Source organism: Nocardia sp. CC213A (genome assembly GCF_030766805.1).
In the GTDB taxonomy this organism is placed as follows: domain Bacteria; phylum Actinomycetota; class Actinomycetes; order Mycobacteriales; family Mycobacteriaceae; genus Nocardia; species Nocardia otitidiscaviarum.
In genome coordinates this window covers 1-56,388 of sequence record NZ_JASFXA010000025.1, presented here as the reverse complement: position 1 = coordinate 56,388, position 56,388 = coordinate 1, and the positions used below count along the sequence as shown (strand labels likewise).

51 protein-coding genes (1 of these 51 only partly in view) are annotated in these 56,388 nt (G+C 69.2%); 22 read left to right on the top strand and 29 right to left on the bottom strand.

The window, feature by feature from the left end; all coding sequences use genetic code 11:
- Positions 1 to 397: the beginning of an LLM class F420-dependent oxidoreductase gene (locus QJS31_RS32805; RefSeq protein WP_306358558.1), read on the bottom strand. 641 nt of this gene lie to the left of the window's left edge; only the first 397 of its 1,038 coding nucleotides appear in the window; it begins with the start codon at positions 395 to 397; its stop codon lies beyond the left edge, outside the window.
- A 321-nt stretch (positions 398 to 718) separates the two neighbouring features.
- Between QJS31_RS32805 and QJS31_RS32800 the strand changes: the two genes are divergently transcribed.
- Complete coding sequence (locus QJS31_RS32800) at positions 719 to 1,369, top strand: MspA family porin (RefSeq protein WP_306358557.1); 651 nt, start codon at positions 719 to 721, stop codon at positions 1,367 to 1,369.
- Positions 1,370 to 1,918: 549 nt separating this feature from the next.
- Positions 1,919 to 2,515, top strand: coding sequence for a hypothetical protein (locus QJS31_RS32795; protein ID WP_282783058.1), 597 nt, complete (start codon positions 1,919 to 1,921; stop codon positions 2,513 to 2,515).
- Between the two features lie 890 nt (positions 2,516 to 3,405).
- On the opposite strand, the gene QJS31_RS32790 is transcribed toward QJS31_RS32795, so the two are convergent.
- Together QJS31_RS32790 and QJS31_RS32785 are read right to left on the bottom strand one after the other, a co-directional pair.
- Positions 3,406 to 3,645, bottom strand: coding sequence for a hypothetical protein (locus QJS31_RS32790; protein ID WP_306358556.1), 240 nt, complete (start codon positions 3,643 to 3,645; stop codon positions 3,406 to 3,408).
- A gap of 117 nt (positions 3,646 to 3,762) precedes the next feature.
- Complete coding sequence (locus QJS31_RS32785; protein ID WP_282783063.1) at positions 3,763 to 3,978, bottom strand: serine hydrolase; 216 nt, start codon at positions 3,976 to 3,978, stop codon at positions 3,763 to 3,765.
- On the opposite strand from QJS31_RS32785, the gene QJS31_RS32780 reads away from it, so the two are divergent.
- Positions 3,904 to 4,554, top strand: a complete 651-nt coding sequence (locus tag QJS31_RS32780; protein ID WP_306358555.1) for a GNAT family N-acetyltransferase — start codon at positions 3,904 to 3,906, stop codon at positions 4,552 to 4,554. The genes QJS31_RS32785 and QJS31_RS32780 overlap by 75 nt on opposite strands.
- A 154-nt stretch (positions 4,555 to 4,708) precedes the next feature.
- On the opposite strand, the gene QJS31_RS32775 is transcribed toward QJS31_RS32780, so the two are convergent.
- Complete coding sequence (locus tag QJS31_RS32775) at positions 4,709 to 5,518, bottom strand: phosphotransferase family protein (protein ID WP_372341838.1); 810 nt, start codon at positions 5,516 to 5,518, stop codon at positions 4,709 to 4,711.
- 208 nt (positions 5,519 to 5,726) lie between these two features.
- Here QJS31_RS32775 and QJS31_RS32770 point away from each other — a divergent pair, with 208 nt between their 5' ends.
- A complete protein-coding gene (locus QJS31_RS32770; RefSeq protein ID WP_282783052.1) occupies positions 5,727 to 6,323 on the top strand; it encodes an NUDIX domain-containing protein in 597 nt (198 codons plus the stop codon).
- Here QJS31_RS32770 and QJS31_RS32765 read toward each other — a convergent pair.
- Positions 6,247 to 7,614, bottom strand: a complete 1,368-nt coding sequence (locus QJS31_RS32765) for a hypothetical protein (protein WP_306358553.1) — start codon at positions 7,612 to 7,614, stop codon at positions 6,247 to 6,249. The two genes, QJS31_RS32770 and QJS31_RS32765, sit on opposite strands and share 77 nt — an antisense overlap.
- Positions 7,615 to 8,048: 434 nt before the next feature.
- Here QJS31_RS32765 and QJS31_RS32760 point away from each other — a divergent pair, with 434 nt between their 5' ends.
- Positions 8,049 to 8,219 carry a hypothetical protein gene (locus QJS31_RS32760; protein WP_282783047.1) on the top strand — a complete coding sequence of 57 codons (171 nt, stop codon included), beginning with the start codon at positions 8,049 to 8,051 and terminating at the stop codon, positions 8,217 to 8,219.
- A 50-nt stretch (positions 8,220 to 8,269) separates the two neighbouring features.
- Here QJS31_RS32760 and QJS31_RS32755 read toward each other — a convergent pair whose 3' ends face one another.
- A complete protein-coding gene (locus QJS31_RS32755; RefSeq protein ID WP_306358552.1) occupies positions 8,270 to 9,439 on the bottom strand; it encodes a glycosyltransferase family 2 protein in 1,170 nt (389 codons plus the stop codon).
- A gap of 56 nt (positions 9,440 to 9,495) precedes the next feature.
- Between QJS31_RS32755 and QJS31_RS32750 the strand changes: the two genes are divergently transcribed.
- Together QJS31_RS32750 and QJS31_RS32745 are read left to right on the top strand one after the other, a co-directional pair.
- Positions 9,496 to 10,062: a DUF4352 domain-containing protein gene (locus QJS31_RS32750; RefSeq protein WP_282783043.1), complete on the top strand. Its 567-nt coding sequence runs from the start codon at positions 9,496 to 9,498 to the stop codon at positions 10,060 to 10,062.
- Between the two features lie 395 nt (positions 10,063 to 10,457).
- Entirely contained in the window at positions 10,458 to 10,985 is a 528-nt protein-coding gene (locus QJS31_RS32745) for a hypothetical protein (protein WP_306358551.1), read from the top strand.
- Between the two features lie 77 nt (positions 10,986 to 11,062).
- Here the strand turns inward: QJS31_RS32745 and QJS31_RS32740 are convergent, their stop codons facing one another.
- Positions 11,063 to 11,935: a LysR family transcriptional regulator gene (locus tag QJS31_RS32740; protein WP_282783039.1), complete on the bottom strand. Its 873-nt coding sequence runs from the start codon at positions 11,933 to 11,935 to the stop codon at positions 11,063 to 11,065.
- A gap of 136 nt (positions 11,936 to 12,071) precedes the next feature.
- On the opposite strand from QJS31_RS32740, the gene QJS31_RS32735 reads away from it, so the two are divergent.
- The 3 genes from QJS31_RS32735 (at position 12,072) to QJS31_RS32725 (ending at position 14,520) form a co-directional block, all read left to right on the top strand.
- Positions 12,072 to 12,746: a type 1 glutamine amidotransferase domain-containing protein gene (locus tag QJS31_RS32735; RefSeq protein ID WP_282783037.1), complete on the top strand. Its 675-nt coding sequence runs from the start codon at positions 12,072 to 12,074 to the stop codon at positions 12,744 to 12,746.
- Between the two features lie 168 nt (positions 12,747 to 12,914).
- Positions 12,915 to 13,565: a cyclodeaminase/cyclohydrolase family protein gene (locus tag QJS31_RS32730; RefSeq protein WP_282783035.1), complete on the top strand. Its 651-nt coding sequence runs from the start codon at positions 12,915 to 12,917 to the stop codon at positions 13,563 to 13,565.
- A 205-nt stretch (positions 13,566 to 13,770) separates the two neighbouring features.
- Positions 13,771 to 14,520 (top strand): L,D-transpeptidase, encoded by a 750-nt coding sequence (locus QJS31_RS32725; protein ID WP_306358550.1) that lies wholly within the window; start codon positions 13,771 to 13,773, stop codon positions 14,518 to 14,520.
- Positions 14,521 to 14,586: 66 nt separating this feature from the next.
- On the opposite strand, the gene QJS31_RS32720 is transcribed toward QJS31_RS32725, so the two are convergent.
- On the bottom strand, positions 14,587 to 15,435 hold the full coding sequence (locus QJS31_RS32720; RefSeq protein WP_306358549.1) for a bifunctional 5,10-methylenetetrahydrofolate dehydrogenase/5,10-methenyltetrahydrofolate cyclohydrolase: 849 nt from the start codon (positions 15,433 to 15,435) through the stop codon (positions 14,587 to 14,589).
- Positions 15,436 to 15,653: 218 nt separating this feature from the next.
- On the opposite strand from QJS31_RS32720, the gene QJS31_RS32715 reads away from it, so the two are divergent.
- The 3 genes from QJS31_RS32715 (at position 15,654) to QJS31_RS32705 (ending at position 18,643) form a co-directional block, all read left to right on the top strand.
- Complete coding sequence (locus QJS31_RS32715) at positions 15,654 to 16,481, top strand: YdcF family protein (protein ID WP_282783530.1); 828 nt, start codon at positions 15,654 to 15,656, stop codon at positions 16,479 to 16,481.
- A gap of 486 nt (positions 16,482 to 16,967) precedes the next feature.
- Positions 16,968 to 17,957, top strand: a complete 990-nt coding sequence (locus QJS31_RS32710; RefSeq protein WP_306358548.1) for a methyltransferase — start codon at positions 16,968 to 16,970, stop codon at positions 17,955 to 17,957.
- Positions 17,954 to 18,643, top strand: a complete 690-nt coding sequence (locus QJS31_RS32705) for an HAD family hydrolase (protein WP_306358547.1) — start codon at positions 17,954 to 17,956, stop codon at positions 18,641 to 18,643. The genes QJS31_RS32710 and QJS31_RS32705 overlap by 4 nt, the downstream gene beginning before the upstream one ends.
- An 87-nt stretch (positions 18,644 to 18,730) precedes the next feature.
- Here QJS31_RS32705 and QJS31_RS32700 read toward each other — a convergent pair whose 3' ends face one another.
- The 3 genes from QJS31_RS32700 to QJS31_RS32690 all read right to left on the bottom strand — a co-directional run bounded on the left by QJS31_RS32700 (position 18,731) and on the right by QJS31_RS32690 (position 22,392).
- A complete protein-coding gene (locus QJS31_RS32700) occupies positions 18,731 to 19,756 on the bottom strand; it encodes a hypothetical protein (RefSeq protein WP_282783536.1) in 1,026 nt (341 codons plus the stop codon).
- Positions 19,757 to 19,961: 205 nt separating this feature from the next.
- A complete protein-coding gene (locus QJS31_RS32695; protein WP_282783538.1) occupies positions 19,962 to 20,789 on the bottom strand; it encodes an SDR family NAD(P)-dependent oxidoreductase in 828 nt (275 codons plus the stop codon).
- A gap of 31 nt (positions 20,790 to 20,820) precedes the next feature.
- The gene (locus tag QJS31_RS32690; RefSeq protein WP_306358546.1) at positions 20,821 to 22,392 is read right to left on the bottom strand and encodes a succinic semialdehyde dehydrogenase; all 1,572 of its coding nucleotides are present in this window, start codon (positions 22,390 to 22,392) and stop codon (positions 20,821 to 20,823) included.
- Positions 22,393 to 22,522: 130 nt separating this feature from the next.
- Between QJS31_RS32690 and QJS31_RS32685 the strand changes: the two genes are divergently transcribed.
- A complete protein-coding gene (locus QJS31_RS32685; protein WP_282783542.1) occupies positions 22,523 to 23,203 on the top strand; it encodes a TetR/AcrR family transcriptional regulator in 681 nt (226 codons plus the stop codon).
- On the opposite strand, the gene QJS31_RS32680 is transcribed toward QJS31_RS32685, so the two are convergent.
- On the bottom strand, positions 23,200 to 24,684 hold the full coding sequence (locus QJS31_RS32680) for an NAD(P)/FAD-dependent oxidoreductase (RefSeq protein ID WP_306358545.1): 1,485 nt from the start codon (positions 24,682 to 24,684) through the stop codon (positions 23,200 to 23,202). The two genes, QJS31_RS32685 and QJS31_RS32680, sit on opposite strands and share 4 nt — an antisense overlap.
- Before the next feature lie 34 nt (positions 24,685 to 24,718).
- On the bottom strand, positions 24,719 to 25,429 hold the full coding sequence (locus QJS31_RS32675; RefSeq protein ID WP_282783546.1) for a TetR/AcrR family transcriptional regulator: 711 nt from the start codon (positions 25,427 to 25,429) through the stop codon (positions 24,719 to 24,721).
- Positions 25,430 to 25,521: 92 nt separating this feature from the next.
- Between QJS31_RS32675 and QJS31_RS32670 the strand changes: the two genes are divergently transcribed.
- A complete protein-coding gene (locus tag QJS31_RS32670; protein WP_306358544.1) occupies positions 25,522 to 26,937 on the top strand; it encodes an MFS transporter in 1,416 nt (471 codons plus the stop codon).
- A gap of 104 nt (positions 26,938 to 27,041) precedes the next feature.
- Here the strand turns inward: QJS31_RS32670 and QJS31_RS32665 are convergent, their stop codons facing one another.
- The 4 genes from QJS31_RS32665 to recC all read right to left on the bottom strand — a co-directional run bounded on the left by QJS31_RS32665 (position 27,042) and on the right by recC (position 37,783).
- Entirely contained in the window at positions 27,042 to 27,884 is an 843-nt protein-coding gene (locus QJS31_RS32665) for an alpha/beta fold hydrolase (protein WP_282786415.1), read from the bottom strand.
- Between the two features lie 36 nt (positions 27,885 to 27,920).
- Complete coding sequence (recD, locus tag QJS31_RS32660) at positions 27,921 to 29,798, bottom strand: exodeoxyribonuclease V subunit alpha (protein ID WP_306358543.1); 1,878 nt, start codon at positions 29,796 to 29,798, stop codon at positions 27,921 to 27,923.
- 34 nt (positions 29,799 to 29,832) lie between these two features.
- Positions 29,833 to 33,105 (bottom strand): UvrD-helicase domain-containing protein, encoded by a 3,273-nt coding sequence (locus QJS31_RS32655; RefSeq protein WP_282785927.1) that lies wholly within the window; start codon positions 33,103 to 33,105, stop codon positions 29,833 to 29,835.
- An 826-nt stretch (positions 33,106 to 33,931) separates the two neighbouring features.
- Positions 33,932 to 37,783 (bottom strand): exodeoxyribonuclease V subunit gamma, encoded by a 3,852-nt coding sequence (recC, locus tag QJS31_RS32650; RefSeq protein ID WP_306358542.1) that lies wholly within the window; start codon positions 37,781 to 37,783, stop codon positions 33,932 to 33,934.
- 200 nt (positions 37,784 to 37,983) lie between these two features.
- Between recC and QJS31_RS32645 the strand changes: the two genes are divergently transcribed.
- Together QJS31_RS32645 and QJS31_RS32640 are read left to right on the top strand one after the other, a co-directional pair.
- On the top strand, positions 37,984 to 38,190 hold the full coding sequence (locus tag QJS31_RS32645; RefSeq protein WP_029930573.1) for a hypothetical protein: 207 nt from the start codon (positions 37,984 to 37,986) through the stop codon (positions 38,188 to 38,190).
- Positions 38,191 to 38,402: 212 nt separating this feature from the next.
- Positions 38,403 to 39,194 (top strand): tat pathway signal sequence, encoded by a 792-nt coding sequence (locus tag QJS31_RS32640; protein ID WP_282785008.1) that lies wholly within the window; start codon positions 38,403 to 38,405, stop codon positions 39,192 to 39,194.
- 24 nt (positions 39,195 to 39,218) lie between these two features.
- Here the strand turns inward: QJS31_RS32640 and QJS31_RS32635 are convergent, their stop codons facing one another.
- The gene (locus QJS31_RS32635; RefSeq protein ID WP_282785006.1) at positions 39,219 to 40,697 is read right to left on the bottom strand and encodes a cytochrome P450; all 1,479 of its coding nucleotides are present in this window, start codon (positions 40,695 to 40,697) and stop codon (positions 39,219 to 39,221) included.
- A 160-nt stretch (positions 40,698 to 40,857) separates the two neighbouring features.
- Here QJS31_RS32635 and QJS31_RS32630 point away from each other — a divergent pair, with 160 nt between their 5' ends.
- The 3 genes from QJS31_RS32630 (at position 40,858) to QJS31_RS32620 (ending at position 44,325) form a co-directional block, all read left to right on the top strand.
- Positions 40,858 to 42,303 carry an NAD(P)/FAD-dependent oxidoreductase gene (locus QJS31_RS32630; protein WP_282785005.1) on the top strand — a complete coding sequence of 482 codons (1,446 nt, stop codon included), beginning with the start codon at positions 40,858 to 40,860 and terminating at the stop codon, positions 42,301 to 42,303.
- Positions 42,304 to 42,399: 96 nt separating this feature from the next.
- A complete protein-coding gene (locus QJS31_RS32625; protein WP_306358541.1) occupies positions 42,400 to 43,365 on the top strand; it encodes a hypothetical protein in 966 nt (321 codons plus the stop codon).
- 183 nt (positions 43,366 to 43,548) lie between these two features.
- Complete coding sequence (locus QJS31_RS32620) at positions 43,549 to 44,325, top strand: hypothetical protein (RefSeq protein ID WP_063821488.1); 777 nt, start codon at positions 43,549 to 43,551, stop codon at positions 44,323 to 44,325.
- A gap of 242 nt (positions 44,326 to 44,567) precedes the next feature.
- Here the strand turns inward: QJS31_RS32620 and QJS31_RS32615 are convergent, their stop codons facing one another.
- The 5 genes from QJS31_RS32615 to QJS31_RS32595 all read right to left on the bottom strand — a co-directional run bounded on the left by QJS31_RS32615 (position 44,568) and on the right by QJS31_RS32595 (position 49,885).
- Positions 44,568 to 45,275: an urease accessory protein UreD gene (locus QJS31_RS32615; protein WP_306358540.1), complete on the bottom strand. Its 708-nt coding sequence runs from the start codon at positions 45,273 to 45,275 to the stop codon at positions 44,568 to 44,570.
- Positions 45,276 to 45,514: 239 nt separating this feature from the next.
- A complete protein-coding gene (gene ureG / locus QJS31_RS32610; RefSeq protein ID WP_029930580.1) occupies positions 45,515 to 46,228 on the bottom strand; it encodes an urease accessory protein UreG in 714 nt (237 codons plus the stop codon).
- A 44-nt stretch (positions 46,229 to 46,272) separates the two neighbouring features.
- Positions 46,273 to 46,905, bottom strand: coding sequence for an urease accessory protein UreF (locus QJS31_RS32605; protein ID WP_306358539.1), 633 nt, complete (start codon positions 46,903 to 46,905; stop codon positions 46,273 to 46,275).
- Positions 46,906 to 47,250: 345 nt separating this feature from the next.
- Positions 47,251 to 48,123: an SDR family NAD(P)-dependent oxidoreductase gene (locus QJS31_RS32600; RefSeq protein ID WP_282784914.1), complete on the bottom strand. Its 873-nt coding sequence runs from the start codon at positions 48,121 to 48,123 to the stop codon at positions 47,251 to 47,253.
- Between the two features lie 256 nt (positions 48,124 to 48,379).
- A complete protein-coding gene (locus QJS31_RS32595; RefSeq protein ID WP_282784913.1) occupies positions 48,380 to 49,885 on the bottom strand; it encodes an MFS transporter in 1,506 nt (501 codons plus the stop codon).
- 118 nt (positions 49,886 to 50,003) lie between these two features.
- Between QJS31_RS32595 and QJS31_RS32590 the strand changes: the two genes are divergently transcribed.
- A complete protein-coding gene (locus QJS31_RS32590) occupies positions 50,004 to 50,669 on the top strand; it encodes a TetR/AcrR family transcriptional regulator (RefSeq protein WP_306358538.1) in 666 nt (221 codons plus the stop codon).
- 540 nt (positions 50,670 to 51,209) lie between these two features.
- A complete protein-coding gene (locus tag QJS31_RS32585; RefSeq protein ID WP_306358537.1) occupies positions 51,210 to 51,620 on the top strand; it encodes a YchJ family protein in 411 nt (136 codons plus the stop codon).
- Between the two features lie 4 nt (positions 51,621 to 51,624).
- Here the strand turns inward: QJS31_RS32585 and QJS31_RS32580 are convergent, their stop codons facing one another.
- The 6 genes from QJS31_RS32580 to QJS31_RS32555 all read right to left on the bottom strand — a co-directional run bounded on the left by QJS31_RS32580 (position 51,625) and on the right by QJS31_RS32555 (position 56,361).
- A complete protein-coding gene (locus QJS31_RS32580; protein ID WP_282784908.1) occupies positions 51,625 to 52,293 on the bottom strand; it encodes an O-methyltransferase in 669 nt (222 codons plus the stop codon).
- Positions 52,294 to 52,339: 46 nt separating this feature from the next.
- Positions 52,340 to 54,061 (bottom strand): urease subunit alpha, encoded by a 1,722-nt coding sequence (locus tag QJS31_RS32575; protein WP_282784906.1) that lies wholly within the window; start codon positions 54,059 to 54,061, stop codon positions 52,340 to 52,342.
- A complete protein-coding gene (locus QJS31_RS32570) occupies positions 54,061 to 54,372 on the bottom strand; it encodes an urease subunit beta (protein ID WP_282784916.1) in 312 nt (103 codons plus the stop codon). The genes QJS31_RS32575 and QJS31_RS32570 overlap by 1 nt, the downstream gene beginning before the upstream one ends.
- A gap of 2 nt (positions 54,373 to 54,374) precedes the next feature.
- Positions 54,375 to 54,677 carry an urease subunit gamma gene (locus QJS31_RS32565; protein WP_282784904.1) on the bottom strand — a complete coding sequence of 101 codons (303 nt, stop codon included), beginning with the start codon at positions 54,675 to 54,677 and terminating at the stop codon, positions 54,375 to 54,377.
- A gap of 106 nt (positions 54,678 to 54,783) precedes the next feature.
- Positions 54,784 to 55,230, bottom strand: a complete 447-nt coding sequence (locus QJS31_RS32560) for a PaaI family thioesterase (protein WP_282784902.1) — start codon at positions 55,228 to 55,230, stop codon at positions 54,784 to 54,786.
- Positions 55,231 to 55,455: 225 nt separating this feature from the next.
- Positions 55,456 to 56,361 carry a methylenetetrahydrofolate reductase gene (locus QJS31_RS32555; protein WP_306358573.1) on the bottom strand — a complete coding sequence of 302 codons (906 nt, stop codon included), beginning with the start codon at positions 56,359 to 56,361 and terminating at the stop codon, positions 55,456 to 55,458.
- Positions 56,362 to 56,388: the final 27 nt, after the last annotated feature.

The following is a 56,388-nucleotide window of genomic DNA, read 5'->3' as shown; positions in this document are numbered from 1 at the left end:
GGTGTTGCAGCCGCTCCCGCCGCCACACCTTGCGACAGATCTCCAGCACCTCGCGGGTCCGCCCGATCGGCGCGTCGTAGGGCACCCCGTGGAACCCCTCGATCACCTGCGGACCCGACGCCCCGAGACCGAGCACGTAGCGGCCGTCGGAGACGTAGTCGAGCCCGGCCGCCGTCATGGCGGTAAGCGTAGGTGTGCGCGTGTAGAGCTGCAGAATGCCCGAGGCCAGCTGTACCCGCTCGGTCTTGGCGGCCAGATACCCCAGCGCGCTCACGGCGTCGAACGAGTACGCCTCCGGCACGAAGACGATATCGAGCCCGGCCCGCTCCAGATCCGCGACCTCGGCCGCCACCTCTTTGAAGCCGTCGGTGTAATTGATCGACAGTCCGATACGCATGACCCGAAGCTTAAGCGCTGCCCAGCGGGAGCCTCCACCGCGCCCCTGGTGAGGGGGCGTGCTCACCCGAACATGCCCCTAACCATCCCGGAATGACCTAGGAGGACGTCAGCGCGTCAAAGTGCCGGACATCACAGTCCGACGTTCCCATGCGAGCTTCGTGGGGGTTGATCAGGCCATTTACGCAGTCACCGGCACGCACTTCGGGGGGATGCACACAATCCGTGTGTTTGCTACATATTTGCCAATGGGTTCTTATGTAGCGGTAAGCATCTCGCCCGGGCAGCACCGGGCCACGCCAGCGCCAGGGGGCACCACCTGATGAAGTTCGCTCGAATCCGCCGCAGCACCATCCTCGGCGCCACCGCCGCAGGACTCGTCGCTAGCAGTTTGCTCACATACACCGCAGCCGCGGACACAGTCGCCGACAAAGCCCGCACTGTCGAAACCGACGACGGCTGGCTGCTGACCGTCACCAAAACCGCAGAAAACCTCGATCGCTACCCGGCGTTGTCCGCCTCGCCGACGAGCCGCGAGGGCTTCGTCTCGCTCAAGGCGATCGCCGAGGTCACCGGCAACGGCCGAGCCCCGATCAATTCCGGCGCCGTCACCTACGGCTACCAAATCGGCTGCCAAGTCGACGTGTCCACCGGCCTGACCCTCGGCATGGGCTTCACCATCGGCCCCAACGCCTCCCTCAACATCAGCTGGCCCCCCAGCGTCAGCGTCGGCGGACAGGCATCGGTCTCACCGAACATCTCCACCACACTCAAACCGGGAACGATCAGCACCGTCACCTTCGGCTCCAAACCCTTTGCCGCCCAACGCGGCTCGGTGACCGCCGAACAAGTCGAAGTCAAAGTCGACGCCTGCATGGGACCGGTCACGATGCGCTCCTTCGCCACCGCCGCCATCTCCACGAACACAGCGGACAACTCCGTCACCGTCTACGGCGACCCCATCACCCTCTGACCCGCCGGCGCCGGTCCTATTCTGGGCCGACGGAAGGAAAACCACAGGATGGCTTCACACTTCCGCAGCAGACAACGAAGACACAGGGCGCTCGCCACCACCCTTAGCGGAACACTCGTCATAGCCGGGGCGATTGCGCTGACCAGTGAGCATGTCGCCGCCCCCGCACAAGCCGCACCGTACATTCCATGCGAACAGTGGCAGCAAATGCACCCTGGGTGGCCATGCATCGATGTGCCTGAGCCGCCGATAACGGCCTCACAGCCACCGCTACCAAGCTGGTCCCCAAACCAGCCGGGCACCGGGGGTGGTCCTGGCGCTGGAGCGCTGACACCGCCCTCGCTGCCACCGGGCAACGGCACCCCGATCATTCCAGTTCCCGAGGATGCGAAACCGGTGTCACCTGATACACCTGCCGGTGTATCACAGCCACCCGCTGGGAGCTCGGTAAATGGTCCAAGTCTGGACCCGACTCCCGTCGACCTCGACTTCCCACCACGAGTTCCGCGGTTACCTGAAATCCCTGATGTTTTTCCACGCATTCCTGAGATGCCGATGCCGGAGTTGCCTGATATCTTCCCCGGCGATCTGTTCGACAGATCAGTCTGGGATCAGTTGCCCGAAGGAACGTGGACGCTCGATCCGGAAACTTCCGACTACCTGTGGTCGATTGCCAAGTGGGGGATTCCCGCAGTTGCCGCTGCCTTCTGCAATGTTGAAGTGAAAGGTGGCACGTGGGCAGGCGTGGGCTGCGGCCTGATCGCCGTGGCAATCGTATTCGCCATCGACTCGTACAAGATCAAACCGAAGGGTAAGTTCCAGTTCAGGATCACCATTACGGAAAAGAAGATTCTCGGCTTCACGGTCAGTAAGGACATCCAGGTCGAGATACTCCCCGTGGAAACTTCTTCCCCCACCCCACCGCCGACCACGACGCCGACCGGAAACAACGGCAATGGCGGAGAAGGCGGGGGCGCCCAACCTACTACTGCCGCACCACCTACCACGAACCCACCGACCACAGGCCCGCCGGCGACGACAGCGGTGCCGCCGTCGACCCTTGAAGTACAGGAGCCCAATGTGCCGCCCACCCCGGCGGAACCGACTCGACCACCACAGCAGGTGCCGCCATCCGTTCTCGTCTGATCTCGGTGTAGGTCCATAATCACATGACTCCATGGGCGATCGAAAGGAACGAGGCTGAATGCGCGAGGCCGTTTACGCTGCACTTCCCCTGGCAGTAGCCCTGCTCATCCTGCTCGTGGCACGGGTAACCACCCGCTTGTACATCCGATCGACCGATACTGGACTGGTACGAGCGGCGGCCCGAGCGATAGATGACACCTATAGACAGGAAAACAGGGCGAAGTATAACTACCGTGACCCGCGCGTCATCCTAGTGGTGGCGGTCCTTGTCGGCATAGCAGCCATCGTGTGCCTTTTACCTATACCAATTCCACGAGAGTTCCGCTACGGACTGCTCCTGGCCGTTCTCGTTATGACCCCTGACGCCGCCGCCCGATTGTTTTCACAGAGAGGTACAACATGACACGCCCTCGCGCAGTCATAACCGCGTGCCTGACGCTGGTCGCCACATCTATCCTACTCGCGGCCTGTGGAAACACAGGAAATCTAGACTCCCCCGAGCCGGATATGAGTTCGGCGGCGCTGGAAACAGAAGCTACCAAAATGTTGCTCGCAGTTGCAGATCATGACTATGCCGCAGCGTACCAGTTCAGATCACCACGATGCAGAATTAAAGTCCCTCAAGTCGACTACATAGCGTCGATGAAGAACCTCTACGACTCGAGAGACTTGAAAACACATCCTCCCAAAATAATCGTTACAGCTTCAGGATCGTCCGGTGTTGTCATTACGACGAACACCGATCCACGAGCGAACGAAGACGACCCAACACCTCGAATCTGGACATTTATCGATGGGAAGTGGCGTTTCGATAACTGCTGAATGCCACCGTCCACGGATACCGTGAAGCTCCCCCGGACTCAGTCCTGACGGGTGGCGCTCCGGGTGCGTCACGCCAGTCCAGTGCCGGGGTTCCGGTTGTCGAATCCACGGGACACGGCGCCGGCAACCCACCCGGCGGTCGTCGCCAACCCGAGGCCGTATGCCATACCGCCGTCCTCATCGACGGTTCTGACCGTCTTCATCTCCGCCGACTGTGCCGGCGGAAGCAGTCTTCCGTCCAGGAGCGCGGTGAAGAACCGGTTGAGGTCCGCACCGGGCCCGACCATCCTCCGTCCGCGCCACTCCATGAGACATTCTGATCGGAGTAGTCGACCCGTTCACCTCCGACTTCGGTGTAACCGACGGGATTTCGAAATCGGCGGGCGCCGTCAGCGCGTCGGGCATCAATTCGGCCATGTCGACTGTCATCCATCGCGTCTGCTCGGACATGATCTCGAGCTGTCCTGGCTTGGGTTCCGCCCGAACACCGCGGCGTACTCCGGTAGCCCACTGTTGTGCCGCAACAGGTTTCGGATCGCGATCCGGTTCCCGTCGATATATGGTCCGTGTATCACTCCCGGCAGACACCGTTCCACCGGCGCATCGAGTTCGGCTTTGCCCTCGGCTACCAACGGCAGCATCACCGTCGCCGCGAATGTCTTGGTGTTGCTGCCGATCAGGACCCGGTCGTCGAGCTCCATAATTCATTTGCCAAGACAGCTACCACACCGCAAAGGTGGTTCCTCGTGACTTCTGCTGACTCCTCCCCGCCCGAACCGGCCGCACCGACCATCCGCCGCTACCGGCCCGAGGACGAAGAAGCCGTGGTCGGGCTCTGGAGCCGCGCCACCCGCATCGCGCATCCGTTCATCGCGGGCGAGGGCACCGGCGAACGGGAGCGCAAGCTCCGCGAGATCTATCTCGTCAACGCCGACAACTGGGTCGCCGAACTTCCCGGCAAGGGCGTGGTCGGACTACTGGGGCTGCTCGAAGCCGAGATCGGCGGCCTGTTCGTCGACCCCTCCGTCCAAAAGTCCGGCATCGGACAACAATTGGTCGACCATGCCCGCAGCCTCCACGGCACGGTGACCCTCGACGTCTTTGAACTCAACACCACCGCCCGCGCCTTCTACGCCCGCCTCGGCTTCGGCGAAATCGACCGTCACCTCGAACCCGACACGGGCTTCACCCTCATCACCCTCGAACTCGCCGCGTAATCACCCGAGCACGCCGCAGGTGACGTGCACCGACCCTGCACGCGACTCGACGTCCGATGCCGGTCACCGCCGGGGATAGCCAGACGACAGCAGCGACGAGGACAGCTGCCAGTTCGCCGCTGAGGTCGACGACCGCTACTGATCAGTCAAACAGCTAGAGAATGCTCCAGCCGATCTGCTCGCCGGCACGCAGCGCCTCGATCCGCCGACGCACCTCCACGACCGTGCTCAACCCCACGGCGGCCTTACGCGCATTGGTGGTGATCATGCGCAGCTCCCGCAGACGCCGCAGCCACGCATACCCATCCCAGTCGCGGATGTCGAACCCGTACTCGCGGCAGAACTCGTCATACTCGCGTGGCGGGTGACCGAACCGGCGGCAATGCACCTCGAGGGTCACCAGATCCCATTCCGGCGGGCCGACAGCAGCGCTCTCCCAGTCGCACAGCACCGCACGCCCCCCACCGTCGCGGTCCCACAGCGCGTTGCGATGGTGCGCGTCGCCGTGAATCAGTGCGGGATCGAGGACGTACCGAACCTCGTGCGCTTCCGCGGCCAACTGCTCTCGATGCGCGTGGAGCAGGGTTCGGTCCATGGGCGACAGGATGCGGCTGATGTCGATAGCTTTGGTGATGGCGTCGAAGCTGCGCGATATCTGCTGGTCCGGCACCTCGACCGGCGGGCGCGGCGGGACCGCATGCAATGCGGCAAGTGGTCCTGCCAGATCAATCGCACTGACCAGACCACCGCGCTGATCCAGATACCGCCAGAAGGTCACCGGGCAGCCTGCGACCTCGATGGGCTGGTCGACGTCGGTCAAAGCCACCGACGGCACGCAGTGGTCGTCCAGCCACCGCACCAAACCGACTACGTCGATGTGGCGGTGCTCCGGCCGACCGATCTTGACGGCGACCCGCGCGCGGACAAGCACATAGACAGCGTTCGTGTGATGCCGTAGCAGCATCGCGTCGCTGCCGTTGATGCCTACTCGCCGGCACGCGATGTCCAGGATAGGGCGGGTCCGGGCGGGAACGAAATCCGAATCCGAGAGGCGGGCGGGTTCGATGTCTTCGTGTGCCATGAGATCCGATCTCGATCGCCGTCGAGTACCGCAGCGTCGCGGACTGGTGCAGCTTTACACGGGATCGGTCCTCCCGCGTAGTGTTTGAACAGTGAAGCGGACCCAGTGGACTATTCACGGTGAACATCTGGTGGACGAGAACCGCCACATTCGGCTCTCCACGGTCGACGTCGAGTTGCCGGACGGGGTCAAATTCACGCAGTACGTGGCCCGTATGCCGCGCTGCGCAATGACTTTGGTGATCAACGACGACCGCGAGGTGCTGTTGATGTACCGGCACCGGTTCATCATCGACCGGTGGGTGTGGGAACTGCCGGGTGGGTACGTCGATCACGCCGAGGATGTCGCCGCCGCGGCGGCGCGGGAGGTGGAGGAGGAAACCGGGTGGCGGCCCCGGACGATGAAGCATCTGGTCACGTACCAGCCTGCCATCGGTACACTCGATCACCCGCAGGAGATCTATCTGGCGCGAGGCGCGGATCTGACCGAGACCGCACCCGATATCAACGAGGCCGAAGACGTCCGATGGTTCCCGCTGGGCGAGGCGGTGCGGATGATAGATCGCGGCGACATCGTCGGTGCCGCAACCGTTGTCGCGATCTATCGCGCACTCAGCCTCTCCGATCAGACAGCTCCAGCACCTGCCGCCGGAACGCGGCCACTTCCGGAAGCTCCGCGTAGGCGATGAGACGTTGCCGCACGTCCCGCAGGTAGGACCAGCTGCGACGTGACGACAGTCCAGCCGCTATCTCGAGTGCTTCGGTGCCGATGCGTACCGCCTCGCGCGGGTCTTGGTCGACTACGGCGGCAGCGAGTATGGCGAGGTTGAACGCCCGGCCGCGCTGGTATCCGGCCGACATATTCAGCGACTGACGCGCGAACCGGGCGGTGCGGGTGTCGTCACCCAGCTCGCGAAAGCAGTGAGCGACCTTCGCCGATAGGTAGGAACTGTCAAAGTAGGACAACCAGTCCGGTTGCGGGTCGTCCGCGCCGCGGTCGAATGCTCGTTCGGCGGCGGAGAGTGATCTCGCGCAGGCGGCGCTGTCGGTGCGGGCGGCATGGCCGTGAGCCTCCACCATCAGGCACTCGGACTCCAGTACCGCCAATCCGGCGTTTCGGGCGGCGATCTGGGCGGCACGGGCGAGGTCTACCGCATCACCGGGCCGCCCCACGTAGGTGGCCTGGCGGCTCATGGCCGCCAGTATCTCCGCGCTCAGTCCAGCGTCGGCTGCGGCACGCGCCAGCCGCAGGGCTTGGATGAGGTAGCGCTGGGCCAGCCCGTGTTCCTCCTGGTCGTAGGCCGCCCAGCCTGCCTGGCGCGCGAGTTCGGCTGTCGTCGCGAATAGCTGGCGGCCGATGTGCTCGCTGTAGCTACCGCGCAGCAGTGGGCTCACCGAGCTGTGCAGGTATTGCACGATCGTGGATCGCACCTGCCCGCCGCCCACCTGGTTGTCCAGGTCGCGGAAGGCGGTGGCCATGTCGCGGACCGCGTCCACCTCGGCCTGCCCGACGCGGCGCGGCCCGACCGACACCGGGTGCTCCGGGCCGGGCAGGGTGAGCCACCGCATCGACGCGGCCGAGTAAACCGTGACCGCGTAGGACGCGCCGTGCAGATAGCGGCGCCCCTCGATATCGCTGCGCCACAGCGCGGTCGACACGTTCACCGCGCCGGTGAGGCTCAGTGAGAACTGCAGCCCGGGATCAGCTGCGGTGTCCGGCCCGCCCATCATTCCGCACATCGCCGGTGTGATCCGCCGCCCCAGCGCTTCCGTGAGTACGTTCGCGATCAGCTCGGGCACAGGCGAATTCGGCTGTTCGCCGGCCAGCCAACGCCCGACCGACGCATGGTCGTATCGGAGTTCGACCCCCACGGAGATCCCGCGCTCCACAACCCTCCTGGCCAATGCCTTGTTGGGTAAGGCTGCTTCGGCGAGGAGTTCGGAAGGCTGTTGGTTGGGCTGCTTCGGCTTTCGCCCCATGTCGGGAGCATGACAGCATCGGCCGCGCCGCGCCAGCCATCACCCGTTTGCACACCCCCCGTGCACACACCCTCCCTCCCCGCACGCCTTACCAGCGGCAACCGCGTGGCGTGGAATGTTCGGCGTGAATGCGGTGCAGGTCCTCCGTAGGCGGTTTGGCGAACTACAGCGACACGACGGAAGCGAAGAGAACGATGCCTGCCCGCGCTAACCCGAAGGGAGCCGACGGTGCCGATCGTAGAAGTACCCGCCGACACGAGCCCGGAGACTATCCGGCTGGTGAGCAGCTGCATGAATCCTATATGGGCGCAGAAGAATCCAAATCCGGCGATGCAGGCGCACATGGAATGCGAAGTGGGTGTTTGCGTCACCAAGACGGTTGCGTACCGCACATTGGTAGCGCAAGGGCGCTTGGTACCGGATTCGAGCCGCACATGACCGGCCACATCTCCTACCAGCACCGAGACGACGGCATATGGCCGGTTGGCGTGGATGGCTGGCCGCTCACCGCCGAAGAGCTGGACGTCTTGGAGCACGGGGCCGCCCCGCTCGAGCTCACATCTCAGCTCGAAATCATCGACGTCACATCGGAGGACACCCGGTGACCGGGCTCCGGCCGAGTCACAAGAAGCATGTCTTCCGCCCACACATCCCGCTAGTTGCGTCCAAGCCGTTCGACGACCGCCGTCCTCGCAACCGCCAGCAATCCGCGAACGACCAACCCCACCGCAACCAGCGGGGCGAATACGAGCCACGGTGAACCCCGGTGGTAGTCGCAGTAGAACCGCAGCGCGCTACGGTGGTGGCTGCGCACCTTTCGGAACGGTGCCGACCGCATGCTGCCGCCCTCGCGGTGGCGGATCTCCACGCTCGGATCGAGAACCACCCGCCAGCCACTGCGATGCATGTCCAACGCCATCTTCGTTTCCTCGAAATAGAGGAAGTAGCGGTCGTCGAAGCCGCCCACCGCGTCGAACGCCTCGCGGCGGAACAGCATGCAGCAACCGGAGATCCAGTCCACGTCACCGACCGCGGTGACCGGCTTACCGAAGTATCGGCGGGTGGCCGGGTTGTCCGGCCAGACGCCACCGAGGAGTGCGTGGGCGACACCGACCGCGAGTGACGGGAACCGACGCCCACTCGGGTATGGGGTGCCGTCCAAGCGAACGATGCGTGGGCCGATCATGCCGATCCGGTTGTCCGTCTTGGCGGTCTCAACCAGCGCCGCGATCGAACCCGGCGCGAGGTCGGTGTCCGGATTCGCGACCAGAATCCACTCCGCATCGGTCTCAGCCACGCCCTGGTTGATCGCCGCGGCCAACCCGACGTTGCGGTTGTTCCGGATGACCCGGCCACCGAATTCCTCGACGAGGTCGGCGCTTTTGTCGCTGGAGACGTTGTCGACTCCGACCACGTCCAACTCGTAGGGGCTGACAGCGGCGGTAATGGTGCCCAGGAAGCGAGGTAAGTCTTCTGCGCTCTGGTAGGTGACGAGGATCAGGCCGACGGTCTTGTCGTCGCGGCGAGGCATGACGGGGAACATATCAGCTGGGACGAGCCACTTCGGAGGAACTCCGATCTGTGCGGCTACGGTAGACCGAGGCCGATGTGGCGCTGACTTTCTGTGCCAACTTTCCGCTCTGAGTAGCGGAAATAGACCTTCGGACCTCCTGCACCAGTTGCCTGCGCGCATACTCTGCGCGAAGACCAGCGACGTAACGGCAACCTGCGTGGGGCCGATCGACTCGCATACCACCATCGCGCCCAGGGGAACCCGTGAACTATCCGCCGCCGCCACCATTTGGGCCTCAGCAGCCGTATCCATACCCGCAGCAATACCCCATGCGACCGCCACCACGGAAACCGGCTGTTCCGGTGTGGGTGTGGATCGCCATCGGCACGCTGGTGCTGTCTTGTGGTGGCTGCGTCGGATTGATCGGACTCGCCAGCAACACCTCATCCACGAAAACGGCCACCACTGGTCCCGTCGCGGCGAAACCATCTCCCAGCGAGCAACCGGCCGCTCAGACCCCAGCCGCGCCTCCGGAGAACGACGTCGCACCCGCTGGCTCCGCTGTGCGCGATGGCCAGTTCGAATTCGTGATCACCAATGTCGAACAGGGCACCACCCGAGTCGGCGGACGGTTCTGGGGCGAGGAAGCGAAAGGAGAGTTCGTCCTCGTATCCGTCGACATCAGCAATGTCGGAAAGCGTGCGCAAACCTATTTCGGGAGCGATCAGGTCCTCATCGACGACCAGAACCGTGAGTTCGAAGCCAGCTTCTCAGCGAACTCGGCCTTGAACGACTACGGCTCCCACGAAGACCTCAACCCAGGCCACAAGGTCTCGGTCGTGATCGCATTCGATGTGCCCGTCGGCGTGGTACCGGTCGCCATCGAGTTCCACGACTCGATGTTCTCCGGAGGCGCGAGAGTCGCCCTGCGGTAGAGCTCCACATCTCGGCTCGATGGGTCCGAGAACCAGCGAGATGTAGCCGGCGGTTCCAGGCCGGGATGAGTGGTTCGACCGGATCTTCGAGCTCGGATTGGACGGACCCGAGGACGTACGAATACCTGTCGATATGCGGACCGACGCATGGTGGGCGAACCCTCGAGAAGCACCCTCAACATCAACGACCCAGTCAGTGACTTCTGACGGCTCCGAGTCACCGTAGCGCGCAGGCGCTTTCACATGATCGATAGGCTAAGGTCAGCGAGAAGCCCTCCAGGGGCGGGGATTCCACGGGGCTGCGTGGAGGAGATGGGGAGTCGATGTGGTGCGGCGCGTAGATATGCAAGCTTGAATCGGCTGAACGGCCATGGTGACCGGGGAGCACGATAACGATGAGAGCACGAATCGGCCTGCTCTCCTTTGTGGCAATTCTTGGGGTTACAGGCTGCTCCAAATTTATTGAGCCATCGTACTTCAAACCTGATCCATCGAAATACGGTTCAGTCGAGCTGTGTGACCATTACGGCCAGTTCCTCCGCGGAACGCTTTCCATGAACAACGCAGACGTGGATACCCCCACGCTAGGCGAGGAAGACGGCACCGTCGGCTGGAACACGATATGCCACAGCACGGGCAAGAACGGAATCATAGGCACGCTGCAAGTGCACCAACCATTCTTGGTGTACAAAGATGATCCCGATGAGCCGCCTTCCAGCTATCGTTCCGTGGCAGGTTTCGACGGTAAAGCCTGGACCGGAGCCCCGTTGCCATACTGGACCGAGGTCGAGGTCCGAGATGGGAACTGGTCAGCCCAGATGAGCTTCGTCAAGGACTGTCCGGAGCAGGAGTTGCTGACGTCGGCTGACATTCAGAAGGTCGCGGAATTCTTGGTGCAGGTGGCGGACGATCTGCAGCGATAGCGAACAGCGGGGTGAGCGCAAGCCCCAGGTGCGAGAGAGCCGCCGGACCGTTCAGGATGCGCGAGTGATCGCTGGGGTCATGTCCAGCCGCTGGCGTGAAGGAGGAGATGACCGCGGACGGCCGTGACGGCGGGATGGGCCGGACCGTTGCGGCTGGCGATGAACAGGGTGTTGATGGGTGGGATAGCGGGTTCGTGGAGTTGGTGGAGTCGTCCGTCCGCCAGTTCGCTGGCGCACAGGTAGGTGGGTAGCACGGTGATGCCCGCGCCGGCGGTGACGGCGGCGAGAACGCCGCGCAGGTCGGGGACGACGACGGCGGGTGTCCGGGTGAGGCGGGTGTCGAAGACGGTGCGCCAGTACCGGCGCAGGATCGGGAGGTTTTCGGCGTAGGCGATCAGGGGTGCGTGGTCGATGTCGTCGAACGTCCAGGTGGGGGCGGCGACGAGGGCGAATTCCTCGTCAGTGAGGGCGTCGACGGACAGGCCACGGCGGCGGGGGCGCACGGTGGAGACGACCACGTCCAGGCCGCCGGCCGACAGGTCGGCCAGGAGCTGGTCGGGGAGACCGAGGGTGATGCGCAGGCGCAAGCCCTCGGTGACCAGTCCGGCCAGCGAGGGCAGGGCGCGGGCACAGACCAATTCCGCGGGGCCACCGAGATGGACTGTGTGGCTGAAGGTTTCAGCGGGGCCGTGCAGTTCGTGGTGGACCGCTTGCGCGAGGTCGTCCAGGGCCGGGCCGATGCGGGCCGACAGGTGGTCAGCGGCGAAAGTGGGTGTCATACCGCGGGCGACGCGCCGGAACAGGGGGCGGTTCAGGTCGGCCTCGAGGGCTTTGACATGTGCGGTGACGGTGGGCTGGGACAGGCCGAGCAGGTCGGCGGCGGCGGACACCGAACCCGACCGGTAGACGGTCAAGAAGGTTCGGAACAGATCGAGAGAGGTGCCGCCCATGACTGCTTAGCTATCAGAATTCTGATACCTAAGGCAAGATCAGCTATTGGTTCTCGATAGGTAGCGACGGGCAGTATCGGTTGCGTCGCAGCGAAAGACGTTGCGGCACAAGTTCGATACGAGGAGATACACCGTCATGTCCAAGCGCATCCTCATCGCCCTGACCAGCCACGCGGCCCTGGGTGAGACGGGCCGTTCGACCGGATTCCACATGGGCGAGGCCGCGATCCCGTGGGAGGTCTTCACCGCCGCCGGCTACGCGGTCGATCTGGTCAGCGTCGCCGGGGGCAACCCGCCGCGCGACGGCGACGACCCGACCGCTCCCGTCCAGCGCCGGTTCCTCACCGATCCCCACATCGCCGCCCAGCTGGCGAGCACCCCCACCCCGGACGCGGTGGACACCGGCGCGTACGAGGCCGTGTTGTTCGCCGGTGGACACGGCACCATGTGGGACTTCCCGGACAACCCCGCGCTGGCCCGGCTGGCGCGGGAGATCTACGAACGCGGCGGAGTCGTGGGCGCGGTCTGCCACGGCCCGGCCGCGCTGGTCGGCGCCACACTGTCGGACGGGTCGTATCTGGTCGCGGGCAAGAAGGTCGCCGCGTTTACCAACGCAGAGGAGGCCGCGGTCGGCCTGAGCGAGGTGGTGCCGTTCCCGCTGGCCGATCGACTTACCGCCCAGGGCGCCACCCACCTGCCGGCCGACGATTTCACCGCTCAGGTCGTCACCGACGATCGGCTGGTGACCGGGCAGAATCCGGTCTCGGCACGCGGCGTCGCCGAGGCGATGGTGGATGCTCTCGCGCGGTGAATTCCCGGAACGGCCCCGGCGAATCAGACCTGAGGGCGCCGACGCGCGGCCCCTTCGGGATAGCCCGACGACGATGTCGGGTGCGCGACGGCGCGCCGGTCGAGGCCCGGTAGCGTAGGGCGCGAAAGTTCGCTCACGGCACGACGACTCCCCGGGAGGGCATCGCTCATGACTCAGGACACCGCGCAGGACATCGCCTCGTTCGGTGGCTCGACGCTGCAGGGGTACCTGGATCAGCTGGCCGCCAAGGTGCCCGCGCCCGGCGGTGGCGCGGTCGCGGCGCTGCATGCCGCGCAGGGGGCGGCACTGGTGGCCATGGTGGCGCGGTACACCACCCGGGCCAAGGATGCCGAGCATCGGCCCGCCGTGGACCGGATCATCGGGGCCGCCGACTCCGCGCGGGCGCGGGCGCTGGAGCTGGCCGATGCCGACGCGGAGGCGTTCACCGCCGTCGGCAACGCCTACAAGCTGCCCAAGGACACCGAGGAGCAGCAGGCCGCGCGGACCGAGGCGATCACCGCCGCGCTGCTGGGTGCGGCGCGGGTGCCCGCCGATGTGGTCGCGGTCGCGGACGAGATCATCTCCCTCGCCGCCGAGCTGCTGCCCATCGGCAATCCCAATGTGGTCACCGATATCGGTGCGGCCGCCGACTGCGCGCGGGCGGCCGCCGCCACCTCGCAGCTCAATATCGCCATCAACGTCGCCTCGCTGGGCGCGGGCGCGGGCAGCGAGTTCGAGCCGGTGCTCACACAGATCGACGAGCTCACCGCGCGCGCCGACGCCGTGCACGACGACGTGGTCGCGGCCATTACCAAGTAGGTTCGAACACTCGTTCGCCGCATCGGCTCGCGACCAGCGGGCCGACCCCCTATCGCCCGGCGGTGCTCTAGCACCGCCGGGCGATCGCGTTAGAGCACCACGCCGCCGGGTAGGTCACGAACAGAGAACTTTTCTCGCTGGTCTTGATCATGAAGCCATAGGCTGGTGATCCGAGAGCACACCATCCTCGAAAGGGGTGGAACCCATGCGGAAAGCGATTCGCTATCTGTTCTTCGCGACCGTGGTCGCGGCGCTGACGGCCTTCGGATCCGGGCTCGCCGCGGCGGCGATCCTCCGGCCCACCGCCCTTGTGGTACAGGCGATTTCGCCTAGCGCGGGGGAAACGGTCGGTATCGCCGCACCCGTGCGGGTGCAGTTCGCCGAACCCGTCGAGAACCGCACGCGCGCAGAGCGATCCGTGCGCATTCGGGCGGGAACCGAACTGGCGGGCAGCTTCTCGTGGCAGAGCGACCGCGAACTGACCTGGACACCCGAGGGATTCCTCCCGGCATCGACCCCCATCTCGGTATCCGCGGGCACCGCGCGCACGGAGTTCAACACCAATGCCGGAGTGACCGCCGAGGGCGATATGTCGAACCACACCTTCACGGTGAGCATCGGCGGCGTCCCGGTGCGCACCATCCCCGCGTCCTTCGGCAAGCCCGGCTGGGAGACGCCCGTCGGCACCTTCCCGGTGCTGGAGAAGTTCCGGAGCATCGTCTTCGACTCCCGCACCATCGGCATCCCGCTGAACTCACCGGAGGGCTATCTGATCGACGGTGAGTACGCCGAGCGCCTGACCTGGAGCGGAGTCTTCGTCCATTCCGCCCCGTGGTCGGTGGATTCGCAGGGCTACGCGAACGTCAGCCACGGCTGCATCAACCTGCCGCCGGCGGACGCTGCCTGGTACTACGAGAATGTGAGCGTGGGCGACCCGGTGTATCTGCACTGGTGAGTCATCGTCGAGCCACCCGGCGCGGAGTCACACCCGGCCCGGACCTCCGGGCCGGGTGTCGCGCGGTCAGCGGGCGTTCTCGGCGGCCTGCACCACGTGCCGCATGAGCAGCGCGGTGGTCACCGGACCGACGCCGCCGGGGACCGGGCTCAGCGCGGCGGCCTTGCCGGTGACGGCCGCGGCGTCCACATCGCCGGTGATGGACCCGTCCTCGCCTTCATTGGTGCCCACGTCGATGACCACGGCCCCCTCCCGCACATGCTCGGCCTTGATCAGCCCGGCCCGCCCCACGGCCGCGACCACGATATCCGCGGCCGAGGTGATGCCCGGCAGGTCGGTGGTGCGCGAATGACACACGGTGACGGTGGCGTTCTCCGCCAGCAGCAGCTGCGCGAGCGGCTTGCCCACCACATTCGAGCGGCCCACCACCGCGACATGCTTACCGGCCAGCGCGACGCCGTGATGTTTCGCCAGCTCCACCACCGCCTCGGAGGTCGCGGGCGGGAAGCCCGGCAGGCCGGTGGCGAGCAGGCCCAGTGACAGCGGGCTGACGCCGTCCACGTCCTTGGCGGCGATGATGGCCGGGCTCACGTCGTCGAGGCCGACACCCTTGGGCAGCGGGGTTTGCAGCATGATGGCGTCCACGCTCGGATCGGCCGAGAGTTCCACCAGCTTCGCGCGAATATCGGCCGCGGTGGCGTCAACCCCCAGTTCGATGTTCTCGCAGGCGATTCCATTGCGTTCGGCGGCGCGGTTGAGCGACTTCACGTACCAGGCGCTGGCCGGATCGTCATTGGCGACCACCAGCGCCAGGCGCGGTGCGGCGCCGTTGCCCGCGAGTGCGGCGGCGCGCTGCTTGGTGTCGGCATTGATAGCGGCGGCGAGTTCCTTGCCGATCAGCGAAAGCGTATACACGGGGATACAGCCTATCGCGCGGCCCGGGTTCCCCTCCGCGCGGAGATCCGCACTCGGAATTTCCCTGTGGCAAATCCCCACCCGATGCGCTGGGCAGTCGTATCGTGTCTCCATTCGGCCTCGAGCCAATAGCCAGCAAGCAGTGCGTGTGAGACCTCGTTCGTTCGCGGAAAGGTGTCGTTGCGGTGCAGACAGCAAGGCGTTTACCCTCCCTGGTCGTGGCCGCCGCGGCCGCGCTCACCATCTTCGGATCACCGGTGGCCATGGCCGATCCGGGTCCCCTCTACAACTCGGCACAGAGCAATTTCGTCAATGGCGACGACGCGGCGGGCCTGGAGGATCTGCGCCGCCTGCTCGCCGAGGCCCCCGACGACGCCGAAGCGTTGGCGCTGCAAGCGGTCTGGTCGGACTACACCGGCGACCTCATCACCCGCGAGGCGGCGCTGATGCGGCTCAACACCCTGAATCCGCGCCTGGCCGACGGGGTGCGCACCATCTTCCGGGCGGTGGCCGCGGCCATCGGCACCCTGCCCAATCCGATTCCCGCCATCGCGGGACCGCAGACCGGCATCGTGGTGCTCGGCTACGGCCTGCTGCCCGACGGCGCGATGCGGCCCGAACTGGTGAACCGCATGCAGGCGGCCTGGTTGCAGGCCATCGCCTCACCGCTCTCCCCGATCGTGGTGACCGGCGGCAATCCGCGCAACGGGATCACCGAGGCGGCCGCCATGGAACGCTGGCTGCTCGATCGCGGCATTCCGGGCAGCCGGATCATGGCCGAGCATCGGGCCGGATCCACCGTCGGCAATGCCTTGAACGCGTCGAAGATGCTCCGGGACGCGGGCGCGACCAGCGCCATCGTGGTGACCTCCCCCAACCACATCCGCCGTGCCGTCGCCGACTTCATCGTGGCGGGCATCCCCGTGGTCGGGGCCACCACCTCGCTGGAGCAGCTCGTCTCCCAGCTTCCCCCGCCCAACCGGGCCGCCCAGCGCGGCATCTACCTCGACGCCACCCGCACGCTGCTGCTGCCCGCGCAGCGGTAGACGCGCCGCGGACAGTCCGATGATGTCCCCGGGTCCGGACGGACCCAGGGACATCGCGTTCCGCGTCGTGGCCACTGGCGCGGCGGATCGGACCGAGGGCACACCCCGGGCGCGCTCGGGGTGTCCCAGTCCTCGGAGCTGTGCATGATTCGGCGCTACCGCCGGTTCGGCGGTCTGGCCGGTCCTCGGCAGCCCAGCCGGTTCCGGGCCGGTCTCTCCGGCGGAATCGGTGCGGCAACTCGGTAGTATCAGCGGCACGGCCGTCCCCGGACACCACGGCCGGTACGGCGAGGACCCGACCTCCCGACGAACCGCACCCGACGCCGCGGCCCGGGCCGGCGAGACGGCGTGATCGACGAGCGGCCTGGCCGGCGTCACGGCGGGGCGATCCGGCAGGTCGGCCCACGTCGACGACGCGGTGCGATCCGGCGAAGATGCTCGCCCCAGCGGGGCGGCGCGGTCCGGCGAGGCGGCACAATGGGCGGAATGGTTGCCGACGGTTTCGATGAGTTGGTGTCGCGCCTGCGGGCGGCGGGGTGTGTGTTCGCCGAGGACGAGGCGGGGCTGTTGACCGCGGCCGCGGTGGATGCCGAACGTCTGGAAACGCTGGTGGCACGGCGAGTGTCGGGAGTGCCGCTGGAATATGTGCTGGGGTGGGTGGAGTTTCGAGGGCTGCGGGTGGCGGTGTCGGAGGGGGTCTTCGTGCCGCGGCAGCGGACCGGGTACTTGGTCGAGCAGGCCGTGCGTTTGGCGCGGGCGCGGATCGCCGGGACCGCGCAGGCCACCGGGGCGGCGGCGCAAGCCGGGCACGCGGCGCAAGTTGGGCACGCGGCGCAAGTTGGGCAGACGGCGCGGGACACAGGGGCGGCACAAGTCGCGGAGACGGCGTGGGTGCCGATGCCCGCGAATCCGCACGGATCGCAGTCGTTGCCGGGCAGTCGGTCCGGGATCGTGGCGGTCGATATGTGTTGCGGGTCTGGGGCGCTCGGGCTGGCGTTCGCGACAGAGCTTGCCGCCCGGGGCATTTCGGTGGCATTGACGGCGGCCGATATCGACCCGGTGGCGGTGGCGTGTGCGCGGCGCAACCTCGCCGCCTCGGGTGCCGGGGTGTTCGAAGGTGATCTGTTCGCCGCCCTGCCCCGCGAGCTGGCCGGGCGGGTGGACGTACTGCTGGCGAATACCCCGTATGTGCCCTCCGAGGCCATTGCGGACATGCCGCCGGAGGCGCGCGACTACGAGCCCCAGGTGGCCCTCGACGGCGGCGCGGACGGGCTGGATATCTTCCGGCGGGTCGCGGCGGCGGCTCCCGAGTGGCTGGCACCAGGCGGGCATCTGCTGGTGGAGACCGGTGCCGCACAGGCCGGGACGGCCGTGGACTTCCTCACCGAACACGGCCTGACGCCCCGGGTCGCGACGGACGAGGAACTGGGTGCGACGGTGGTGATTGGTTCGCTCGCCGGTAGCGTGGGCGTGTGACGATTCGCGGCCTTCTCTTCGATATCGACGACACCCTCGTCGACTATTCGGCCACCGCGCGGGCCGGAATTCTCGCGCATCTGGCGGCGGAGGGGCTGCTGGACCGGTTCGCGTCCCCCGAACACGCCGTGGCGCTGTGGAAGGAACTCGAGGAGCGGGAGTATCCGCGCTACCTTGCCGGTGAGCTGACCTTCACCGGGCAGCAGGAATTGCGGTCGGAGCTGCTGCTGGCCCACATCGGCGCGACCACCGACGATGCCCGCGCCTGGTTCGACCGCTATGTCGCGCTACGCGACGCCACCTGGGCGGCCTTCCCGGATGCAGAACCGCTGCTGTCCGCCCTCACCGGCCGCATCGCGGTGGGTGTGGTGTCGAATTCCTCGCGGTCCCACCAGGTCGGCAAGCTGCACGCCGTGGGCCTGCTCCCCCATTTCGGTGAGGCCGTGCTGTGCTCGGCCGAATTCGGCACGCCCAAACCGTATCCGGAGATCTTCCTGGCGGGCTGCGACCTGCTCGGCCTGCCACCCGAGCAGGTCGCCTACGTGGGCGACCGCTGGGATGTGGACGGCCTGGGCGCACGCGACGCCGGGCTACGCGCCTACTGGTTGAACCGCGCCGCCACGAGCACCGCTGTGCGGGACGGCGTCACGGTCATCCACTCGCTGACGGCGCTGTCCGCACTCTGAGCAGCTGCCCGCGCCCACGCCATCGTGGCCGGAGCATCACGGACCGACCACGCCCGGGCGCCGGACGAACGCACGATAATGCCGATTTCAGGATGGGTCTTCGATCCAGGTGATCGTTCCGCGGGCGGTGATCCTGCTGCCATGAGTTAGGGCCCAGGCTCTGATCGCGGCCGACTGTTCCGGAGTGATGCGGTGCGTCCAGCGGCCACGCCGCACGTCTTCGATGGGCATTCGGTGTTCGGTGAAAAGCCTCGAGAGCTCGTCGAACTGGGTCGGTGTCACGAAAACCAGGTAGTAGTCTTCGCCGGAACTCAGTGACGCCAACACGATGTCCAGCGCGGAGGCGTGTTCGCCGATCTCTTCGAGGAACGCTGCGATGTAGTCGGCTCGATTGTCGTCGGCGTGCTCGGCGTCGAAGGCGGTGACCCAATGCCAGGACAGCGCCGCGGGATACGATCTCAGTGCTGCCAATTGCTCGCGGATCGAGCGGGGATCCTGTTCGCGGGAGATGATCGCCATGTCCGGGGTCGTGTTCGTAGATTCGGCGCTGCGAATCGATTCGGCGGCACCCGGTCTCAGATATGCCAGTCGCTGGGCCATGATGGACCGCACATCGAACCCGTAATCCGATTCCCTCGCCACCACTTCCCCGCGGTAGACGCCGTCCGCACCCACGCGGTCGGTGAAGTCCTCCCAGCTCATGTTCGAGAGGTTGATGTTGTTCTCCACATTCCACAGCTGGTCGGGCACGACGCGGAACGGCAGCCGGTCGCCGTGGTCGTCATCCTGGGGTGGCAGGACCCAGACCGCCAAGATGGGATGCTCAGGATCGGTGAGAGTGACCTCGTCGGCGAGGAAGGACACGATCGCACCGCCGGATTGCCGTGCCCTCAACCCCTCGGGGTCGAGGCCCTCGAACTCCGGATCGTTCACGGGAGTCGAATAGGCCAGGAACCCTTCATTACTGGGTGTCAGTACCTCACGGACCAGGCAACCCCAGGCGCGGTCATCACCGAACCATGTGCGGACCAGCGTTGATCCACTTGGTAGGTCTGTCATGTCCGCACCATAACGGCGGGGTCTGACACCTTCCGCCGTCAGCGCAGGAAGCATCCGCAACTGGCGAGGTTCGGGTCCTGGCCGGTCCGGACATTCAATCACTGTTGTCCGCAACGACGGCCAATTCCGAGGCTCTCCACGAAAACTGGGCACCTTCCCCGCGAAGGTGGGCACGGGACCTTGCACGAGGGCGTCAGTGAGACTTCCCGTGGTGGCCCTCCGCGTCAGCGCCGGACATTCCGGCCACGCGGCCGAATCTCTACTGCCGCCCGCGGAATTCGTCCATGGAGTGGTACACGCCGACCGTGTTGAGGTAGAAGTCGCGCACCTTCAGCGGGAGCAGGCCGGTGATGGCGCGGTTCAGCCGCGAGGTCCACGGCATGACCACCAGCGCCGAGCCCTTCTTCATCTCGGTCCAGGAGGTGTCGACCACCTTCTCCTGGTCGAGGATGGGGGTGAACCAGAACCCCTTGGCTCCGTCGAACATGCCGGTGTTGATGTAGGTCGGGCAGACGGTGGTGACCTTCACGTGCTCGTTGCCGGACTGCTCGAGTTCCAGTCGCACCGAATCCGACCAGCCCAGCGCCGCCCATTTGGAGGCCGCGTACACGCTCATGCGCGGATTGGAGACCAGTCCGGCCGAGGAGGCGATGGTCATGACCCGCGCCTGTGATCCCTTGTTCGCCACCATGGCGGGCAGGAACTCGAGGGTCACGTACATGGGGGCGAGGGAGTTGATCGCCATGGTCTTGTCGATGTCGCCGCGGTTCTCGGTCTCCCAGAAGTAGCCGTTGCCGCGCACGATGCCGGCGTTGTTGACCAGCACGTCGATATCGCCGACCTCGCTGCGCACCGACGTGCCCGCATCCCGGATGGCCTGCTGATCGGAGACGTCGACCACGTAGTGGTGGATGCGGCTGCTGCCGAGGGCGCTCAGTTCGGCGACGGTCTCCTTGAGCGTCTCCTCGTTGATGTCCCACAGCACCACGTCGGCGGCGCGCTCCCGGACCGCCCGGACCGCGAAGGACTTGCCCAGCCCCATGGCGGCCCCGGTGATCAGGACCTTCTTGCCCGCTACGTCCTTCATACCCGTGTGTACCCCTGTCTCGAGTGGCAGATCACTTCTGCCGCAATGTCTTCATGGTGGTGAGGAACAGCGTCATGGTCTTGGCCCAGAGCTTCTCCGACATGCCGGGCAGTGGTGCGATGGGCAGGACGCGCTGCACCGCGATGGTCTGGGTGTCGACGTATTTCAGCAGACCCTCCGGTCCGTGCCGCCGCCCGGTCCCGGAGATGCCCAGTCCGCCCGAGGGCGCGGCCACCGATCCCCAGGCGGCGATGAAGCCCTCGTTCACATTCACCGATCCGGCGTGGATGCGCGCCGCCACGGCACGCCCGCGATCGGTATCCCGGCTCCACACACTGGCATTGAGCCCGTAGGCGGTGTCGTTCGCCTGATGCACCGCTTCGTCGTCGCTGCCGACGCGGTAAACGGAGACGACCGGCCCGAAGGTCTCCTCGCGGTAGACGGTCATCCCCTCGCGCACCCCTTCGAGGATGGTCGGCTCGTAGAAGTACGGACCCAGATCCGGACGCGCCCGGCCGCCCGCGCGCACGGTCGCGCCCTTGGCCACCGCGTCGTCGACATGCGCTGCGACGGTGTCGATCTGGCGCTGGAAGGTGAGCGAACCGACCTCGTAGGAGAAGTCGCGCTCCTTGCCGAGGGTGAGTGTGCGGGTGTTCTCGGCGAACTCGGTGACGAACCGGTCGTAGACGCTGTCGTGCACGTAGATGCGCTCGATGGATTCACACAGCTGTCCGGCCGAGGCGAAGCAGGCCCGCACCGCGATCTTGGCGGCGGCGGAGACATCCGCGTCGTCCAGCACCAGCAGCGGGTTCTTGCCGCCCAACTCCAGGGAGTAGCCGATGAGCCGCTCCCCCGCCTGCCGGGCGATGGTGCGCCCGGTGGCGCTGGATCCGGTGTAGTCGACGTAGTCGGCGCGCTCGATCACCTGCCCGCCGATCTCGCGACCGCGACCCAGCACAGCCTGCCACAGCCCCTTGGGCAGTCCGGCGCGCTCGGCGATATCGATGGCCCACAGTGCGGTGAGCGCGGTCTGATTGTCCGGGCGCGCGATGACGGCATTGCCGGCGACCAGGGCGGGCAGAGCGTCGGAGGCGGCCAGGGCGAGCGGGTAGTTCCACGGCGAGATGACCGCGACCACGCCCTTGGGCCGGTTCAGCACCTCCACCTGGGTGAGCACCGGCATGACGCCGCGCGGGGTGCGGCGGGCGAGCAGCTTCTTGGCCTCGGCGGCGTAGTAGCGCGCGTTCACGGCCACATCGCTGACCTCGTCGAAGGCGTGCACCCGGGACTTGCCGGTCTCGGTCTGCACGATATCGAGGATCACATCCTGTTCGGCGAGCACCAGGTCGTGGATGCGGCGCAGCACGGCTACACGGTCGGCGATCGGGGTGCGCGCCCATTCCCGCTGCGCCTCGCGGGCGGTGGCGAAGGCGGCGTCGATATCGGCGGTGGCGGACTGCGGCAGATCGACGATCTTGGCGCCGGTGGCGGGTGCGAAGACCTCCACGGACGGCCTGCCGCCCGCGCGCGCATGGTTCAGCAGGCGCTGCACGAGGTCGAAGGGAAGCGCATCGGCGGCGGCGAGCTGCGGGGCAGTCGTCATTGGTCGCCCTCTCGGTGGGTGGATCGCGGGCGCACCCGCTATTTGCTGAACACCAGTGTTACGCGAACACTGATGTTAGATTAATAGCCGTGACGCACCTCATGTCAAGCGCTCCGCGGGGGTTTGTGAAATGACCCAGTCCGCCACGGCCGCTCCTCGACGGGGACGGCCACCGCAAACAGCCGAGCAGGCCGATCAGGTGCGCGCCCGCATCGTGCTGGCCACCTCCGAGGTGTTCGCCGAACACGGTTCGCGCGGACTCAATGTCGCCCGCATCATCGAGAAGGCCGGATTGGCGCGGCCCACCTTCTACCGCTACTTCGCCAATGCCACCGAACCGCTGCACGCGCTGCTCACCATCTCCAACGACGATCTGGTCGGCGGCGTGCGCGCGGCGCTGGAACGCAGCGTGGAGCCGGTGCAGCTGGGCATCAATATGATCGAGGCGTACCTGTACTGGGCCGACGGCCACGGCACCATGCTGGCCCCGCTGTTCGCCGAACTACACGATCCCGGGTCACCGGTCTCGTCCTATCGCGAGAGCGCGCTGAACGACATCCGCGCCCTGGTGCGCGCCAAATTCGCCGACATCGGCCGCCCCGCCCCCAGCGACCTGAATCTGGATACGGCACTGCAGATCTGCGAATTCGTGGTCTACCGGATCTCGGCCACCGCCCCGCACGGTGAACCGACTCCGGAGGCCATCGCGGAGGCGCGGCTCACCATGATCCGCGGGGTACTGGTGACGCTGGGCCGCCGCGAGGACGTGGAGTACGCCCTCACCGTCCCCGGTATCTTCGATCCGGCCTAGCCCGCGGCGCGCGCCGGTGCGTCGCGGTGGGCGCGCTCGAAGACCATGGCGTCGTCGGTGATCCGGCCGTAGCGCAGTTTCGGCAGATCGCGCAGATAGTTCATGGTCAGCTTCCACGGTGCGCGGTCGCCCTGTTTGGGCAGGTACTCCAGGGCGCGCAGCACATAGCCGGGCTCGAAGTTCAAGAAGGGTGAAGTGCCGACGGCGGGGTCGCGGACCGGGGTGGCCTTGGCGTAGCCGTGCGCGTCCATATGCTTCAGCAGCCGAACCACGTACTCGCACACCAGATCCGCCTTCAGGGTCCAGGAGGCGTTGGTGTAGCCCAGCACGTAGGCGAAGTTGGGGACGCCGGAGAGCATCATGGCCTTGTAGGCCATGGTGTCGGGCAGGGATATCGGCCGCCCGTCCACCACCAGCTCCATACCGCCGAAGACCAGCAGGTTCAACCCCGTCGCGGTGATGATCACATCGGCGTCGAGGTCCGCGCCCGACCCGAGCCGGAGCCCGGACTCGGTGAAGGTGTCGACGGTGTCGGTCACCATGGTCAGCTGCCCCTTGCGGATGGCGCGGAAGAAATCGCCGTTGGGCGCCAGGCACAGCCGCTGATCCCACGGGTTGTAGCGCGGGGTGAAGTGGGTGTCGATGTCGTAGCCCGCGGGCAGCCACTTCTCCTGCCAACCGCGGATCCAGGCCCGCATGCGCTGCGGATACCGTTGGCACAGTTGGTAGATGGCAGTGCTGAAGACGACGTTCTTGGCGCGGGTCAGCCCGTAGGCGGCGCGCGCGGGCAGGAAGCGCCGCAGCCGCGCCGCGGTGGGGTCGCGCTCGGGCAGCGACAGGATGTAGGACGGCGACCGCTGCAGCAGGGTGACGTGCGCGCCCTGCCGGGCCAGCGCCGGGCCGAGGGTCACGGCGGTCGCGCCGGATCCGATGACGACCACCCGCTTGTCGGCGACCTCGAGGTCCTCGGGCCAGTGCTGCGGATGCACGATCGGTCCCGGGAAGCGGTCGGTGCCCGCGAATTCCGGGGTGTAGCCCTCGTCGTAGCGGTAGTAGCCGGAGCAGCAGAACAGGAAGTTCGCGGTCACGGTGCGGGTTTCGCCGTCGTGGTCGGCGGTGACCGTCCACCGGTCGTCCACCGAGGACCATTCGGCGCGAATCACCCGGTGGCGGTAGCGGATACGCCGGTCGATGCCGTTCTCCGCGGCGGTCTCGCGGACGTAGGCCAGAATCGAGTCACCGTCGGCGATGGCCTTGTCGCCCAACCAGGGCCGGAAGCGGTAGCCGAGGGTGAACATATCCGAATCGGAGCGAATGCCCGGGTAGCGGAACAGGTCCCAGGTGCCGCCGCTGGCCGCGCGCGCCTCCAGGATGAGGTAGCTCCGCGTCGGGAAGGCCCGTTGCAGATGGTAGGCGGCGCCGATTCCGGACAGTCCAGCTCCCACAATGAGCACATCGACGTGCTCCGGCGCATCGCTCATCGTTCCCGTCCTCGCTGCTTCCGCCGAACCGGCATCAGTGCCGGTCGGTGCCCTGCGCACCCGACTCCAGAGTATCGATGCCACCCAGCAGGCCGTCGACGAACCTCCGGATCGCCGTATCGCCGGGCAGCAGTTCCCGCACCGCGCTCCACTGCGGCAGGATGTCGCGCACCTCCGGGAAGTCGGCCAGATCCTCCGTGGTCACGAATTCGGTCCATCGGGGCGGCCGGGCGTCATCCGGCGCGGCCGCGCGCTCGGCGTCGGCGCGCCGCATGAGCAGCTCACCGAGCACGAAGCGCCACAGGGCGGAGTACATGTAGGCGGCGTACTGCGGGCTGGCGCCCAACGCCCGTGCGCTGCGGATGAATTCGTCCAGGATCCAGAGCGCGGCGCGGCCGAAGGACTCCCCGCCCACCAGCAGCTCGGCCACCCACGGCAGCTCCTGGAGTATGTCGATGAGATAGGCGATGAGCGCGACCAGGCGTTCGCGCGGATCCCGCGGCAGTCGAGGCGCGGGCAGTTCCTCGGCGCGGGCGCTGAGCACGGCGATGAACAGCTGCGCCTGTGCCGGGAAGTGGTGGTAGACGGCGGCGGTGCTGACGCCGAGTTCGTCGGCGAGTTTGCGCATGCTGAACGTGTCCTTACCGCCCGCGGCCAGCAGCCGCGTGGTCGCGGCGATGACGTCTGCCCTGCTCACGCGCACGGGTCGGCCGCGCCGCCGGGGTGTGGTCGCACTGTCGGCCATGGCTCCCATTCTGCGAAATGACCCTCTCGACACCAGGGTCAGGCCATGCTAACCATATTAAGCACACGCGTTATTTAATTATGGAGGTTGCCGTGACCGATCGCCCCGACGGCCGGGTGGGCTGGACGCTCGCCGTCGTCTTCACCGTCATGTTCCTGGTGTCCCTGGATCTGTCGATCGTCAATGTGGCGCTCCCGGATATCGACGCCGACCTGCACTTCAGCGGCTCCGGGCTGAGTTGGGTGATCAACGCCTACCTGCTCACCTTCGCGGGCCTCATGCTGTTGGGCGGGCGGCTGGCCGATCTGGTGAGCCGCCGCACCCTGCTGCTGGGCAGTCTGGCGGTCTTCGCACTCGCCAGCGCCTGGGGCGGGCTCGCCCAGCACGCGTGGGAACTGCTCACCGCCCGCGCCGTCCAGGGCGTGGCCGCGGCGGTGCTCGCGCCGATGTCACTGGCCCTGGTCACCTCCGAATTCGCCGAGGGCCCGGCGCGTTCCAAGGCCATGGCGGTCTGGGGCGGCGCGGGCGCGGCGGGCGGCGCGGCCGGTGTGGTGCTGAGCGGGTTGCTCACCGAGTACGTCGGCTGGCGGGCGGTCATGTGGGTGAACGTGCTCTTCGCGGTGCTGGCCGCGACCGCGGTGCTGCGCGCCGTCGCCCACCGGGACGTGACGCGGCGCGCGGGTCTGGACCTGCCGGGCGCGGCACTGGTCACCGCGGGCGTGACCGCGCTGGTGGTGGCGGTGATCTCGACCGAGGAGCACGGCTGGACTTCGGCGCGTACCCTCGGCTGGGCGGCGGCCGGAGCGCTCGCCCTGATCGCCTTCGCGCTGGTGGAGGCGCGCACCGCCGATCCCCTGGTGCCGCTGGGCTTCCTGCGCCGCCGCTCCCTCGTCGGGGCCACGGTCTTCGGCTTCATGCTGGCCTCGGCGCAGTTCGCGAGCTTCTACTTCGTCTCCCTGCTCATGCAGCGGGTGCTGGGCTACTCGCCGGTGGCGACCGGGCTGGCCTTCGTGCCGTTCTGCCTCGGGGTGGGCGTCGGCCTGCGGGTCGCGATGCTCACCGCGCCGAAGTACGGTCCGCGCCCGGTGCTGCTGATCGGCGGGCTGCTGGGGGCAGCGGGTCTGCTGTGGTTCGGATTCGCCACTCCCACATCGCATTTCCTGGTCGCGGTGCTGGGTCCGTCGATGGTGGCGAGCGTCGGGGTGGGCGCGGCCACGGTGGCGATGGGAGTCGCGGCCGTCAGCGGCGTGCCCGCCGAGCAGTCGGGGCTGGCCTCCGGAATCCTCAACAGCGCACGGCAACTCGGCGGCTCACTGGGACTGGCGGTGCTGGCCACCACGGCCGCGACCGTCATCGGTGACAGCGGCGCACCCGAGGTGCTCGCCGACGGGTACACCACCGCGCTGCGGCTGGCGGCGGCACTGCTCGCGGTCGGGGCCGTGGCCGCCGCGCTCATCCTGCGCGCACCGGCCCGGCAGCCCGCGCCCGCTGCCGCACCCGCGCCATAGTCCGCGGCGGCACCGGCGTGCGAAGTCGCGGCCGCGGCGACGTGCGATAGTACGCGGCTCACCGGCGGCAGAACCCGCAGCGCGCCGCCGCTGTCACCGGATACCTATGGCGTGTCGAGGAATTCGGCGACGGTGGCGGCCACCAGGGCCGGATCGTTCTTGTCGATGCCGAAGTGGTCGAGGCCCCGGAAGGTGTATCGGACGCAGTGCGGGATGACCTCGGCCAGCCGGTCGCGGTCGGCGTCGTCGCGGGCGAGCCGGTCGCGATCGCCGTCCATGAGCAGCACCTCCGCCGTGATGTCGCGATAGTGCGGATAGGTGTCGTCCAGGCGGATGACCTCGCGGTGCTCGCGCAGATTCTCCCACAGCAGACTCGAGATGATGTCGCGCTCAGGCGCTTTCATGGCCAACGGCATGGCACGCTCCAGCATCCACTTCGGCACGCGGCGAATGCCCTCCGGGCCGACCGCACGCAGGTACTGCACGAACGCCTTCCACGGCTTGTCCTGCCGCAGATACTTCTCATAGGACGGAATCCAGTTCGAGGGCATCGAACCGTTGACGGAGACACCGGGTTCGTACACCGCGACCTTCCGGATCTCCGGATCCCGCGCCGCCTCCAGGGCGATGAGCCCGCCGTAGCTGTGCCCGACCAGCAGGGTCGCGCCGGTCTTGTCGCGCAGTGCGCGCAGATCCTCGAGTTCGGTATCGATACTGTAGTCCTCCCCCTGCGGCCCGCTGTCGCCGCGGCCGCGCCGCTCCATGATGTGCACCGTGAATCGCTCCCCCAGGGTACGGGCGAAGCGGGCGAAACCCGCGGCCACCGACAGCGCCCCCGGAATCACGATCACACTCGGGCCGTGCCCGGTGGTGTGAAAGGCGATCGGCGTGCCGTCGGCGGCGATGATCGTCTCGCTGGTTCCCTCGAATTCGGCAGGCATTCCCATATCCCCCAGTCTGCTCCAAACGGACGAATCAGCGCTCTAGTTCACGCGCAGTCCGCTGGCGCGCAGGACCCGACGGTCGATTCCGGAACGAATGGACTCCTCGGTGCCGATGATCCGGACCCGTTTGCGCGCGCGGGTGATGGCCGTGTACAGCAATTCCCTGGTGAGCAGCGTGGATTCGGGTCCGGGCAGCACCACCGAGACGGTGTCGTACTGGCTGCCCTGGCTGCGGTGGATGGTCATGGCGTACACGGTGGTGACGCCCGGGAACTGGGTGGGGTGCACCAGATACGGTTCGGTGCCGCGCTGCAGGGCGGCGCGCAGCGTGCCGTCGGGCGCGCGCACGATCACGCCGGTGTCGCCGTTGTAGATGCGGGCCTCGTGGTCGTTGGCGGTGACCAGCAGCGGCTGGCCCGGATACCACTGTCCCGCACCGGGATCGGAGGCGATACCGGCGGCGGTGACCCAGCTGGCGGCGAGCCGGTCCCAGCGCTCCACGCCGTAGGGGCCCTGCCGGTGCGCGCACAGCAGCCGATGCGATTCCAGGGCGGTGAGCGCGGCGGCGGCATCACCGCGCAGGGCGGCGTCGGTGGCGTCGCCGGAGGCGCGCAGCAGGTCCTCGCGCACCTCGCTGACGTCCTCGGGGGCGTGCAGGGACAGTTCGTGGCCGCCCTCGGCCAGCAGCGCGAGGGCGGCGTCGGCGTCACCCGCGCGCACGGCCACCGCCAGTTCGGCGATGCGGCCGCCGAAGCGGCGGCCCCGGGTGAGCCGGACGATGCCGCCGCGCAGGCGTTCCCGCTCCCGCCCGGACAGCGCGTCCGGGTGGGCGGCGGTGGCGGACAGGTCCGCGCCGAGGATTCGGTCCAGCGCCGGATTCGCCTGTCCCGGTACGGGTCCGGCGACCAGGTCGGCCAGCACCGCGCCCGCGTCCACCGAGGCCAGCTGGTCCGGATCGCCGACCAGGACGAGGCGGGCGTCCGGGCGGACGGCGGGCAGCAGGTGGCTCATCATGGTCAGCGACACCATGGAGGTCTCGTCAACCACGATGACGTCGTAGGGCAGGCGGTTGAATTCGTTGTGCCGGAAGCGGGACGCGCCGCCGCGCTGCCAGCCCAGCAGGCGGTGCAGGGTGGCGGCGGTGAGTTCCGGCAGGCCGATATCCCCGGCCTGCTCCCGCACCGATTCCTGGAGGCGGGCGGCGGCCTTGCCGGTCGGCGCGGCCAGGGCGATGCGCAGCGCGGGCGCGCCCGGGGCCGCCTGCTGATGCGCCACCAGCAGCGCCAGCACCCGCGCGATGGTGTGGGTTTTGCCGGTGCCGGGGCCACCGGCGACCACGGTGGTCCACTGGGTGGCGGCCAGGGCCGCGGCCAGCCGCTGCCGGTCGGGCGGCTCCCCCGGCCCGGTCTGATCGGGGAAGAGCCGATCCAATTCGCGCCGAACCAGTTCCGCGTCCACCATGGGATGGGTGGCGGCGCGTTCGGTGAGCACCCGGCGGATGGTCTGTTCCTGCTGGTAGTAGCGGCTCAGATAGAGCAGCGGCCCGGCGGGCGTGTCGACCAGGCGCAGCGGGGTGAGCGGTCCGGCCGGACTGCCGCACACCAGCGGGCTCACCCGCAGCGCCGCGATGACGGCGTCCACATCGGGCCACGGCAGCGTGGTCGGGTCGATGGCCGATTCCTCGGTGCCCTCGGCGTCCACGCCGATCTCGTGCATGCGCCGCAGCTCCAGGCAGACCGATCCGGAGCGTACGGCGCGCACCGCCAGCGCGGTCGCGAACAGGACGAGGGGCGAATCCTCCCGGCCCAGCCGCGCCAGCCGCACGGCGACGTGCACATCGGCGGCGGACAGCACACCCGCCTCGTTGAAGGTGCGCAGCGGCCCGGTGCCGCGCTGCGCCACCGCGATCGACGTCATCGCCCGGTCACCACCCTTCGCCCCGGCCCGACCGTCATGCCCGTCCTCCGCCCGTCTCGCCCGCCAGCAGGGCGGACAGTTCCACCACCAGCGCGGCAGGCGGCTCCCAGTCGAAAACGCCCGCACCGTCCGGGGTATCGGGGCCGATCATGCCGCGCACGAACAGGTACCGGATGCCGCCGAGGTGGCGCTCCGGAGCGTAGTCGGGCAGCCGCCAGCGCAGATAGCGATGCAGGGCAACCGAATACAGGATCGCCTGGAGCGGGTAGTGGGAGCGCATCATCTCGGCGGCCATCTGTTCGTGGGTGTAGTGGGCGACGGTGAGGTCGCCGGTGCCGAGGCGGTTGGTCTTGTAGTCGACCACCACGAAGCGCGGGCCCGGAATGCGCAGCACGGCGTCGATGCTGCCGGTGAGGTAGCCGCGCAGCGGGGTGTCGTCCAGATCGGCGAGCTGATCGGCGTAGTCGGCCAGCGGATCGCCGGGCGGGAGATGGCGGCGCAGCAGGGTGGCGATATGGGGCACGGTCACCCGCTCGCGGGCCGGGGTGTCGCCCCCGGCGAGGGGCAGTTCGAAATCGAGTTCGCTGAGCCGGTCGCGGGTGGGGATGTCGGCGAGGCAGCCGAAGCCGATCGGGGTGCGCATGACCGCCAGCAGGGCCCGCGACAGCACCTCCGGGTCGGCGTCGAACATCTGCTCGGCCACGGCGTGCGCGGTGCGGTCGCGGATCTCGGCGGCGAGGTCGGGGGCGTCGGTGTCGACGTACTCCAGCACCTCGTGCACGAGGGTGCCGAATTCGGCACCGTAGGGCAGATCGTTCATGAGCGAGGGCGCGGCCGCCGACACAGGGGCCGCGGCGTCGGCGAGCACGCTCGGTGCGTCGGGTTCGTCGGCGATGCCGCGCCCGTCCGGGATGTCGGTGGTGGGTGCGTGATCGTGGGCTCCGGCGGTGAGCGCCGAATAGGACGTGCGCCGCCAGTCGTGGTCGAGTACCCGGTCGAAGCGCGCGGCGGCGAGGTCACCGACCGCGCCGTCGGTGGTGGCGGCCGCCAGTCGGGCCGCCCGCGCCCGGTCCACCGGTTCCACCGTGATCACGCCGTCTCCGGCGGTGGCGGCCCAGGTGATGATGCGGTCCAGGGCAACGTGATCGGCGGGCACCGCCACCTTGTCGGCGACCTCGTCGCCGCCGGGTTCGCGGCCGAACAGCATGCGGTGCAGCGGGCCGGTGGCGGTGTTGTAGCTGGGCGCCCACCAGGCCACCACCTGCGCGCCGGCGCGGGTGAGCGCCACGTACAGCAGCCGCAGCTCCTCCCCCGCCGCCTCGGCCTCGGCGCACCGCTTGCGCTGAGCGTGGCCGGGAGCGTCGGGGCCGCCGACATCGAGCACGCGGCGGTCCCGCTCGTCGTGGAACAGCAGGGCCGCGTTCTTGGGCAGCATCATCGAGTCCCACGCGAAAGGCAGGTAGACGACCGGGAATTCGAGGCCCTTGCTGGCGTGCACGGTGGCGATCTGCACCGAACGGGCGTCGCGGTCCAGGCGGCGACTGCGGCCGGTGACCGCACCCGAGGCCGGATCGCGCACCCGGTCGGCGAGCCAGCGGGCCAGTGCGGTGAGGCCGAGGGATTCGCGCAGCGCCGCCTCGTCCAGCAGCTGGGCGAGCTGCCGCAGGTCGGTGAGCTGGCGTTCGCCGCCGTCCAGGGCGAGCAGGCGCGGTGCGAGTTCCCGTTCGGCGGAGAGCTTTTCGAATACGGCGGCGAATCCGGCGCGGGTGAACAGGCGGGCGGAATCGCGCAGCAGAGCGCTCAGCTGGCCAACGAGATCGGCTCCGCCGCTGTCGATCTCGACGGCGGACAGGCCGAACAGGGCGGTGCCCGCGGCCAGGCGGACGCGGTCGGCGCGGTGCGGCTGCTCCAGGGCGCGCAGCACCCACAGCCAGTCCATGGCCGATTCGGTGCCGAAAACGCTGGCCCCGCCGGTGAGTACGGAGGGCACCCCGGCCTTCTCCAGGGCGGCGCGCACCAGGTTCAGCTGGGTGTGGGTGCGCACCAGCACGGCGATATCGCCCGCGTCCACCGGGCGCTCGCCCGCGGACGTGGTGATGGTGACCCCGGATTCGAGCAGGCGCACGATATCGGCGGCCACATCGGTGGCGACGCGTTCGCGCTGGCGGCCCACGGTGGGGAAGCCGGACTTGTTGAGCGGTCCGGCACCGCTGCGCGGGAAACAGCGCAGCCGCAGCGGGGTGATGGCTTCGGCCGGGCCGGACAGCCGGGTCCACGGGCGAGTGGCGGCGACCGGGTGGACGCGAATCTCCGGATGTCCCAGGGCCGCTCCGCTCTGCACGTGCGCGAGGGCCTGGAGCAGTCCGGCGTCGCTGCGCCAGTTGACGGTGAGTTCGCGGCGGCTGTCGGCCACGGAGACGGCGGTCAGGTAGCTGAGCACCTCCGCGCCCCGGAAGGCGTAGATGGCCTGCTTGGGGTCGCCGACCAGGACGAGGGTGGCGTGGCCGTGGAAGGCGCGGCGCAGGATGTCCCACTGCAGCGGGTCGGTGTCCTGGAATTCGTCCACCAGCGCCACCCGGAACCGGTCCCGGATGCGGCGGCAGGCGCGCTCGCCGTGCTCGGTGTCGGCCAGCACCCGGTGCAGCAGCACCAGCAGGTCGTCGAAGTCGCGGATGCCCGAAAGCTGTTTGCGGCGTGCCACTTCCGCGCGCACCGCCTCGGCGAAGGCCACCCGCTCGGCCGCCGGATCGCCGTCGTACTCGGCCTGCGGCACCAGCATCGACTGCCGATCCCCCACCGCGGACACCGCCAGCTCGTGCGCCTCCGACGGGCTGAACGGCGCACCGTCGCGCGCGTACCGGCTCACGTACAGATCGTCGGCCACGGTGGCGACGACATCCTCGATGCTCTCCACCAGCCGGGCCCCCGGATCCCGCTCCCCCGCCAGCCCCAGCTCGTCCAGCATGCGCTGGCAGAAGCTGTGCGTGGTGGCGATCGACCCGGCGTCGAAATCCGACAGCGCCGCCAGCAGCCGCTCCCGCCGCAGCGCCACCTCCGCCGAATCCGCTTGCGCCAGCAGGGAAACCAGCTCATCCCGGGACTCCCGGGCCGCCTCCGGATCGGCCAGCCCGGTCGCCACCTCCACGAACCGGTTCCGCGTCCGCTCCCGCAGTTCCTGGGTGGCCGCCCGACTGAACGTCACCAGCAGCAGTTGCGAGATATCCACCCCCGCCTCGGCCACATACCGCACCGCCAACCCCACGATGGCGTACGTCTTCCCGGTCCCCGCACTGGCCTCCAGCACCATGGTCCCGGCGGGCAGCGGCCCCAGCAGATCGAACCGCGACTCGGCCCGCCCCTGCGGCACCGCGTCGCGGTCCGGCGTCCCGCCCGCCCCCGTCGCGTCGTACCCGGACCCCCGCTGCGGAGTGAGCAGGGGCGGCACGGCCGACCGGCTCTCCGGCGCGGCGTCACACTCACGCGGCCCGCCGGTGCGCCGCTGCGGCGCGGCGGAGGGTGCAACCGGCTCGCGCCGGGAACGGTCCCCCGTATCCTCGGCAACGACCTCGGGACCGAAATCCACCGTGGCGGCCGGTATTTCGCCGCCTCCGACCGTGCTCGCATCGAGCCGGGCGGCGATGGTCGCGCCCGCTGCTCCCGTGTCCGATGCGCCCGGCTCGGCCTCCGCGACCGCGTTGCCCGGTCCCCGGTGGCCGATGCGCCGCGAACGGCGGTTCGTCCCTTGCTCGGTCCGCGCGGGGTGGTCGGGCTGGTCGCCCGGCGCGACCGCGCCCGAACCGTGGCGGTCCACGGCGGGCTCGGTGCGCCCGCCGGGCGAGGTTTCGGCGGCAACCGAACCCGATTCGGGGACGGTATCGTGCCGGCCCGACTCGGGGCCGGACAGCGCGGCGCGCGCCGGTCCGGCGCTGTCGGCCGCACCGGCCGCGTGCTCGGCCGCGGCGTCCCTGGGCAGGTCGTCGAGCGGTAGGGCCAGCACGTCCACGGCGGTATCGGTATTCGCGGGCTCCGGGTCGCGGGGTGGGCGGGGGCGGCGGCGGGCCGGGGTGGCCGGGTCCGTCGCCGTGTCGGTGAGGGAGAAGAGTTCGTCGCTCATCCGTGCTTCGCGGTCGTCGTCATGGTCTCCCCTGATTCTCGTTGGCGAGCAACGGGTTCCACAGCATTCGGGCCAGTTCGCCGAAGCGTGTCGGCTCGTCGCCGCCGTGTTCGGCCGGGGCTCGGGTCAGGTCCGGGAAACGCAGGGCCGGACCCCACACCTGGCGGAGGTAGCGGTCGGTGCGTTCACCGTACGCGCCGTCGAAGTCCTGTTCCGCGGAGAGGGTGGCGTCGTCCACGGACGCGCCCTTGCAGCGGCGGTCGGCGTAGACGGCGGTCGCCGACGGGGCGATGGGCAGGGGTTCGGTGAGTCCGGCGTCGCGCAGGTGCACGAGTTGGCGCAGGATGGCGCGGGCGGTGGCGGCGTCGGGGGCGGTGAGGGTGGACTGCCAGACCGGATTGCGGAACTGGCCGCGGCCCAGGGTGAGGGCGCGCCAGCTCTGGTGCGAACCGCTGGCGGCCAGGGCCAGCAGCCGCACCCAGGCGGCGAGCCGGTGTTTGGGGGCGAGCCGCGAGTAGGTGGCGCGCAGCAGCGCGTCGTCGTGCACGTCGGCGACGGTGCCGGTGAGGCGGCGGCCGTCCCCGAGGTCCACCGCCACGTCGATGGTGCGGCCCGGGATCTCGTGCATGGGGCGGGCCACCCGCACCAGCTGGTCCACGGTGCCCTCGATATCGTCGAGCACCGCCGCGCCCATGCGCGCGGGCGGCAGGGTGCCGCGCCGCCATTCGGCCGCGCGCAGCATATCGGCCTCCACGCCGTTGAGCCGCGCGGCCAGCATGCGTTCGCCCATGGACCATTTGGTGAGTCCGTCCAGGGCGATGGGCAGCCGGTCGTCGATCTCCTCTTCCTCCTCGGGCACGCGGATGCCGAGCCGCTGCCACAGGAAGGCGCGCACCGGATGTTCGGCGAAGGCCACCAGATCGGTGAGCTCCACATCGCCCGGCGACGCGGAGGGCAGCGGTGCGGCGAGGAATACCGGCCGCGACCGCTGCGGCTGCCGCGCGGCCACCGCGCCCGCGAGGGCCACCGGATCGAAGCTGAACGGGTCGTCGGCGCGGAAGTTGGCGGCGTCGAAGGGTTGCAGTGGATGCCGCCGCACGATCCGCGCCATGGCCTCGCGGCCGACATGGGCGCGCACGGTGTCGAGCACCTCGGCGAGTGGGATGGCGGGCGGCCGGTGCGCCCCGGTGACCGGATCGGATCCGGTGTGCAGCAGCACGAGTCGCTCCCCCGCCGCCATGATGGCGTCCAGCAGCAACTGCCGGTCCTCGCTGCGCGGGTCGCGGTCGCCGGGGCAGCGGTGCCGGGCCAGCACATCGTCGCCGTCGATGCCGCCCGCGCGCGGGAACACCTCGTCGTCGAGTCCGAGCAGCACCACCACCCGGTGCGGCACCGACCGCATGGGCACCATGGTGCACACGGTCAGCTCACCGGTGCGGAAGTTGGCGCGCGAGGCCCGCCCCGCCAGCCGGGTCGCCAGCAGCGCCGCGATATCGGGCAGGCGCAACGGCACATCCCCGGCGTGTTCGAGGGCGGCGGCCAGTTCCCGCCGCGCCTGCACGCCCGTCCACGCCTGCGCGCGGGTCACGTCGGTGAGCAGATCGAGCGCGCGGCCGAGCACCGCGGCCCACTCCCCGGCCGGGCGGGCGGTTCCTGCCGGTTCGGCCAGGGTGGGTCCGCGCAGGTCACGCAGGCAGACCGCGAGCCGGTCCACGAATTCCGCGAAGCGCCCCGCCAGATCGATGTCGCCCGAGTCGACATCGTCGAGCGGCAGCGCCAGATCCAGCCAGTCGGCGCCGGATTCGCCCGCGGCCACGCCGAGCAGAATGCGGTCCACTGCCGCATTGAGCGTGTTCTGCGCGAAATCGCCGAGTCCGAATGCCTGCCGCTGCCGCTGCCCGATACCCCAGCGCGCACCGGTCTCGGCGGCCCACTCCCGCAGTCGTTCCAGATCGTCGTCGTCGAATCCGCAGCGCAACCGCACCGGTTCGGCCGCGGCGAGGTCCAGCACCTCGGTGACGGTGACCCGGCCGTCGGCCAGTTCCAACAGCGTCCCGATCACGCCGAGCAGCGGATTCACCGCCCGCTGCGCCCGATCGGCCAACCGCACCCGCAGTGCGTGCCCGGGATGCCCGGCTTCGGCGGTGTCGAGGGACCACTGCCCGAAGGCCGCCCGCACCAGCGGCGCATAGCTTTCCACGTCCGGGCACATGACCACCACATCGCGCGGTTGCAGCGTGTGGTCCGCGGCGAAGACGTGCAGCAGACAGTCTCGCAGCACCTCCACCTGCCGCGCCGGACCATGGCAGGCGTGCACGCCGACGGTCCCGTCCCCGGCCAACTCGGGTTCGACCGCCACCGGCCACCGATCCTCCCGGATCGCGGCCTGCAGCGCGGACAGCAGGGTGCGCCCGGACGCCAGGTCGCGCACGCTGGATGCGCCCGCTACAGCACCGCGCTCCACCGATCGCCGCCCGGTCGCCGACTCGCCCGTACCCACCGCAGGCGTGGCGGCCGCGACGAAACCAGCGGCGCCCGCCCGGTCCTCCCGGTCGGAACCCGCTACGTCGGAGAACTCGGTGGCGCCCCCCTCGGCACGGTCGGCTGCCGGCTCTATGACATGCCCGGCGGCAGAGTCGACGGGGCGGCCGAACTCCACCGCGCCATCGCGGTCGCCGTCCGGTATTCGGGCGCGCCCGAGGTTCGGCGTGTCCGACGCGACCTCCGCCGTCCGCGCGCCGGATGACGCGCCCCGGCCCGGCGCTGTGGCCGCCGCCGTCCGCGCGGCGCGTCGTTCGCCCCGGCCCGGCGCTGTGGTTGTTCCCGGCGATATCGCGGCGGGCGGGTGGTAGGTGTCGGTGTGGTCGTAGGCGTGCAGGCGCTGCTGCAATTCGCGCATGTCGCGGCCGAGGGCGGCGAGCAGCGGATGCCGCACCCGCACAAGGGAATCCGGCATCTCGCCCGAAGGTGACGATCCGCCCGCTCGGTCCACCCGCTGCCGATCGGAGGCCGCGCGCACCGATGCGGGAGCATCACCCGCCGCAGAGGAACCCGACCGGTCGGCCGAATCGGTCTGCGCGCCCACCCCGTTCGATGCCAGTTCCGTCCACAATGTCGGGCTCGGGTGCACCAGCCACAGGTGCACCTCCCGCCCCGCGGACAGCGCCGACAGCACCTCGAGCTGGTCGGTGGTCAGTCGCGTCACGCCGAACAGCGAGATCCGCCGTGGCAGCGACACCACCCCGGGTTCCGCCCGCAGGTGTGCGCACGCGGCGGACAGTCGCTCGGCCGGGCTCGGCACCCCCACGGCTTCCCGCAGCGTCCGCCACAGGCGCGGCTGCCAGCGCAGGTCCTCCGGCAGCTCGCGTCCGGTCCCGTCGGTATCGAGCCCGTCCGCCCACGCGGTGATCATGCCGGGGCGCTGGGTGCCGTAGCCGTCGAACAGGTCCGCGATCCGCGCGGCGGTGGCGTAGCGCCGCCCCACCTTGTGCCCGGCGGCGTCGCCCCGGCCGAGATGCCGCGACAGCACACCGCACCACGGTTCCGCCAGCACCGCGTCCAGCACCGGCAGCAGCGTCCACACCAGTCGTTCGGGAGCCCACGGGTCGGTATCGGGGGTCAGCCCGGTCGCCTCCGCCAGCACCGCGCCCACCAGGCTCGCCGGATCCGGGAATTCGATATTCGCGGCGATGCCGTCACCACCGGTCGCACTGCCGAGCACCGTCGCCAGCCGCTGGATCACCCAGCGCTCGATCCCCTTGGCCGGTACCGCGACGACCTCGGCGGCGAAGGGGTCGTCAAGGGGTCTGGCCAGCAGCTGGGCGAGCGCGTCGACGAGCGTGTCCGCTCGCTCGGCCCGGTGAATGTGCACGAGCTGTGTTTATACAGTCGGCGAACCGGATGCAAACACCGGGTGCCGCGCGCCTTACGGTGACACGCGCCACACGCCGCGGATTTGCTCGGGCGCGTCACACGGGATTCGGCAATCGGTGTGCGACAGTGCTTTGCGGGGAGGGCTTTTCGGGGAGGTAGGCAGTAGCGCAGTAGGTACGGAAAGGCTGGTTCGCGTCGATGTCCGCCACGGTGATTCCCCTCGTGCCCAGAAGCGGGTTCACGGTTCGTCGCGTCGGCGACCGCTGGGAGTTGATCAACTCGCGCCACTACGGCCGCGGCATCGTCCTGCACACCTGGCCGCGCGAGCGCCACTCCGAGGCGTTCGAGCACTGCTACCGCCTCAACGGCCGCAGCGTCGAGGAGCTCGAGGCCGCGTTCCGCTGACCGCCGCGGGCATGTGAAAGCCACTGCGGGCAGACGCATTTCGCCAGCTCCCGCACGAATTGTCCGCAAGACGTGCAGAGCGGACACTTCACTGTCTATTGTGGTCCACCGTGCGTTCTCCGAAGCCTCGGCGCAACCGTGTGGCCGCCTCCGCCGCCGTCCTCACCGCCGCCGCCCTGATCCCCACCGCGCCCGCACTGCTGCCGAATGGGATGGGACCGTCCTTACCGACGGCCGCCGCGCAGTGCATGGCCGGCTTCGACTGCGATATGTCCAGCCGCATCGCCCGGGTGGACGACTACCTCCAGGGCCGCCCGGGACTGGTCGGATACGTGGTGCGCGACCGGGTTACCGGCGGCATCTACCGAAACGCCAACGCCGAGACCATGTTCTGGACGGCCTCCACCATCAAGCTGGCGATGGCCGAGGATCTGCTCAACCGCGCCCGGATCGGCGCGATCGCTCTCGACGCCGGTGATCGCGGCCTGATGGAATCCATGCTGGCAACCTCCAACGACACCGCCGCCGACATCCTCTGGAACAAGTACGCGGGCGTGGACCGCATGGCCTTCCAGAACGCCTTCCGCGCCAACGGCATGGGCGGGCTGGTGCCGATGCCGCCCACCAGCTCCATGGCGCAGACCAAGCTCTTCCCCGACTGGGGCTTCCAGCAGTGCACCCCCTCCGATCTCGACCGGCTGATGGACAGCGTGCTGACCGGTATGCATCCCGACGACCGGAACTATCTCGTCGACCGCATGCGCCGGGTGGACACCAACCAGCACTGGGGGGTGTGGGGTGCGGGCGCGGCCATGCGCCCGGGCCTGAAGAACGGCTGGTCGCAGGAGCAGGGCGGCTGGGTGGTCAACTCGGTCGGCTTCGCAGGGCCGGACGAGCGCTACACCCTGGCGATCATGAACTCGCTCGGTGGTGCGGGCGGGTACGCCGAGGGCGCGGAGACCACCACCCGCGTCGCGGAGATCCTGTTCAAGGGCCGCGGCTGATCCGACCCCCGTGCCGCCGCTCCCTCAGTCCGCACCCGGACCGGAGCGGCGGCGCAGCAGCGTCGGCGCATCGTCGCGCGGGAACGGGATGGTGGAGAAACCCCACGGCATGAGGTAGTCGCCGGGGACCGTCCACTCGTAGTCGCGGGCCAGCGCCGCGATGATGGTCTTCACCTCCATGACCCCGAAGTGCATGCCGATGCACTTGTGCGCGCCCGCGCCGAAGGGTAGCCAGGCCAGCCGGTGCGCGCGATCCTCCCGGCGGTGTTCGGCGAACCGCTCCGGATCGAAAAGTTCGGGGCGCGTCCAGAACTCGGGCAGCAGGTGATTCACGCCGTGTGCGATGTCCACCTGGGTGCCGGCCGGGACGAAATGCCCGGCGATCTCGGTATCGCGGGCGGCGCGCCGCACCAGGCCGGGCACCGGCGGCAGCAGCCGCAGGCTCTCGCGGATCACCAGGTCCAGCTCCCGCAGCCGGTCCAGATCGGCGATGGTGGGCGGGGCGCCGTCGAGTTCGGCGTGCAGGGCCAGGGCTTCGGCACGCACCCGGCGCTGCCACTCCGGATGCCGACCCAGGTAGTAGGCGGTCGCGGTGACGGTGGTCGTGGTGGTGTCGTGGGCCGCCATGATCAGGAAGATCATGTGGTTCACCACGTCCGCGTCGCTGAACACCGCGCCGTCCTCGGTGCGGGCCCGGCACAGCGCGGAGAAGAAGTCCGGTCCCGGTGCACGCCGCTTGGCGGGGATCATGCGGGTGAAGTACTCCTCCAGCACCTTTCGACCGCGCAGCCCCGCGTACCAGTTGCCGCCCGGCACCGGGAAGCGCAGCAGGGCCAGCGCGGCGTGGGTGCAGCGCAGGAACGCCCGGCCCAGCCGTTCGCGCTCGGCGCTCGAGTCGACCGCCATGAACACGTCGGTGGCGATGCGCAGGGTGAGCTCCTTGAAGGCCGGGTACAGCGGCAGCCGCCGCTCCCCGGCGGGCGCCCAGCGGGCGACGGCGGCGTCCACGACGGCGGTCAGTTCGGTCAGATGCTCCTGCAACCGGTCTCGGGTGAACGCCTGCTGCATGATGCGGCGGTGGAACATGTGCTCGTCGAAGGAGAGCAGCAGCAGTCCGCGGTGGAAGAACGGGCCGATGAACCAGTCCCAACCGGAGCCGAAGTCCTGGCGGCGGCGGCCCAGCACCTCGTCGATGGCCTCGGGTCCGGCCACCAGCACCCGGCGCGCGCCCAGCGCACTGTTGAACGAGACCGGTCCGTACTTGCGATAGCGGCCCATCATCTCGGCCGGACCCCAGCGCAGGTACTGCAGGCTCCGCCCCAGATACGGCAGCCCGGCATCGCCGCGCACCGCCCGCAACCCGCTACCGGGAGGCGGTGCGGCGAGTTCCCGCGCCCGCTCGGGCAGGCGGCGCAACAGCCGATCGACCAGCGCCGCATCGGGAATCTCGAGCAGGGACAGGTTCTCCGCCTCGGCGCTGACACGACCGGCCACGGCGACCATGGCATTCCTCCCTGAGCGACTGCCCATATTGTATTTTCGAGGCAGTAGCGATGTCGGTCGTTTTCCCGATGCGTCCTGATTGGTCGACTCAGCTCACGCCGTACTACCGTTGGGCGTGATGTGTCGTAGCAATACCGTCTTCTCCAGGGAGCAGGACTAGATGAGCACCGATTCTGTAGTGAAGCGCCACCGCGTGGCGGTGATCGGGTCCGGGTTCGGTGGCTTGTTCGCCTGCAAGCACCTGAAGAACGCCGACGTCGACATCACCCTCATCTCCAAGACCTCCACCCACCTGTTCCAGCCGCTGCTGTACCAGGTGGCCACCGGCATCCTCTCGGTCGGCGAGATCGCCCCCGCCACCCGCATGGTGCTGCGCAAGCAGAAGAACGTGCAGGTCATCATGGGCGACGTGCACGATATCGACCTCGAGAACAATATCGTCACCTCGCGGCTGCTCAACCAGGACCATCAGACCCCGTTCGACAGCCTCATCGTGGCCACCGGTGCGCAGCAGTCGTACTTCGGCAACGACCACTTCGCCACCTACGCGCCCGGTATGAAGACCATCGACGACGCCCTCGAACTGCGCGCCCGCATTCTGGGCAGCTTCGAGGAGGCCGAACTCGCACCCACCCAGGAGATGCGCGACCGGTTCATGACCTTCGTGGTGGTCGGCGCGGGACCCACCGGCGTCGAATTGGCCGGGCAGATCGCCGAACTCGCCGACCGCACCCTCGAGGGCACCTTCCGCAATATCGATCCCCGCGACGCCCGGGTGATCCTGGTCGAGGGCGCCGACGCGGTGCTCAAGCCCATGGGTCCCAACCTCGGCGGCAAGGCGCACCGGCGGCTCGCCCGGATGGGCGTGGAGATCCAGCTCAACGCCATGGTCACCAATGTGGACGCGCGCGGCGTCACCATCAAGGACGCCGACGGCAGCGAGCGCCGCATCGAATCCGCCTGCAAGGTCTGGTCGGCCGGTGTGCAGGCCAGCGCGCTGGGCCGCCAGCTCGCCGAGCGCTCCGACGGCACCGAGGTGGACCGGGCCGGACGCGTGATCGTGGAACCCGACCTCACCATCAAGGGCCACCCGAACGTCTTCGTGGTCGGCGACCTCATGGCCGTGCCGGGCGTGCCCGGCCAGGCGCAGGGCGCGATCCAGGGCGGCACCTACGCGGCCAAGGCCATCAAGGCCGGGCTGAAGGGCGAAACGCCCGAGCAGCGCAAGCCGTTCAAGTACTTCGACAAGGGCTCCATGGCCACCGTGTCGCGGTTCAGCGCGGTGTGCCAGGTCGGCAAGCTGGAGTTCGGCGGCTTCATCGCCTGGCTCGCGTGGCTGGCGCTGCACCTGTGGTACCTGGTCGGCTTCCGCAGCCGGTTCGTCACCGTCTTCGAATGGTTCGTCTCCTTCCTCGGCCGCCATCGCGGCCAGATGGCCGCCACCGAGCAGTGGGTGTTCGCGCGGCTGGCCCTGGAGGCGATCAACGCCGGGGATGTGGACGCGCGCGATGCGGTCCGGCCCTTCGACGGTGAAACATCCACGGGTAACGGCAAATCTGTGGCGAACGAACCGACCACGCCGTCGAGCGACCGCAGGGTGGGGTAACCCCTAACGTCGACCGGGGGTAGGCCCGGACCAATCCGGCACATGGACCGGATCCGAATGTTCGAAAGCCGTGAACATTCGTGAGAAAGGTCATTCATGGGCAAACGCCAACAGGTTGATCGTCTTTCGCCCCGGCGGCGGCTGAGTTCACTCGCCGTCGTCGGGGCGCTGCCGTTCAGCGTCGCACTCGCGGGCACGGCCTCGGCCGAACCGGTACATCCGGAGGACAGGTCCGTCCCGCCCGCCACGGCCACCGAGCAGAATCCGCGGACCGATATGGTGCTGCACTCCCCGCTGGGACCGCTGACGGTGCCGATCCCGCCGGAACTCGCCGACGGCGTGCGCGGCTGGCTCGACACCACCGCCGCGGGCACCACGTCGGCCTCCGCCCCGGCCGCGGAAACCGACGCCACGGCAGCGGTTTCGGACGGCGCGCAGCCGGTCGCCGACGCACCGACCACCCGGGTGAGCCGCAACTCCCCGGTCGGAGTGCGGGACATCCCCGGTGGATCGCTCGCGGCGGTCGATCCGGAACAGCTGCGCATGCCCGATCCGGCCAGCGCACCGGCGGTCGCGCCCATCGCCGCGCCCGAGGGGAAGCTGCGCTTCGGCGATACGCAGGTCGACGTGCCCGGATGGCTGTCGCCCGAACAGGCCGACCAGGTCAATACGCTGTCGGCCACCGCCGAGGCGGAGCTGGCCCGCACCCTGGACTCGGCGGGCTTCGAGCCGAGCCGGTCCGATCGCATCGCCGCGCAGACCATCGGCACCGCCGCCGTCGGCGCGGCCGTGGGCGTGGGCGTGGCGGCCCCGGCCGAGGCCGCCGCCCTCGTCATGGGCGGTTTCATCGGGGCCATGGTCGGCACGCCGTTCGCTCCGGCGGGCTGGGTGGTGGGTCCGGCCGTGGGCGCGACCGCGGGCGTCACCCTGGTCGCGGTCCCCGCCGCGGCCGCGGGTGCGGCGGTCGGCGCGGCGGTTGGCGCGGCCAATGGTTACCTGGCTCCGGCTACCGAGGTTCCGGCCGAAATGCCGGCACCGATGGAGTCGGCAACGGCGCAGTAAGGCCGTTTTGTCCGGAGGCCGAATCCCGTAGCAGGGGTTCGGCCTTCGACAACGATCGGTTCTGCGAGCGGGCAATCTTTCAGCAATGCAACCGATCTCGAAGTCGTCCGATTCCACGACCAATCCGGGTGACCGCCGGGTCCGAATGTCGGGCGTCGATTGTTCCCCGATGAAAGGTCGTCTATGGCCGCAGGCAAGCACAGAGCCCTCAACCCGCATCGCAATCGAGTCGGCAATGTGGTGGCGGCGGGCGCGGTTCCGCTAGTCCTCGCGATCGTCGGTTCCGGCCAGGCGAATGCCGCGCCGGTCGAGCCCGCTCCGGTGGCGCATCACGACGACGCGCCGCAGCAGTGGCCGCCGGCCGAGGCGCCCAATGTCGCGCCGTACGAGGGCCTGAACATCCCCGACGAGACCCACAGCTCGATCCAGTGGTCGCGTCCCGCTCCCGACAAGAGCTACCTGGCTCCCGTCGGCGTGCTGCATCCGCCCGTTCCGGTGGCACCGGTGCCGCCGATCGCCCCGCCGCCCGGCAAGTTCCGGTTCGGCGATGTGGTGGTCGACGCGCCGAACTGGATCGACAAGGAACAGGCGATCCAGATCAACGACAATGCCGCGCAGGTCGAGGCCAATCTCGCCACCTTCCTCGACTCCATCGGCATGGAGCGCAGCCGCTCCGACCGGATCGCCGGTCAGACGATCGGCACGGCCGCCGTGGGCGCGCTCGCCGGAGCCGCCACCGCGGCACCGTTCGCACTCACCTCCGCGGCCGTCGGCGGAGCGGTCGGCCTGGTCACCGGCCTGGCCTTCGTCCCCGTCGGCCTGGTCGCCGGACCGGTGCTCGGTGCGGCCGCGGGCGCCGCGGTCATCACCGTGCCCGCCGCGGCGGTCGGTGCGGCGGCGGGTGCCGTGGTCGGTGCGGTGAACTCCTTCAACGCGCCGCCACGCGTCGTCGGCGACTGATACGGCCGCCCAGCAGTGCCGGATGCGGCGGGAACCGGGGGTGAGGTCCGGTTCCCGTCGCACCCGGGATACCCGTACTCGCCCCAAGCATGCGATCCCGAAGGGAGCGACCATGTTCCGAACCCAACCCCTGCGCGTCAGCGCCGACTGGTTGTTCGCCCTGCTCTCCATCGACGTCTACTTCGGAGCCATGCGCCCCTGACCGGACCGCCGCGCACACGCCCGGTCACCACGTAGCGAGGTCACGCGATCGCGGTCGCCGCCCGACTCGCCGTCCATTCGGTGGTGCCCGGCGGAGGTGCCGTGGCGAGCGTGGAACCCGTTCGGGTGTAGAGAGTTCCGCCCGCGGCCAGGGGTAGCAGTGCGGCGTCGAGACCGGTGGTGTGCACCGTCCGGTCATCCGGGTAGCTGAGCACGCTCTCCAGCGCTCGCGGGCCCGACAGGGCGTCGTCGGTCACCGCGTCCGCGCCCAGGTCCAAGCGGTGCCGCAGGAGTGGCAGCTCGCCGATATCGGCGTGCAGCTCACCGCTCCAATAGCCGTGATCCTCCCCGGTCCGGCCGATCCGCACCCGCTCGCGCAGCCGCAGCCGCGCGCCCTCCGCCAAACGCACGGTCGTCGTCGTCACGTGTTCCGCACCACCGGCCACCACCGTGGGCTCCGGATCGAAGTCCAGTTCACCCCCGGCCCCGACCTCGAAATGCCAGCGCGACACCGACTTCCGCGTCCCCCGTCCGGGCAACGCGATGGTAGCCGCCACCGACCGCACCGCCAACCGCGCGCCCGACCCGACGACGATAGCGATATCGAGTTCGTCCCCGCCCAGCGGGGTGGCGGCCGTACCGATCAGATGCACGGTGTCCACCCCGGTCCGCCGCCCGGCCAATCCCCCTACCGCCTCGATCGTCGGCAACATCCCGGCGACCGCGACGATCCGCACCTCAGTCCGCACGGCACACCCGCTCGGCACCGCCCGACTCCACCGCTGTGCGTGCGTATCCCCGCATCGACCTGTCTGCGGGTGCCAGTACGGTCATCGCCGGGCGGGCCGCGACACAGCACGCCGTCTGCGGGCGCGCGGTACGCAGCGCGAGCCCTCGACCGCCGACCGCGGAGGCTCGGGGGGCAGCGCCCGCTGCCACCACGGTCCACAGGCGTCGCCGTGCGGACACTCCGTTCATCCGTGGAGCGTCAGTGTGCGTGGGAGGCACCGGCTGCCGCATCCTGTTCCGCTGCCAGGCGGAGCTGTTCGCGCACCCAGTTCAGGACCGGGGTGGCGGCCGGGTCCTCGGTGAGCGAGGTGAACACGAACGGGCGGCCCTCGCGGACCTTCGTGGAATCGCGGTCCATCACCGACAGATCCGCGCCGACCATGGGCGCGAGGTCGGTCTTGTTGATGACCAGCAGATCGGAGTAGGTCACGCCCGGTCCGCCCTTGCGCGGCACCTTGTCGCCACCGGCCACGTCGACCACGAAGATCTGCGCGTCGATGAGCCCGGAGGAGAAGGTGGCGGTCAGGTTGTCGCCGCCCGACTCCACCAGGATCAGATCCAGCGGCGGATTGGCCTCGATGAGATCGTCGATGGCGTCCAGGTTGGCGGTGATGTCGTCGCGGATGGCGGTGTGCGGGCAGCCGCCCGTCTGCACCGCGGTGATCCGCTCATCCGGCAGCACCGCGTGCCGCCGCAGGAAGTCCGCGTCCTCGGTGGTGTAGATGTCGTTGGTCAGCACGGCCAGCGACAGCTCCTCGCGCAGCTGGCGGCACAGGGCCGCCACCAGCGCCGTCTTCCCCGACCCCACCGGTCCGCCGATCCCGATCCGCACCGGCTCCCCGGGCGTGCGCTCCCGCCGGGGGCGGTCGTGGCCGTGATCGTGCGGTTCTCCGTCGATGAAATGAGGTGGCATGGAACCCATCCTTGCCGACGCGTGTAAACCCGGTGTTACCCGGCTCAGGAAGCGAACAGTGGCATATCGCGTTCCAGGTGGCGCTCGGCCAGCACATCCTGGAGCGGATCGGACAGCGCGGCCAGGGTGCCGACGGCCTCGCGGGCGGTGCGGTCGCACACCTCGGCGAGCCGCACCGTGCAGGCCGCCACCGCCGCCGGGTCCAGAGCCAGCAGCCGCTGCGCGGCGGTCGCGGCCCCGGTCATGGTGGTGTAGACGACCACACCGGCGATCTCCTCCGGCTTCGCCCCGCACACCCGGGCGACGACGCCGAAGACGGTGGACAGATGCGGCCGGGTGCCGAGCTCACGCCAATCGGCCTGCGGCCACACCTGTTTCGCCAAGCGCAGCAGTCCCCGCCCCTGTGCCCGCGAGGCGGCGCGGGCGGCGGGGGACGGGGTGCGCGCATCGGCCTCGGCCTCGGCGCGGGCGGGTTCCAGGGTTCCGGCGCACACGGCGGCGGTCAGCGATGCCGCCACCAGCCCGGAGGTGCGAATCCGGCGGCGCAGGTACAGCTCCACCGACTGCACATCGCGCACCATGCCGGAACTCACGGCCTCCTCCACTCCGCCGGAGTGCACGTGCCCGCCGATCGGCAACCGCGAGTCCGCCAGGTTCAGCAGTATCGCGAGGCTCATGACCGCCGCTCCGGAGTACCCATGGCCCGATCCTAGGCCAACCACCGGGCAGCTCCGGCCCGCCCATCCCGGCCCGCCCAGCGCTGCCCGGCCACCCCGGCTCGACTATCGCGGCCCGATCACCCCTGCCCGACCAGCGCGGCCCAACTACCGCTGCCCGACCACCCGGCCTGACCATCGCTCCCCGAGCACCCTCAGCCCGGCCACCCCGGCCCGACCTGCGCTGCCCGGCCATCCTCGGCCCGGCCATCCCGGCCCGCCAGCGCCGCCCGCCCATCCTCGGCCCGGCCATCCCGGCCCGCCAGCGCCGCCCGCCCATCCTCGGCCCGGCCATCCGCCCGGCCGTCACCGGCGGCGGAAGCTCCTGGCCATGAACCGGTGCGCCGGTCCCCGCGCGAGATCACTCCACGCCTGCACGGGTCCGGACCACCAGGGCGTGATCTCGTACGGCCGCGCCGTGACGGCGTGGCAGACCAGGTCGGCGGCCTCGTCAGCGGTGAGGCCGGGCACGCCGGAGAAGTCGGTCGGGGCGCTCATCCGGGTGTGCACGAGTGGCATGTAGATGGTGGTCGTGGTGACCTTGTCGGCGGCGACCTCCGTTGCGACCGAACGCAACCAACTGTCGAAGGCGGCCTTGGAGGCGTAGTAGGCCGACCACTGCGGGGCGGGCGGCACCCGCAGCCCCCAGGTGGAGATGTTGACGATATGGCCGCTGCGGCGCTCCCGCATATCCGGCAGCAGGGTGAGCAGCAGCCGCACCGGCCCCAGATAGTTGATGTCCATGGTCCGAGTGAAATCGTGGAACCGGTCGTAGGACTTGTGGATCGGGCGGCGAATGGACTTACCCGCATTGTTGATCACCACGTCGATATGCCCGTGCTCGGCGAGCAGTCCCACACCCAGCCGCTGCACCGCGTCCATATCGGTGAGGTCGGTGGGATAGGTGAACGCCGTCCCGCCCGCCGCGCGGATCTCGTCGGCCACCCGCTCCAGATCCGCCGCGGTGCGCGCCACCAGCAGTACGGTCGCCCCCGCGGCCGCCAGTTTGCGCGCACTCGCCTTGCCGATGCCGTGCGAGGCCCCGGTGATCAGCACGATGCGGCCCTCGACGGACTCGCGCAGCGATTTCTCGCGCGGACGCGAGGTCGGGTACAGCAGGCGCGTCGCCACCCGTTCCGCGAGCGGGCGGCCATTGCCGGTGGGCGCGGTCTCGTTCACAGCATCGAATGTATTGCGGTGGGCTCCGGTTCGCTGCCGTTGCCGCCGAATACGCGGTCCCGCGCGCCCCGGGACGGCAGTAGGACATGGCGAGCGGTCGGATGGGCGCCCCGGCGGACCGACTCGGTCTCGCGCGCCAGTGCGCTGCGCGCGATATCGCGATGTGGTGGCGCGGCAGTCTTCCGGGATCGACCGCAGCACGGTGCGGCCGGCGCGCTGGCTCGCCGACACCGTGCGGACCGGCCGCGGCCGCCGGTCAGTGCGCGGGCGTCCCGGCCTCGGACAGCTCGACGTCGCGGGTCTTGGCGAAGGCGGCGACCAGCGCCATGGCGATGAGCAGCACCGCACCGGTGGTGGTGGCGACGTGCATGCCGTCGACGAATGCCTCGCGCGCCGCGTGGATGAGCGCGGCGTCGTCACCGGCGCGGGTGATGGTCTCCCCCAGGGTGGGCGCGAAGTCGCCGCCGTTGCGGAATACCAGGGCCGCCAGCGAACCCAGCAGCGCCAACCCCAGGCCGTTGCCGAGTTCGAAGCTGGTCTCCGAGATGCCGACCGCCGATCCGGCCCGCTCCGGCGGCACCGACGACACCGCCACCTCCGATACCAGCGTGAACATGGTGCCCAGGCCCAGACCGGCCACCACCGTGCCCGCGATGTACCAGCCGACGCCGCCGTCCACCCCGACGCCGAAGAGCATGAGGTTGCCCAGCGCGGCCGCGCTCGAGCTGACCACGAAGGTGGTGCGCACGCCCAGGCGGCGGCCGATGGCCCCGCCGGTCATGGACGTGGTGAACACCACCACTGCCATCGGGATGCCGAGCAGCGCCGCCTGCAAGGCGTCCCGCCCGGTGACCGATTGCAGGTACATGCTGGTCAGATAGCTCATTCCGGCCAGGGCCAGCATGCCGACGGTGCTGGATCCGATGGCCACCGCGAACAGGCCGCGCCGGAACAGGCCGAGATCCAGCAGCGGTTCGTCCAGGGTGCGCTGTCGCCGGATGAACGCCGTCAGCACCAGCACGCCGATCGCGCCCGTGATCACCGCCTCGGCGTCGACGCCCTCGGCGGCCATGTGCTTGACCGCGTAGATCAGCGGCAGAATGCCGCCGATGGACAGCGCCACGCTGGGCAGGTCCAGCGGCCCGCGTCCGGCCGAGCGATGCTCGGGCAGCAGGATGGGACCGAAGACGAGCAGCACCAACACCACCGGGGCATTGATCAAGAAGACCGAACCCCACCAGAAGTGGTGCAGCAGGACGCCGCCGATGATCGGGCCCACGGCCGAACCGCCCGCGAAGAAGGCCGTCCACACTCCGATGGCGGTGGCGCGGTCGCGGGCGCTGGTGAACAGGCTGGAGATGAGGGCCAGGCTGGACGGCAGCAGGGTCGCGCCGCCGATGCCCATGAGCGCCCGCGCCGCGATGAGCACCTCGGCGCTCGGCGCGAAGGCGGCCACGGCCGAGGCGATGCCGAAGATGGCCGCGCCGACCAGGAGGATGTTGCGGCGTCCGATGCGGTCGCCGAGGTTGCCCATGGTGATGAGCAGGCCCGCGATCATGAAGCCGTAGATGTCGAGGATCCACAGCTGTTCGGTCGCCGAGGGGTCCATATGCGCGGTGAGCGTCGGCATGGCCAGGTACAGCACCGACATGTCCATCGACACCAGCAGCACCGGCAGGATCAGCACGCCCAGCCCGAGCCAGGCTCGCGGGGGCGCGGACGTGCGTCGCGGCGTGTTCGAGTGCGCGAGAGTCCCGGTCATTCCCTATCCTTCGGTGCTTGCTGCGTGGAGTGGTTCACGGAGTGCGTGCGTACGGCGTACGCGAGAGCCGGGGTACAGTGTACGCACGCCGGTAGGGGAAAGGAAAGCGAGTTATCCCATGACCGAGGCCAAGCTGACGCGAGCCGCCATTGTCGACACCGCCATCACGCTGGCCGACAAGTCCGGACTGGAGTCGCTCTCGATGCGGCGCATCGCCGATCACCTGGGAGCGGGCGCGATGTCGCTGTACCGGCACATCCCCAACAAGGATGTGCTGCTCTCGGATATGACCGACGAGGTGGCGCGGCGCAATCCGTACCCCGATCCGACCGGACAGGACTGGACGTGGCGGGACCGGGTGCGTATCGCCGCCGAGGTGGACTGGCGGCTCTACCAGGAGCATCCGTGGGTGCTGTTCACCTTCGCCGTCCCGCGCTACAACTTCGGACCGCACAGCCTCACCTGCCTGTCCTGGCTGGTCGAGGGATTTCGCGAACTCGACGTCGACATCCGCGAGGCCACCCGCATGTCGCTGTCGGTCTGGAGCTACATCGCCGGAGTCGCACTCCAGCAGGTGAGCTCGAATCTACTGGCGAGCAAGGAGACCGACCCGGACCAGAAGTCCGGCCTGGCCGCCCTGCTGGACGGCACCCCGCGTTGGGAGACACCGCCGGGCCTGGCCGCATTGCACGGCACCGGCGCGACCGACCTGCTCGATCCGGTGCTGATGCTCGACGCCGGACTCACCGCGCTCTGCGACGGCTTCGCCACCGCCCACCGCTGAACCGTTCTCGTCGCCACCCGGCGCTCATCCGCCGCCGAGCACGCCCGTTGCCCCGCGATCCGAACCGACACCGAGAGGCACGCGCGCGACCTGTCGCATTTGCACCGAATGCACGAAAGCGCGGCGTGCCGCCATGCACGCCCCGCGCCGAAGCACCAGCCGCCACCCATGATCGCGCCGAGATATCAGCCAGCATCCGGTGCGGCGGCCGGTTCCCACGCGGCCGCCGCCGATGCCTACCCGCACCACGCGATCGGCGCTCCCGCGCACCGGCACGTCGGCGAACGCTGGACCGGTCGTCGGGCGCGGCCCGCGCGAATCAGCAGGCGCACCCGTGTGCCGCCCCGCCTCTCGCGTCCCTGCCGCTGCCGGGGAGCACTCCGCGGTGCGGGCGGCCGCCGAACACCACAGCCACACGTGGACGGCAACGGCTCACCCGCTCGGGTTTGCGGGAGGACGCGGCGGGCCGCTCCAGGCACGGATCGCCGACCACGCATCACCCCGGTCGGCGGCCGACAGCGCGGTCCGGAGAATAGGGGCATGTCGAAACGTCGGAAGTCCGCCGCCGGACCCGCCGCATGTCCGTGTGGTTCGTCCGCGCCCTACGCGCAGTGCTGCGGCCCGCTGCACCGGGGTGAGGGGCGGGCGGCGACGGCGGAGGCGCTGATGCGATCGCGGTTCAGCGCCTTCGCGGTGGGCGACGAGGCGTATCTACTGCGCAGCTGGGCTCCCGAAACCCGCCCGGCCACCGTGGAATTCGAACCCGGGATGCGCTGGGAGGCTCTGGAGATCGTGGGCAGCACCGGCGGCGGGCCGTTCCACACCGCGGGCACCGTCGAATTCCGGGCGCACTATCGGGCCCACGGGCGGCCGGGAACGCTGCACGAGCACAGCCGCTTCCGTCGCGACGACGGTGCCTGGGTGTACGTGGACGGCGATATCACGCCGTGAACCGTCAGCCCTGGGCGTCGAGTACGACCGCGTAGATGAATCCGTCCCAGCCCTTGCTGCCGACGGTCTGGAGCACGGTGGCGTCCAGGCGCGGTTCGGCGGCGCAGAATTCGATCACCTCGCGACTGGCGCGAATAGCGGGATCGGCCGAATCCGCCTCCGCCACCCCACCGTCGCGCACGACATTGTCGACCATGATCACCGCGCCCGGCCGGGTCAGCCGCAGCGCCCAGCGCACATAGTTGGCGTTGTTGACCTTGTCGGCGTCGATGAACACCAGATCGAAGGGTTCGGGCCGCTCGTCGGCCAGCACGGGCAGGCTGTCGAGGGCCGCGCCGACCCGGATGTCGACCCGGTCCCCCACACCCGCGCGGTCCAGATTCTCCCGCGCCACCCGCGCGTGCTCCGGATCGTATTCGAAGGTGACCACCTGCCCGGACTTGCCGACCGCCCGCGCCAGCTGAATCGTGCTGTACCCGCCGAGCGTCCCGATCTCCAACACCCGCCGCGCGCCGATGGACAGCGCGGTCAGGCGCAGAAACGCGCCCTGAGGCGGGGAGACGTCGATGGGCGGGAGCCCGGCGGCCGCATTGGCCGCCAGCACCTCCGAATCCCGGTCTCCCACCAGGGCGTCCACGAGGTAGCGATCCACGTCGGTCCAGTCTGCGCTCATATCCGCAGTCTGCCACCGACGGGGGCCTCGGCGCCGAACGCGAACGTCAGAACAGGAAGTAGCGCTGCGCCATCGGCAGTTCGACCGCGGGCTCCTCCGCCCACACCTCGCCGTCGATGCGCACCGTGAACGTGTCCGGATCCACCTCGATACGCGGCATGGCGTCATTGTTGGGCAGGTCCGCCTTGGTGCGGCGACGCACATTCGCGACGGGCACCAGTCTGCGGTTCACCCGCAGCCGGTCCGCGAGACCGTCCTCGATCGCGGCCTCCGACACGAAATGCAGCGAGGTACCCGAGGCCACGGTGGGCGACGCGCCGAACATGGGGCGCGGCAGCACCGGCTGCGGAGTCGGAATGGAGGCATTGGCGTCACCCATGGCCGCCCAGGCGATCGCGCCGCCCTTGAGCACGGCGTGCGGGCGGACACCGAAGAAGGCGGGCTCCCACAGCACCAGATCGGCCAGCTTGCCCACCTCCACCGACCCGATCTCGTGATCGAGGCCGTGCGTGACGGCCGGACAGATGGTGTACTTCGCGATATAGCGCCGCACCCGGTTGTTGTCGGCGGCCCCGTCGCCGGGCAGCGCGCCGCGCCGCTTCTTCATGACGTGCGCGGTCTGCCAGGTGCGCATGACAACCTCGCCGATGCGGCCCATCGCCTGCGCGTCGCTGCCGATCATGGAGATCGCGCCCAGATCGTGCAGCAGATCCTCCGCCGCGATGGTGGAGGGCCGGATCCGGCTCTCCGCGAAGGCCAGATCCTCCGGAATCGACGGGCTCAGGTGATGGCACACCATCAGCATGTCGAGATGCTCGTCGAGGGTGTTGACGGTGTGCGGCCGGGTCGGATTGGTCGAGGACGGCAGCACATTGAGATAGGAGGCGACCGTGATGATGTCGGGCGCGTGCCCGCCGCCCGCCCCCTCGGTGTGATACGAGTGGATGGCCCGCCCGCCGATGGCGGCGAGGGTGTCCTCCACGAATCCGGCCTCGTTGAGCGTGTCCGAGTGCAGCGCCACCTGCACGCCCGAGGCGTCGGCCACGGTGAGGCAGGCGTCGATGGCGGCCGGGGTGGTCCCCCAGTCCTCGTGCAGTTTGAATCCGCCCGCACCGCCGCGCAACTGCTCCCACATGGCCTCGGGGCGCACGGTATTGCCCTTGCCCAACAGCAGGATGTTGACCGGCCAGGAGTCGGTGGCCTCCAGCATGCGGCCCAGATGCCACGCGCCCGGGGTCACGGTGGTGGCCTTGGAGCCCTCCGCCGGTCCGGTGCCGCCGCCCACCATGGTGGTGATGCCGCCCGCCATGGCCTCGTCCAGCAGCTGCGGGCAGATGAAGTGCACGTGGCAGTCGATGGCGCCCGCCGTGACGATGCGGCCGTTGCCCGCGATGATCTCGGTCGAGGGTCCCACCACCAGATCGGGATGCACCCCGCTCATGGTGTCGGGGTTGCCCGCCTTGCCGATGGCGCGGATGCGGCCGTCGCGAATCCCGATATCGGCCTTGATGATTCCCCAGTGGTCCACGATCACCGCGCCGGTGATGACGGTGTCCGGGGTGCCCTCGGCGCGGGTGGCGCGGGCCTGGCCCATGGACTCGCGCAGCACCTTGCCGCCGCCGAAGACGGCCTCGTCACCGGCGAGTCCCGGTCCGCCGCTGCGGTCCTCGGTGATCTCGATGAACAGATCGGTATCGGCGAGGCGGATGCGGTCGCCGACGGTGGGTCCGAACAGTTCGGCGTAGCGGGCGCGGGACAGTTCGGTCATCAGGCATCCAGCTTTCCGGGTGGGGTGAGACTGATTCCGTGCACCTCGCGGGTCCCACCCAGCGGCACCAGCGACACCCGCTGGGCCAGACCGGGTTCGAAGCGCACCGCGGTTCCGGCGGGGATGTCGAGGCGGCGGCCGTGCGCGGCCGCGCGGTCGAATTCCAGGGCCGCGTTCGCCTGCGGGAAGTGCACATGCGATCCGACCTGCACCGGCCGGTCGCCGGTGTTGACCACATCCACCTCGATGCGGTCGGCACCCGGGTTGATCTCGATCGTGCCCTCGGCACAGTGGTATTCGCCGGGAATCATCGTCATCCGATCGGGTGGTGGACGGTGACGAGCTTGGTGCCATCCGGGAAGGTGGCCTCCACCTGCACGTCGTGGATCATCTCCGGCACCCCCGGCATGACGTCGTCGCGGGTGAGCACGGTGCGCCCCGACGCCATCAGTTCGGCCACGCTGCGCCCGTCCCGCGCGCCCTCGAGCACATGGTCGGTGATGAGCGCGATCGCCTCCGGATGGTTGAGTTTGAGCCCGCGCGCCTGTCGCCTGCGGGCCAATTCGGCCGCGTAGCTCAACAGCAGGCGTTCCTGCTCATGCGGCGACAGTCGCATTCGGGCTCCTCACCGAGGTCGTGGGGCGGATCGCCGGTCATTCTGACACGCCCCGTATTACCTCAGTGTTTCGTCACCTCAGTGTTTCGCCGGTCCCCGCGGTTCGTCAGTCCCGCGTGGCGAGGTTCTGCAACCGCACCTGGCCGCGCGCCACCGGCCGCTCCTGCTCGTCGGTGATGACCACGACCCACAGCTGCTGCGACCGCCCGCGGTGGATCGGCGTCGCGACGCCGCGCAGCGTCCCCTCGCGCACCGCGCGCAGGAAGTCGGTGTTGTTGTTGACCCCGACCACGGTCCCCTTCTCCCCCAGCCACACGCTCGCGGCCACGCTGGCAAGGGTCTCGATGACGGTGCAGTACACGCCGCCGTTCACGATCCCGGCGGGCTGGAACTGCTGCGGGCCGACCACCCATTCCGCACTCACCCGGTCGGCGGTCAGCTCGGTGAACTTCAACCCGATGAGGTCGGTGAAGGTACCCTCGCTGAACTGGTTCATCAGCTCCGGCGTCACATCCGCCATGGACCGCACCGACGAGAAATCTTGCTGCGTCATGTACCCACAGTGGCACGGCCGATCCGGCATTCCGGCGCGGGGTCACGACCACCACTTGCAACTTAGGTAAGCCTGACCTACACTACTCGTGGCGTCAGGATCGCGAGCGTGCCCCGAGGGCTGCGGGAGCCCCCGATCCGCTGCCGGCGGTGGGTTCCATCGGTCGTCACCCATGGAACCCACCGCCCTTTCTTCGCCGTCCCTCGCACTGTCGGCGCGCCCGATTCAACGCAGGCCCAGGTTGGCCAGGATCTCCCGGGTCGCACGGAACCGGTTGAGCGTGCAGAAGTGCAGGGCGGGAACCCCTTCGGCGATGAGCTTCTCGCACAGCCGCGTGGCGATGTCCACACCGGCCGCCCGTACCGCGTCCCGGTCCTCCTCGGGTCCGGGTCCGGCGGCGCGTTCGAGATCGGCGACCATCGCCGACGGCAGAGTGGCGTCGCACAGCGTCGCCATCCGGCGCAGACTGGCGAGCGAGAGAATCGGCATGATGCCCGGAATGATCGGCTTGTCCGCCTGTTCCGGATCCAGGGCGGTCAGCCGGTCCCGTAGGCGCAGATAGCAATCCGGGTCGAAGAACATCTGCGTGATGGCGTAGTGGGCCCCGGCCCGGAGTTTGGCGGCCAGCGTCGCGGTGTCACGGGCGAGATCGGGTGCGGCGTGGTGACCTTCGGGGAAGGCCGCCACACCGATGTGGAACTCACCCCGATTCGCGACGAGCCGGACCAGCTGTTCGGCGTACTCGATGCCGTCGGGATGTTTGGTCCAGGGCCCCAGCGGATCTCCCGGCGGATCGCCGCGCAGGACCAGCAGGTTGCGCACGCCGCGACGGGCGTGGCCGTCGACCACCTCGTACAGTTCGACGACGCTGTGCGCGACGGCGGTGAGGTGGGCCACCGGCAGCAGCGTGGTGCGCTCGGCGATCTCACCGACGACGCGAGCGGTGGCGTCGCGGGTGCTGCCGCCCGCACCGTAGGTGATGGAAACGAAGGCCGGGTCGATCGCTTCGAACGCACGGACCGTGCGCCACAGCAGTTCCTCGCCCGCCGCGTCGCGCGGGGGCATGAATTCGAGTGAGAAGGGCGTGCCGCCGGTATCGACCCGAAGGCGTTGCGTCACTGTCGATGTCATGATCTCGAGACTCCCGCGCATCGCGAT

Excerpts from the sequence above, each read along its gene's own strand:
- QJS31_RS32800 (WP_306358557.1), top strand. The coding sequence starts at position 719 with ATGAAGTTCGCTCGAATCCGCCGCAGCACCATCCTCGGCGCCACCGCC.
- QJS31_RS32795 (WP_282783058.1), top strand. The coding sequence starts at position 1,919 with ATGCCGATGCCGGAGTTGCCTGATATCTTCCCCGGCGATCTGTTCGAC.
- QJS31_RS32790 (WP_306358556.1), bottom strand. The coding sequence starts at position 3,645 with ATGGAGTGGCGCGGACGGAGGATGGTCGGGCCCGGTGCGGACCTCAAC.
- QJS31_RS32785 (WP_282783063.1), bottom strand. The coding sequence starts at position 3,978 with ATGCTGCCGTTGGTAGCCGAGGGCAAAGCCGAACTCGATGCGCCGGTG.
- QJS31_RS32775 (WP_372341838.1), bottom strand. The coding sequence starts at position 5,518 with ATGCTGCTACGGCATCACACGAACGCTGTCTATGTGCTTGTCCGCGCG.
- QJS31_RS32765 (WP_306358553.1), bottom strand. The coding sequence starts at position 7,614 with ATGGGGCGAAAGCCGAAGCAGCCCAACCAACAGCCTTCCGAACTCCTC.
- QJS31_RS32760 (WP_282783047.1), top strand. The coding sequence starts at position 8,049 with ATGACCGGCCACATCTCCTACCAGCACCGAGACGACGGCATATGGCCG.
- QJS31_RS32755 (WP_306358552.1), bottom strand. The coding sequence starts at position 9,439 with ATGGATACGGCTGCTGAGGCCCAAATGGTGGCGGCGGCGGATAGTTCA.
- QJS31_RS32745 (WP_306358551.1), top strand. The coding sequence starts at position 10,458 with ATGAGAGCACGAATCGGCCTGCTCTCCTTTGTGGCAATTCTTGGGGTT.
- QJS31_RS32740 (WP_282783039.1), bottom strand. The coding sequence starts at position 11,935 with ATGGGCGGCACCTCTCTCGATCTGTTCCGAACCTTCTTGACCGTCTAC.
- QJS31_RS32735 (WP_282783037.1), top strand. The coding sequence starts at position 12,072 with ATGTCCAAGCGCATCCTCATCGCCCTGACCAGCCACGCGGCCCTGGGT.
- QJS31_RS32730 (WP_282783035.1), top strand. The coding sequence starts at position 12,915 with ATGACTCAGGACACCGCGCAGGACATCGCCTCGTTCGGTGGCTCGACG.
- QJS31_RS32725 (WP_306358550.1), top strand. The coding sequence starts at position 13,771 with ATGCGGAAAGCGATTCGCTATCTGTTCTTCGCGACCGTGGTCGCGGCG.
- QJS31_RS32710 (WP_306358548.1), top strand. The coding sequence starts at position 16,968 with ATGGTTGCCGACGGTTTCGATGAGTTGGTGTCGCGCCTGCGGGCGGCG.
- QJS31_RS32700 (WP_282783536.1), bottom strand. The coding sequence starts at position 19,756 with ATGCTTCCTGCGCTGACGGCGGAAGGTGTCAGACCCCGCCGTTATGGT.
- QJS31_RS32695 (WP_282783538.1), bottom strand. The coding sequence starts at position 20,789 with ATGAAGGACGTAGCGGGCAAGAAGGTCCTGATCACCGGGGCCGCCATG.
- QJS31_RS32690 (WP_306358546.1), bottom strand. The coding sequence starts at position 22,392 with ATGACGACTGCCCCGCAGCTCGCCGCCGCCGATGCGCTTCCCTTCGAC.
- QJS31_RS32685 (WP_282783542.1), top strand. The coding sequence starts at position 22,523 with ATGACCCAGTCCGCCACGGCCGCTCCTCGACGGGGACGGCCACCGCAA.
- QJS31_RS32680 (WP_306358545.1), bottom strand. The coding sequence starts at position 24,684 with ATGAGCGATGCGCCGGAGCACGTCGATGTGCTCATTGTGGGAGCTGGA.
- QJS31_RS32675 (WP_282783546.1), bottom strand. The coding sequence starts at position 25,429 with ATGGCCGACAGTGCGACCACACCCCGGCGGCGCGGCCGACCCGTGCGC.
- QJS31_RS32665 (WP_282786415.1), bottom strand. The coding sequence starts at position 27,884 with ATGGGAATGCCTGCCGAATTCGAGGGAACCAGCGAGACGATCATCGCC.
- recD (WP_306358543.1), bottom strand. The coding sequence starts at position 29,798 with ATGACGTCGATCGCGGTGGCGCAGCGCGGCACCGGGCCGCTGCGCACC.
- QJS31_RS32655 (WP_282785927.1), bottom strand. The coding sequence starts at position 33,105 with ATGGTGCTGGAGGCCAGTGCGGGGACCGGGAAGACGTACGCCATCGTG.
- QJS31_RS32645 (WP_029930573.1), top strand. The coding sequence starts at position 37,984 with ATGTCCGCCACGGTGATTCCCCTCGTGCCCAGAAGCGGGTTCACGGTT.
- QJS31_RS32640 (WP_282785008.1), top strand. The coding sequence starts at position 38,403 with ATGGGACCGTCCTTACCGACGGCCGCCGCGCAGTGCATGGCCGGCTTC.
- QJS31_RS32635 (WP_282785006.1), bottom strand. The coding sequence starts at position 40,697 with ATGGTCGCCGTGGCCGGTCGTGTCAGCGCCGAGGCGGAGAACCTGTCC.
- QJS31_RS32630 (WP_282785005.1), top strand. The coding sequence starts at position 40,858 with ATGAGCACCGATTCTGTAGTGAAGCGCCACCGCGTGGCGGTGATCGGG.
- QJS31_RS32625 (WP_306358541.1), top strand. The coding sequence starts at position 42,400 with ATGGGCAAACGCCAACAGGTTGATCGTCTTTCGCCCCGGCGGCGGCTG.
- QJS31_RS32620 (WP_063821488.1), top strand. The coding sequence starts at position 43,549 with ATGGCCGCAGGCAAGCACAGAGCCCTCAACCCGCATCGCAATCGAGTC.
- ureG (WP_029930580.1), bottom strand. The coding sequence starts at position 46,228 with ATGCCACCTCATTTCATCGACGGAGAACCGCACGATCACGGCCACGAC.
- QJS31_RS32605 (WP_306358539.1), bottom strand. The coding sequence starts at position 46,905 with ATGAGCCTCGCGATACTGCTGAACCTGGCGGACTCGCGGTTGCCGATC.
- QJS31_RS32595 (WP_282784913.1), bottom strand. The coding sequence starts at position 49,885 with ATGACCGGGACTCTCGCGCACTCGAACACGCCGCGACGCACGTCCGCG.
- QJS31_RS32590 (WP_306358538.1), top strand. The coding sequence starts at position 50,004 with ATGACCGAGGCCAAGCTGACGCGAGCCGCCATTGTCGACACCGCCATC.
- QJS31_RS32585 (WP_306358537.1), top strand. The coding sequence starts at position 51,210 with ATGTCGAAACGTCGGAAGTCCGCCGCCGGACCCGCCGCATGTCCGTGT.
- QJS31_RS32580 (WP_282784908.1), bottom strand. The coding sequence starts at position 52,293 with ATGAGCGCAGACTGGACCGACGTGGATCGCTACCTCGTGGACGCCCTG.
- QJS31_RS32575 (WP_282784906.1), bottom strand. The coding sequence starts at position 54,061 with ATGACCGAACTGTCCCGCGCCCGCTACGCCGAACTGTTCGGACCCACC.
- QJS31_RS32570 (WP_282784916.1), bottom strand. The coding sequence starts at position 54,372 with ATGATTCCCGGCGAATACCACTGTGCCGAGGGCACGATCGAGATCAAC.
- QJS31_RS32565 (WP_282784904.1), bottom strand. The coding sequence starts at position 54,677 with ATGCGACTGTCGCCGCATGAGCAGGAACGCCTGCTGTTGAGCTACGCG.
- QJS31_RS32560 (WP_282784902.1), bottom strand. The coding sequence starts at position 55,230 with ATGACGCAGCAAGATTTCTCGTCGGTGCGGTCCATGGCGGATGTGACG.
- QJS31_RS32555 (WP_306358573.1), bottom strand. The coding sequence starts at position 56,361 with ATGACATCGACAGTGACGCAACGCCTTCGGGTCGATACCGGCGGCACG.